Annotated in this window: 59 protein-coding genes (2 of these 59 running past the window's edge); 50 read left to right on the top strand and 9 right to left on the bottom strand. The window is 60.0% G+C overall.

Annotated elements, in window-relative coordinates; all coding sequences use genetic code 11:
* The 12 genes from ACYZTM_RS06985 to ACYZTM_RS06930 all read left to right on the top strand — a co-directional run.
* Positions 1-580: the final stretch of a DNA internalization-related competence protein ComEC/Rec2 gene (locus tag ACYZTM_RS06985; RefSeq protein WP_461987826.1), read on the top strand. Its footprint begins 1,655 nt before the window's first position; the window shows 580 of its 2,235 coding nt (coding positions 1,656-2,235); its start codon lies beyond the left edge, outside the window; the stop codon is at positions 578-580.
* A gap of 98 nt (positions 581-678) precedes the next feature.
* The gene (locus ACYZTM_RS06980) at positions 679-1,314 is read left to right on the top strand and encodes a MotA/TolQ/ExbB proton channel family protein (protein WP_162556235.1); all 636 of its coding nucleotides are present in this window, start codon (positions 679-681) and stop codon (positions 1,312-1,314) included.
* The gene (locus ACYZTM_RS06975) at positions 1,311-1,742 is read left to right on the top strand and encodes an ExbD/TolR family protein (protein WP_461987824.1); all 432 of its coding nucleotides are present in this window, start codon (positions 1,311-1,313) and stop codon (positions 1,740-1,742) included. The genes ACYZTM_RS06980 and ACYZTM_RS06975 overlap by 4 nt, the downstream gene beginning before the upstream one ends.
* Positions 1,742-2,752: a tetraacyldisaccharide 4'-kinase gene (gene lpxK / locus ACYZTM_RS06970; RefSeq protein ID WP_461987822.1), complete on the top strand. Its 1,011-nt coding sequence runs from the start codon at positions 1,742-1,744 to the stop codon at positions 2,750-2,752. Before ACYZTM_RS06975 ends, lpxK begins: the two co-directional genes overlap by 1 nt.
* Positions 2,753-2,777: 25 nt before the next feature.
* Positions 2,778-2,963: a Trm112 family protein gene (locus ACYZTM_RS06965; protein ID WP_010461887.1), complete on the top strand. Its 186-nt coding sequence runs from the start codon at positions 2,778-2,780 to the stop codon at positions 2,961-2,963.
* Positions 2,960-3,724 carry a 3-deoxy-manno-octulosonate cytidylyltransferase gene (gene kdsB, locus ACYZTM_RS06960; RefSeq protein ID WP_131062740.1) on the top strand — a complete coding sequence of 255 codons (765 nt, stop codon included), beginning with the start codon at positions 2,960-2,962 and terminating at the stop codon, positions 3,722-3,724. Before ACYZTM_RS06965 ends, kdsB begins: the two co-directional genes overlap by 4 nt.
* Positions 3,724-4,188: a low molecular weight protein-tyrosine-phosphatase gene (locus ACYZTM_RS06955; protein WP_131062739.1), complete on the top strand. Its 465-nt coding sequence runs from the start codon at positions 3,724-3,726 to the stop codon at positions 4,186-4,188. The genes kdsB and ACYZTM_RS06955 overlap by 1 nt, the downstream gene beginning before the upstream one ends.
* Positions 4,185-5,204, top strand: coding sequence for a UDP-N-acetylmuramate dehydrogenase (gene murB / locus ACYZTM_RS06950; protein ID WP_461987819.1), 1,020 nt, complete (start codon positions 4,185-4,187; stop codon positions 5,202-5,204). The genes ACYZTM_RS06955 and murB overlap by 4 nt, the downstream gene beginning before the upstream one ends.
* A gap of 258 nt (positions 5,205-5,462) precedes the next feature.
* Positions 5,463-5,933, top strand: coding sequence for a (2Fe-2S)-binding protein (locus tag ACYZTM_RS06945; protein ID WP_131062737.1), 471 nt, complete (start codon positions 5,463-5,465; stop codon positions 5,931-5,933).
* Positions 5,930-8,251 (top strand): xanthine dehydrogenase family protein molybdopterin-binding subunit, encoded by a 2,322-nt coding sequence (locus ACYZTM_RS06940; protein WP_461987816.1) that lies wholly within the window; start codon positions 5,930-5,932, stop codon positions 8,249-8,251. The genes ACYZTM_RS06945 and ACYZTM_RS06940 overlap by 4 nt, the downstream gene beginning before the upstream one ends.
* Positions 8,251-9,234, top strand: coding sequence for an XdhC family protein (locus ACYZTM_RS06935; protein ID WP_131062735.1), 984 nt, complete (start codon positions 8,251-8,253; stop codon positions 9,232-9,234). The genes ACYZTM_RS06940 and ACYZTM_RS06935 overlap by 1 nt, the downstream gene beginning before the upstream one ends.
* Positions 9,231-9,821 carry a nucleotidyltransferase family protein gene (locus ACYZTM_RS06930; protein ID WP_461987814.1) on the top strand — a complete coding sequence of 197 codons (591 nt, stop codon included), beginning with the start codon at positions 9,231-9,233 and terminating at the stop codon, positions 9,819-9,821. Before ACYZTM_RS06935 ends, ACYZTM_RS06930 begins: the two co-directional genes overlap by 4 nt.
* Before the next feature lie 201 nt (positions 9,822-10,022).
* On the opposite strand, the gene rne is transcribed toward ACYZTM_RS06930, so the two are convergent.
* Positions 10,023-13,247 carry a ribonuclease E gene (rne, locus tag ACYZTM_RS06925; RefSeq protein ID WP_461987812.1) on the bottom strand — a complete coding sequence of 1,075 codons (3,225 nt, stop codon included), beginning with the start codon at positions 13,245-13,247 and terminating at the stop codon, positions 10,023-10,025.
* Between the two features lie 700 nt (positions 13,248-13,947).
* On the opposite strand from rne, the gene rluC reads away from it, so the two are divergent.
* Genes rluC through ACYZTM_RS06910 form a run of 3 tightly spaced genes read left to right on the top strand, consistent with a single transcriptional unit; the run spans position 13,948 to position 16,573 of the window.
* The gene (rluC, locus tag ACYZTM_RS06920; RefSeq protein ID WP_131062732.1) at positions 13,948-14,910 is read left to right on the top strand and encodes a 23S rRNA pseudouridine(955/2504/2580) synthase RluC; all 963 of its coding nucleotides are present in this window, start codon (positions 13,948-13,950) and stop codon (positions 14,908-14,910) included.
* The gene (locus ACYZTM_RS06915; protein WP_461987810.1) at positions 14,897-15,559 is read left to right on the top strand and encodes an HAD-IA family hydrolase; all 663 of its coding nucleotides are present in this window, start codon (positions 14,897-14,899) and stop codon (positions 15,557-15,559) included. The genes rluC and ACYZTM_RS06915 overlap by 14 nt, the downstream gene beginning before the upstream one ends.
* Positions 15,560-15,583: 24 nt before the next feature.
* On the top strand, positions 15,584-16,573 hold the full coding sequence (locus tag ACYZTM_RS06910; RefSeq protein ID WP_461987808.1) for a S49 family peptidase: 990 nt from the start codon (positions 15,584-15,586) through the stop codon (positions 16,571-16,573).
* A 62-nt stretch (positions 16,574-16,635) separates the two neighbouring features.
* Here the strand turns inward: ACYZTM_RS06910 and ACYZTM_RS06905 are convergent, their stop codons facing one another.
* Entirely contained in the window at positions 16,636-17,214 is a 579-nt protein-coding gene (locus ACYZTM_RS06905) for a Maf family protein (protein WP_461987806.1), read from the bottom strand.
* Between the two features lie 105 nt (positions 17,215-17,319).
* Here ACYZTM_RS06905 and ACYZTM_RS06900 point away from each other — a divergent pair, with 105 nt between their 5' ends.
* From ACYZTM_RS06900 to ACYZTM_RS06820, 17 genes are all read left to right on the top strand, one after another.
* Entirely contained in the window at positions 17,320-17,847 is a 528-nt protein-coding gene (locus ACYZTM_RS06900; RefSeq protein WP_004371317.1) for a YceD family protein, read from the top strand.
* 13 nt (positions 17,848-17,860) lie between these two features.
* Positions 17,861-18,043, top strand: a complete 183-nt coding sequence (gene rpmF / locus ACYZTM_RS06895) for a 50S ribosomal protein L32 (protein ID WP_008152339.1) — start codon at positions 17,861-17,863, stop codon at positions 18,041-18,043.
* Between the two features lie 4 nt (positions 18,044-18,047).
* Entirely contained in the window at positions 18,048-19,058 is a 1,011-nt protein-coding gene (gene plsX / locus ACYZTM_RS06890; RefSeq protein ID WP_461987804.1) for a phosphate acyltransferase PlsX, read from the top strand.
* Between the two features lie 126 nt (positions 19,059-19,184).
* Positions 19,185-20,123: an ACP S-malonyltransferase gene (fabD, locus tag ACYZTM_RS06885; RefSeq protein WP_461987802.1), complete on the top strand. Its 939-nt coding sequence runs from the start codon at positions 19,185-19,187 to the stop codon at positions 20,121-20,123.
* Between the two features lie 16 nt (positions 20,124-20,139).
* Positions 20,140-20,883 (top strand): 3-oxoacyl-ACP reductase FabG, encoded by a 744-nt coding sequence (fabG, locus tag ACYZTM_RS06880; RefSeq protein ID WP_282375706.1) that lies wholly within the window; start codon positions 20,140-20,142, stop codon positions 20,881-20,883.
* A 191-nt stretch (positions 20,884-21,074) separates the two neighbouring features.
* Positions 21,075-21,311, top strand: coding sequence for an acyl carrier protein (acpP, locus tag ACYZTM_RS06875; RefSeq protein ID WP_259495633.1), 237 nt, complete (start codon positions 21,075-21,077; stop codon positions 21,309-21,311).
* A gap of 107 nt (positions 21,312-21,418) precedes the next feature.
* The gene (gene fabF / locus ACYZTM_RS06870) at positions 21,419-22,663 is read left to right on the top strand and encodes a beta-ketoacyl-ACP synthase II (protein ID WP_131062725.1); all 1,245 of its coding nucleotides are present in this window, start codon (positions 21,419-21,421) and stop codon (positions 22,661-22,663) included.
* Positions 22,663-23,478, top strand: coding sequence for an aminodeoxychorismate lyase (gene pabC, locus ACYZTM_RS06865; protein WP_461987799.1), 816 nt, complete (start codon positions 22,663-22,665; stop codon positions 23,476-23,478). The genes fabF and pabC overlap by 1 nt, the downstream gene beginning before the upstream one ends.
* 3 nt (positions 23,479-23,481) lie before the next feature.
* A complete protein-coding gene (gene mltG, locus ACYZTM_RS06860; protein ID WP_461987796.1) occupies positions 23,482-24,717 on the top strand; it encodes an endolytic transglycosylase MltG in 1,236 nt (411 codons plus the stop codon).
* A 19-nt stretch (positions 24,718-24,736) separates the two neighbouring features.
* Complete coding sequence (gene tmk / locus ACYZTM_RS06855) at positions 24,737-25,369, top strand: dTMP kinase (RefSeq protein ID WP_461987794.1); 633 nt, start codon at positions 24,737-24,739, stop codon at positions 25,367-25,369.
* Positions 25,362-26,348 carry a DNA polymerase III subunit delta' gene (locus ACYZTM_RS06850; RefSeq protein ID WP_131062721.1) on the top strand — a complete coding sequence of 329 codons (987 nt, stop codon included), beginning with the start codon at positions 25,362-25,364 and terminating at the stop codon, positions 26,346-26,348. Before tmk ends, ACYZTM_RS06850 begins: the two co-directional genes overlap by 8 nt.
* A gap of 42 nt (positions 26,349-26,390) precedes the next feature.
* Positions 26,391-26,747 (top strand): PilZ domain-containing protein, encoded by a 357-nt coding sequence (locus ACYZTM_RS06845; RefSeq protein WP_461987792.1) that lies wholly within the window; start codon positions 26,391-26,393, stop codon positions 26,745-26,747.
* 14 nt (positions 26,748-26,761) lie between these two features.
* Positions 26,762-27,547, top strand: a complete 786-nt coding sequence (locus ACYZTM_RS06840; RefSeq protein ID WP_461987790.1) for a TatD family hydrolase — start codon at positions 26,762-26,764, stop codon at positions 27,545-27,547.
* 343 nt (positions 27,548-27,890) lie between these two features.
* Positions 27,891-28,529 (top strand): TetR/AcrR family transcriptional regulator, encoded by a 639-nt coding sequence (locus tag ACYZTM_RS06835; RefSeq protein ID WP_008152317.1) that lies wholly within the window; start codon positions 27,891-27,893, stop codon positions 28,527-28,529.
* A gap of 138 nt (positions 28,530-28,667) precedes the next feature.
* On the top strand, positions 28,668-29,636 hold the full coding sequence (locus ACYZTM_RS06830; RefSeq protein WP_131062718.1) for a GTP 3',8-cyclase MoaA: 969 nt from the start codon (positions 28,668-28,670) through the stop codon (positions 29,634-29,636).
* A 184-nt stretch (positions 29,637-29,820) separates the two neighbouring features.
* Complete coding sequence (locus ACYZTM_RS06825; protein WP_461987788.1) at positions 29,821-30,426, top strand: DUF4823 domain-containing protein; 606 nt, start codon at positions 29,821-29,823, stop codon at positions 30,424-30,426.
* 15 nt (positions 30,427-30,441) lie between these two features.
* On the top strand, positions 30,442-31,002 hold the full coding sequence (locus ACYZTM_RS06820; protein WP_461987786.1) for a DUF1285 domain-containing protein: 561 nt from the start codon (positions 30,442-30,444) through the stop codon (positions 31,000-31,002).
* A gap of 60 nt (positions 31,003-31,062) precedes the next feature.
* On the opposite strand, the gene ACYZTM_RS06815 is transcribed toward ACYZTM_RS06820, so the two are convergent.
* Positions 31,063-31,935 (bottom strand): esterase/lipase family protein, encoded by an 873-nt coding sequence (locus ACYZTM_RS06815; protein WP_461987784.1) that lies wholly within the window; start codon positions 31,933-31,935, stop codon positions 31,063-31,065.
* 208 nt (positions 31,936-32,143) lie between these two features.
* Between ACYZTM_RS06815 and ACYZTM_RS06810 the strand changes: the two genes are divergently transcribed.
* The 10 genes from ACYZTM_RS06810 to ACYZTM_RS06765 all read left to right on the top strand — a co-directional run bounded on the left by ACYZTM_RS06810 (position 32,144) and on the right by ACYZTM_RS06765 (position 43,268).
* A complete protein-coding gene (locus ACYZTM_RS06810; protein ID WP_461987782.1) occupies positions 32,144-32,860 on the top strand; it encodes a FadR/GntR family transcriptional regulator in 717 nt (238 codons plus the stop codon).
* A 141-nt stretch (positions 32,861-33,001) separates the two neighbouring features.
* Positions 33,002-33,877, top strand: a complete 876-nt coding sequence (locus ACYZTM_RS06805; RefSeq protein WP_131062714.1) for an SMP-30/gluconolactonase/LRE family protein — start codon at positions 33,002-33,004, stop codon at positions 33,875-33,877.
* A gap of 196 nt (positions 33,878-34,073) precedes the next feature.
* The gene (locus ACYZTM_RS06800; protein WP_131062713.1) at positions 34,074-34,892 is read left to right on the top strand and encodes an SDR family oxidoreductase; all 819 of its coding nucleotides are present in this window, start codon (positions 34,074-34,076) and stop codon (positions 34,890-34,892) included.
* 115 nt (positions 34,893-35,007) lie between these two features.
* Complete coding sequence (locus ACYZTM_RS06795) at positions 35,008-36,012, top strand: substrate-binding domain-containing protein (protein ID WP_461987780.1); 1,005 nt, start codon at positions 35,008-35,010, stop codon at positions 36,010-36,012.
* 65 nt (positions 36,013-36,077) lie between these two features.
* Positions 36,078-37,622 carry an L-arabinose ABC transporter ATP-binding protein AraG gene (araG, locus tag ACYZTM_RS06790; protein WP_131062711.1) on the top strand — a complete coding sequence of 515 codons (1,545 nt, stop codon included), beginning with the start codon at positions 36,078-36,080 and terminating at the stop codon, positions 37,620-37,622.
* Between the two features lie 9 nt (positions 37,623-37,631).
* On the top strand, positions 37,632-38,600 hold the full coding sequence (gene araH / locus ACYZTM_RS06785; RefSeq protein ID WP_033056977.1) for an L-arabinose ABC transporter permease AraH: 969 nt from the start codon (positions 37,632-37,634) through the stop codon (positions 38,598-38,600).
* A gap of 187 nt (positions 38,601-38,787) precedes the next feature.
* The gene (locus tag ACYZTM_RS06780; protein ID WP_461987778.1) at positions 38,788-39,501 is read left to right on the top strand and encodes a GntR family transcriptional regulator; all 714 of its coding nucleotides are present in this window, start codon (positions 38,788-38,790) and stop codon (positions 39,499-39,501) included.
* Positions 39,498-40,496: an ADP-ribosylglycohydrolase family protein gene (locus ACYZTM_RS06775; protein WP_131062708.1), complete on the top strand. Its 999-nt coding sequence runs from the start codon at positions 39,498-39,500 to the stop codon at positions 40,494-40,496. The genes ACYZTM_RS06780 and ACYZTM_RS06775 overlap by 4 nt, the downstream gene beginning before the upstream one ends.
* A gap of 222 nt (positions 40,497-40,718) precedes the next feature.
* Complete coding sequence (locus tag ACYZTM_RS06770; protein WP_131061320.1) at positions 40,719-42,185, top strand: purine-cytosine permease family protein; 1,467 nt, start codon at positions 40,719-40,721, stop codon at positions 42,183-42,185.
* Positions 42,186-42,329: 144 nt separating this feature from the next.
* A complete protein-coding gene (locus ACYZTM_RS06765) occupies positions 42,330-43,268 on the top strand; it encodes a PfkB family carbohydrate kinase (protein ID WP_461987776.1) in 939 nt (312 codons plus the stop codon).
* Positions 43,269-43,456: 188 nt separating this feature from the next.
* On the opposite strand, the gene ACYZTM_RS06760 is transcribed toward ACYZTM_RS06765, so the two are convergent.
* The 4 genes from ACYZTM_RS06760 to ACYZTM_RS06745 all read right to left on the bottom strand — a co-directional run bounded on the left by ACYZTM_RS06760 (position 43,457) and on the right by ACYZTM_RS06745 (position 46,152).
* Positions 43,457-43,711, bottom strand: coding sequence for a hypothetical protein (locus ACYZTM_RS06760; RefSeq protein WP_461987774.1), 255 nt, complete (start codon positions 43,709-43,711; stop codon positions 43,457-43,459).
* A 46-nt stretch (positions 43,712-43,757) separates the two neighbouring features.
* Entirely contained in the window at positions 43,758-44,096 is a 339-nt protein-coding gene (locus tag ACYZTM_RS06755; RefSeq protein WP_461987772.1) for a hypothetical protein, read from the bottom strand.
* A gap of 84 nt (positions 44,097-44,180) precedes the next feature.
* Positions 44,181-45,386, bottom strand: a complete 1,206-nt coding sequence (locus ACYZTM_RS06750; protein ID WP_131061323.1) for an MFS transporter — start codon at positions 45,384-45,386, stop codon at positions 44,181-44,183.
* Between the two features lie 112 nt (positions 45,387-45,498).
* Positions 45,499-46,152 (bottom strand): HD domain-containing protein, encoded by a 654-nt coding sequence (locus ACYZTM_RS06745; RefSeq protein WP_131061324.1) that lies wholly within the window; start codon positions 46,150-46,152, stop codon positions 45,499-45,501.
* A 321-nt stretch (positions 46,153-46,473) separates the two neighbouring features.
* Here ACYZTM_RS06745 and ACYZTM_RS06740 point away from each other — a divergent pair, with 321 nt between their 5' ends.
* The 7 genes from ACYZTM_RS06740 to ACYZTM_RS06710 all read left to right on the top strand — a co-directional run bounded on the left by ACYZTM_RS06740 (position 46,474) and on the right by ACYZTM_RS06710 (position 53,294).
* Complete coding sequence (locus ACYZTM_RS06740) at positions 46,474-46,956, top strand: GNAT family N-acetyltransferase (protein WP_461987769.1); 483 nt, start codon at positions 46,474-46,476, stop codon at positions 46,954-46,956.
* 93 nt (positions 46,957-47,049) lie between these two features.
* Complete coding sequence (locus ACYZTM_RS06735) at positions 47,050-48,012, top strand: hypothetical protein (RefSeq protein ID WP_461987767.1); 963 nt, start codon at positions 47,050-47,052, stop codon at positions 48,010-48,012.
* Positions 48,013-48,077: 65 nt separating this feature from the next.
* On the top strand, positions 48,078-49,070 hold the full coding sequence (locus ACYZTM_RS06730; protein ID WP_461987765.1) for a 2-dehydro-3-deoxygalactonokinase: 993 nt from the start codon (positions 48,078-48,080) through the stop codon (positions 49,068-49,070).
* Positions 49,071-49,089: 19 nt separating this feature from the next.
* Complete coding sequence (locus tag ACYZTM_RS06725) at positions 49,090-49,710, top strand: 2-dehydro-3-deoxy-6-phosphogalactonate aldolase (RefSeq protein ID WP_461987763.1); 621 nt, start codon at positions 49,090-49,092, stop codon at positions 49,708-49,710.
* Between the two features lie 63 nt (positions 49,711-49,773).
* Positions 49,774-50,922 carry a galactonate dehydratase gene (dgoD, locus tag ACYZTM_RS06720; RefSeq protein WP_461987761.1) on the top strand — a complete coding sequence of 383 codons (1,149 nt, stop codon included), beginning with the start codon at positions 49,774-49,776 and terminating at the stop codon, positions 50,920-50,922.
* A 197-nt stretch (positions 50,923-51,119) separates the two neighbouring features.
* Positions 51,120-52,430 carry an MFS transporter gene (locus ACYZTM_RS06715; RefSeq protein ID WP_131061328.1) on the top strand — a complete coding sequence of 437 codons (1,311 nt, stop codon included), beginning with the start codon at positions 51,120-51,122 and terminating at the stop codon, positions 52,428-52,430.
* Positions 52,431-52,490: 60 nt separating this feature from the next.
* Entirely contained in the window at positions 52,491-53,294 is an 804-nt protein-coding gene (locus ACYZTM_RS06710; RefSeq protein ID WP_131061329.1) for an IclR family transcriptional regulator, read from the top strand.
* On the opposite strand, the gene ACYZTM_RS06705 is transcribed toward ACYZTM_RS06710, so the two are convergent.
* Entirely contained in the window at positions 53,291-54,343 is a 1,053-nt protein-coding gene (locus ACYZTM_RS06705) for an NAD(P)-dependent alcohol dehydrogenase (RefSeq protein WP_131061330.1), read from the bottom strand. The two genes, ACYZTM_RS06710 and ACYZTM_RS06705, sit on opposite strands and share 4 nt — an antisense overlap.
* A 190-nt stretch (positions 54,344-54,533) precedes the next feature.
* Here ACYZTM_RS06705 and ACYZTM_RS06700 point away from each other — a divergent pair, with 190 nt between their 5' ends.
* A complete protein-coding gene (locus ACYZTM_RS06700) occupies positions 54,534-55,424 on the top strand; it encodes an AraC family transcriptional regulator (RefSeq protein ID WP_131061331.1) in 891 nt (296 codons plus the stop codon).
* Between the two features lie 185 nt (positions 55,425-55,609).
* Here the strand turns inward: ACYZTM_RS06700 and ACYZTM_RS06695 are convergent, their stop codons facing one another.
* A protein-coding gene (locus ACYZTM_RS06695) for an electron transfer flavoprotein-ubiquinone oxidoreductase (RefSeq protein ID WP_131061332.1) crosses the window boundary here: on the bottom strand, positions 55,610-55,895 show its 3' end. Its footprint extends 1,379 nt past the window's final position; the window shows 286 of its 1,665 coding nt (coding positions 1,380-1,665); its start codon lies off the right edge, out of view; the stop codon is at positions 55,610-55,612.

Genomic DNA, 55,895 nt, shown 5'->3' with positions numbered 1-55,895 from the left:
CGATGCCGATCACGCCGGCGGTGCACGAGCGGTTGCCAACGGATTGCCGGTGACGCGGGTCCTGAGCGGCGATCCCGAGGCGCTGCCCGCCGAATTGCGAGCGGGGGGCTGTGAAAGCGGCCAGCAATGGACCTGGGACGGTGTGAACTTCCAGCTCTGGCAATGGACATCCGGCCACGACAGCAATCAAAAATCCTGTGTCTTGCAGATCGAAGCCAATGGCGAGCGATTGTTGTTGACCGGTGACATTGATGCCGCTGCCGAACGGGCGCTGCTCGACAGTCCGCTCGCCGTGTCGACCGACTGGCTGCAATCGCCGCACCACGGCAGCCGCAGTTCTTCTTCGATGGCACTGCTCGCCACGTTACAACCCAAGGCTGTACTGATTTCCCGTGGCCAGGGCAATTCCTTTGGTCACCCGCATCCCACGGTCATGGCGCGCTATCAAAAGCGCGGCATGGCGATCTACGACAGCGCCGCGCACGGCGCCATTCGTCTGCAACTGGGACGCTTCAAGCCGCCGTGGACGATGCGTCTGGAACGGCGCTTCTGGCGCGATCCGCCATCGCCCGACCCATAACCGCGAGTTATGAAACCCCGACCGGATGCGACATCACGGTCTTCGGTGCATCCAGCCCCTATGTTAGAGTGGCGCACTTTTTCGAGGGGACTGTCACTGTGTGGGAATTGGTCAAATCCGGCGGCTGGATGATGCTGCCGATCATTTTGAGTTCCATCGCGGCCATGGCGATCGTCGCCGAGCGTCTCTGGACCCTGCGAGCCAGCCGTGTGACCCCGGAGCATCTGCTCGGGCAGGTCTGGGTGTGGATCAAGGACAAACAGCTCAATAAAGAAAAACTCAAGGAACTGCGCGCCAACTCACCGTTGGGCGAAATCCTTGCGGCGGGCCTGGCCAACTCCAAGCATGGTCGCGAGATCATGAAAGAGTGCATTGAAGAAGCCGCCGCGCGGGTGATTCACGAGCTCGAACGCTACATCAATGCGCTGGGCACCATCGCCGCCATGGCCCCATTGCTGGGCTTGCTGGGGACGGTGTTGGGCATGATCGATATTTTCAGCGCGTTCATGGGCACGGGCATGGGCACCAATGCCGCCGTGCTGGCAGGCGGTATCTCCAAGGCGCTGATCACCACGGCCGCCGGCCTGATGGTCGGTATCCCGGCAGTGTTCTTTCACCGATTCCTGCAACGCCGGATCGATGAGCTGGTGGTAGGCATGGAGCAGGAAGCGATCAAACTGGTCGAAGTGGTGCAGGGCGACCGTGATGTGGACCTGGCCGAGGGCAAAGCGTGAAATTCCGCCGCAAACCGCGGGAAACGGTAGACATCAACCTCGCGTCGCTGATCGACGTGGTGTTTATCCTGCTGCTGTTTTTCGTGGTCACCACTACATTTACCCGTGAAACCCAGTTGCGCGTCGATCTGCCGGAAGCGGTCAGCGGTTCGCCTGCCGAAGACCAGCAAGTCAAACACCTGGACGTGGCCATCAGTGCCGAAGGCGCGTTTTCGGTGAACAATCAATTGTTGCCGAAGAACGACCTGACCAGCCTGATGGAGGCGTTGCAGAAAGAATCCAACGGCGACACCAGCCTGCCGCTGTCGATCAGCGCGGACGGCAAGACCCAGCATCAATCCGTCGTCATCGCCATGGACGCCGCCGGCAAACTGGGTTTCAGCCACTTGCGCATGACCACGGTCGAAGCGGCGCCGACCGCGCCCTGATGCCCATGTCCGATCGGTTACTCGCCGCGTGGTACCAGGGGCATCCGGCCCTGAAACTGTTGCAGCCACTGGAGTGGCTGTATCGGCGCGTGGTCATGAACAAGCGCAAGCGCTTTCTGGCGGGTGAGGGCGAAATCTATCAGCCGCCCGTGCCGCTGATCGTGGTCGGCAACATCACCGTCGGCGGCACCGGCAAGACACCGCTGATTCTGTGGATGATCCAGCATTGCCAGCGTAGCGGCTTGCGGGTCGGCGTGGTCAGCCGGGGCTACGGCGCCAAACCGCCGCAATTGCCGTGGCGCGTCGTGGCCGATCAGAGCGCCGAGATTGCAGGCGACGAACCACTGTTGATCGTTCAGCGCACCGGCGTGCCGTTGATGATCGACCCGGATCGCAGCAGCGCCGTTAAAGCGCTATTGGCGAGTGAGCCGCTGGACCTGATCCTGTCCGATGACGGCATGCAGCATTACCGCTTGGCGCGGGACCTGGAACTGGTGCTGATCGACGCCGCCCGAGGCTTGGGCAACAAACGCTGCCTGCCTGCCGGCCCTTTGCGTGAACCGGTCGAGCGCCTGCAAAGCGTCGACGCCGTGTTGTACAACGGCGCAGCCGATGATCGCGCAGACGGGTTTGCCTTCCAGTTGCAACCCACCGAACTGGTCAACCTGCAAAGCGGTGAGCGTCGTCCCCTCGACCACTTCCCCGCAGGCCAGGCGCTGCACGCCGTGGCCGGGATCGGCAATCCGCAGCGTTTCTTCACGACCCTCGAAACGCTACACTGGCGACCAGTGCCGCATGCATTTGCCGACCACGCCGAGTACAGCGTGCAGGCCTTGAATTTCACACCGTCATTGCCGTTGGTGATGACCGAAAAGGACGCGGTGAAGTGCCGTGCCTTCGCCGCCGCCGATTGGTGGTACCTGGCGGTCGATGCTGCACCATCGCCGGCCTTCGTGGCCTGGTTCGATACGCAGCTGATGCGCCTGTTGCCGGCTCGTCTTTTGCCTTAACTCCGTTCTTATCCAGGGAATGCTCATGGACACCAAATTGCTCGATATCCTCGCTTGCCCGGTCACCAAAGGCCCGCTCAAGCTCAGCGCCGACAAGACCGAGCTGATCAGCAAAGGCGCCGGCCTGGCTTACCCGATTCGTGACGGCATCCCGGTGATGCTTGAAACCGAAGCCCGCACCCTGACCACCGACGAGCGTCTGGATAAATGACCACAGCCTTTACCGTTGTCATTCCATCGCGTTATGCCTCGACCCGTCTGCCGGGCAAACCGCTGCTGCTGATCGCCGGCAAGCCGATGATCCAGCACGTCTGGGAACAGGCGTGCAAAAGCAGCGCCGAACGTGTGGTGGTCGCCACTGACGACCCGCGCATCGTTGAGGCGTGCAAGGCGTTTGGTGCCGAAGTGGTGCTGACCCGCGAAGATCACAATTCCGGTACTGATCGTCTGGCTGAAGTCGCCGAGAAGCTGGGCCTGGCCGCCGACGCCATAGTGGTCAACGTCCAGGGTGACGAACCGCTGATCCCGCCGAGCGTGATCGATCAGGTTGCCGCCAACCTGGCCGCCCACACCGAAGCGCGCATGGCCACCCTGGCCGAGCCGATCGAGGACGTGGAAACCCTGTTCAATCCCAACGTGGTCAAGGTCGTCAGCGACCTCAATGGCCTGGCGCTGACCTTCAGTCGCGCCACATTGCCGTGGGCCCGGGACGCGTTTGCCAAAAGCCGCGAGCAATTGCCGGAAGGCGTGCCGTATCGCCGCCACATCGGCATTTATGCCTACCGCGCCGGTTTCCTGCATGACTTCGTCAGCTGGGGCCCGTGCTGGCTGGAAAACACCGAGTCCCTGGAACAGCTACGTGCCTTGTGGCACGGCGTGCGGATTCACGTCGCCGACGCGCTGATCGCACCGCCCACCGGTGTCGACACCGTCGAAGACCTCGAGCGCGTTCGTCGCCTGCTGGAGGCCTGATGCGCGTTCTGTTCGTATGCCTGGGCAACATCTGCCGTTCTCCGACGGCCGAAGGTGTGCTGCGGCATAAATTGCGCGAAGCGGGCATGGTCGATCAAATCGAAGTCGCCTCCGCCGGCACCGGTGACTGGCATGTCGGCAAGGCACCGGACAAACGCAGCCAGGCCGCCGCCAAACTGCGCGGTTACGACCTCTCCGCCCAACGCGCGCAGCAAGTGACCCGTGCGGATTTCGCCACCTACGACCTGATTCTGGCAATGGACAACAGCAATCTGCGCAACCTCAAGGCCTTGCAACCGGCCAAGGGCAAGGCCGAACTGGACCTGTTCCTGCGTCGCTACGATTCGGAAATCGATGAAGTGCCGGACCCGTATTACGACGGCGACCAGGGCTTCGAGCAAGTGCTGGACCTGATCGAGCGCGCCAGTGATCGGCTGGTAATCGAATTGAAGGGACGGTTATGAGTTTGCAGGTTCAACCCCGGGTTTCGCTCAAGCCGTTCAATACGTTTGGTGTCGACGTCCAGGCCCGGTTGTTCGCCGAAGCGCGCAGCGATGCCGATGTGCGTGAAGCCCTGGCTTACGCGTCGGCCCATGACGTGCCATTGCTGGTGATTGGTGGCGGCAGCAACTTGTTGCTGACCGCCGATATCCAGGCGTTGGTGCTGCGCATGGCCACCCGCGGGATTCGTATCCTCAGCGATGACGGCAGCAAGGTGGTGATCGAAGCCGAGGCCGGCGAGCCTTGGCATCCATTCGTGCAACACACCCTGGCGCAGGGGTTGTCGGGGCTGGAGAACCTCAGCCTGATCCCCGGCACGGTCGGCGCGGCGCCGATGCAGAACATTGGCGCCTATGGCGTCGAGATCAAAGACGTGTTCGCTGGCCTCACCGCGCTGGATCGCCAGACCGGGGAGCTGCGCGACTTCACGTTGGCGCAGTGCAACTTCGCTTATCGCGACAGCCTGTTCAAACAGGAACCGGGGCGCTGGTTGATCCTGCGCGTGCGTTTCAACCTGGATCGCGCCGCGCACCTGCACTTGGAATACGGTCCGGTTCGTCAGCGCCTGACCGAGCAAGGCATCGATCATCCGACCGCCACCGATGTCAGTGAGGCAATCTGCAGCATTCGCAACGAAAAGCTCCCGGACCCGGCCGTGCTCGGCAATGCGGGCAGTTTTTTCAAGAACCCTCTGGTACCGGCGGCGCTGGTCGCGCAGCTGAAAAGCCAATACCCGGACCTGGTGGCCTACGCGCAACCCGATGGGCAGATGAAACTGGCGGCAGGCTGGTTGATCGAGCGTGCCGGCTGGAAAGGCTTTCGAGACGGCGATGCCGGCGTGCATAAGTTGCAGGCGCTGGTGCTGGTCAACTACGGCACCGCCACCGGCCTCCAGTTGCTGAACCTGGCGCAGCACATTCAGAAGGACATTTGCGAACGTTTCAAAGTCGACCTGGAAATGGAGCCGAATCAGTATTGAAGCTACGCTTTAATGACTGATCTCAAAGCCCTGCACACCTTCAACTGTGCAGGGCTTTTTTGTTAATGCTGGGTTAACTTAGCCCCCTAACGATGCATTCATTTGCTCCATCAAAGGCCGAGGCAGACGTTGCCGTTCGCTTTAAGAGAGCCTCATTAGCCTGAGCGGATCTGCGTGATGCCAACCGCCATCCCCTGGCGGCAGATTGCTCGACCCCATAACCCAAATCTATTAATTAGAAAAAATGGCGGCGTGCCTATGATTACCCTGAAGCTCAATGGTCAAGACCATCAACTCGACGTCACCGAGGATATGCCGCTGCTCTGGGCCATCCGCGACGTGGCCGGTTACAACGGCACCAAGTTCGGCTGCGGCATGGGCCTGTGTGGCGCGTGCACCATTCATATCGAGGGCGCTCCGGCGCGCAGTTGCATCACGCCGATTGGCTCGGTGGTCGGCCAGAACGTCACCACCATCGATAACCTGCACGTCGACCCGGTTGGGCAAGTCGTGCAACAAGCCTGGCTCGACACCGCCGTGGCCCAATGCGGTTTCTGCCAGGGTGGGCAGATCATGTCGGCGACGGCGCTGCTCAAGACCAACCCCAACCCCAGCGACGAACAGATCGAAGAGGCGATGGTCGGCAATATTTGCCGTTGCGGCACCTACAACCGCATCAAGACCGCCATCCGCCAGGCATCCACTCACCTTAAGGAGGCCAAGGCATGAGCCAGTTACCGAATGATTTTGCGTTGAGCAACCTCAGCCGCCGCGGCTTCCTGAAAGGGGTCGGCGCCACCAGTGCGCTGGTGCTGGTGGCCAGCTGGGGCTGGCAAGACGCTTTCGCCGAAGAAAAAGAGAAAAAATTCGGCGCCGACGGCATGCCCAATGGCTGGATCGATGATCCCAAGGTTTACATCAGCATTGCAGCTGACGGCATGGTGACGGTGGTCTGCAACCGCTCGGAAATGGGCCAGGGTGTGCGCACCAGCCTGACCATGGTGGTGGCCGATGAGCTGGACGCCGACTGGGCAATGATGAAAGTGCAGCAGGCGCCGGGCGACGAAATTCGTTTCGGTAACCAGGACACCGACGGTTCGCGCAGCATGCGTCACTGGTACGAACCGATGCGTCGTTGCGGTGCTGCCGCGCGGACCATGCTTGAACAAGCGGCTGCCGAGCAGTGGAAAGTGCCGGTCAGCGAGTGCCATGCGCAACTGCATAAAGTGGTGCACCAACCGACCGGTCGTGAACTGGGCTATGGCGCCCTGGCCGCGGCGGCGGGTGCGCTGGTAGTGCCGGCCCGTGACAGCCTGCGGCTTAAGCAGCCGTCGGAATTCCGCTACATCGGCAAGGAAGGCAGCAAGGCGATCGACGGTGCCGACATCGTCAATGGCCGCGCCATCTACGGTGCCGATGTGCATTTCGATGGCATGCTCTACGCCGTGATTGCACGTCCGGCGGTCTATGGCGGTACGGTTAAATCCGTGGACTCCAGCGCCGCAATGAAAGTCCCGGGCGTGATCAAAGTCATTCAGATCGAAGGCCGTCCGCTGCCGTCCGAGTTCCAGCCGTTAGGGGGTGTGGCCGTGGTGGCCAGTAACACCTGGGCTGCGATCAAGGGCCGCGAAGCGCTGATAATCGAGTGGGATGACGGCCCCAATGCCAGTTACGACTCGATCGCCTACCGCAAAGAGCTGGAAGCCTCGTCCCTCAAGCCCGGCAAAGTGGTGCGCAATACCGGCAACATCGACGACGCCATGAAAGGCGCCGACAGCACCCTAGAAGCCTCTTATTACCTGCCGCACCTGACGCAGGCGCCGATGGAACCGATGGTCGCCATCGCCCGGTTCAAGGAGGGTGTGTGTGAAGCCTGGGCGCCGAGCCAGGCGCCACAAGTCACCCGTGAACGGATTGGCGAACGCCTTGGCATTCCGTTCGATAAGGTCACGTTCAATGTCACCTTGCTGGGCGGCGGTTTCGGTCGCAAATCCAAACCGGACTTCATCATCGAAGCGGCGATCCTCGCCAAGGAATTCCCCGGCAAGGCAGTGCGGGTGCAATGGACCCGTGAAGACGACATCCACTGCTCTTACTTCCACACCGTGTCGGCCGAGTACCTGAAGGCCAGCCTGAACAAGGACGGCCTGCCCTCCGGTTGGTTGCACCGCACCGTCGCCCCGAGCATCACCGCACTGTTCGCCCCGGGCATGAACCACGAGGCGGCGTTCGAGTTGGGCATGGGCTTCACCAACATGGCCTACGCGATCCCCAACGTGCGCCTGGAAAACCCGGAAGCGGCGATCCATACCCGGGTCGGCTGGTATCGCTCGGTGTCGAACATTCCCCACGGGTTTGCGATTCAGAGCTTTGTCGATGAGCTGGCGTACAAGGCCAAGCAGGATCCACTCAAGTACCAGATCAAATTGCTTGGCCCGGACCGGCAGATCGATCCGCGCACCTTGAGCGAAGAGTGGAACTACGGCGAATCACCCGAGCGTTATCCGATCGACACCGGGCGGATGCGTACCGTGCTGGAAACTGCCGCCAAAGCTGCCGGTTGGGGGCGTGAGTTGCCCAAGGGCCGAGGCCTGGGCCTGGCGGTGCATTACAGCTTCGTCACCTATGTGGCGACGGTGATCGAGGTCGAAGTCAAAGACGACGGCACGCTGATCGTGCACAAGGCTGACATCGCGGTGGATTGCGGTCCGCAGATCAACCCCGAGCGGATTCGCGCTCAGTTCGAAGGTGCCTGCGTCATGGGCCTGGGCAATGCGGTGGTCGGGGAAATCAGTTTCAAGGACGGCATGGTGCAGCAGGACAACTTCCACATGTACGAAGTGGCGCGCATGTCGCTGGCGCCGAAGGAAGTGGCGGTGCATCTGGTCACGCCACCGGGCGTTGTGCCGTTGGGTGGTGTCGGCGAGCCAGGCGTACCGCCGATTGCGCCTGCGCTGTGTAACGCGATCTTCGCTGCCACCGGCCAGCGAATTCGCAGTTTGCCGGTTCGCTATCAGCTGCAAGGTTGGCAGAAGGCGCAGGCCTGATGGACAGCGCGGATCTGAACGTCCTGCGCAGCGTGCTGGAATGGCGCCGCGCCGGTCAGCGGGTGGTGTTGTACAGCGTGGTCCAGACATGGGGCACCGCGCCCCGGGCTCCGGGCGCGATGCTGGCGTTACGTGAAGATGGCGTGGTGATCGGCTCGGTGTCCGGTGGGTGTGTCGAGGATGATTTGATTGCCCGGTTGCACGATGGCCGGATCCCGTCTGACGGGCCGCCGGTGCAGTTGATCACCTACGGCGTCACCCGTGAGGAGGCCGCACGGTTTGGTTTGCCGTGCGGCGGCACGTTGCGCCTGACCGAGGAGCGGGTCGGCGATCCAGAGTGGGTCGCCGAGTTGCTGGCGCGCTGCGAGGACCATGAAATCGTCGCTCGCTCGCTGGATATTGCGACCGGTGAAGTGGTTTTGCAGGCGGCGAACAAAAGCGACGTACTGAGTTTTGACGGCAACACACTGCGCGCCATCTACGGTCCGCGTTGGCGGCTGTTGCTGATCGGTGCGGGGCAACTGTCCCGGTATGTCGCCGAGATGGCGCGGCTGCTGGATTTCGAAGTGCTGATCTGCGACCCGCGCAGCGAGTTTGTCTACGGTTGGGAAGAGCAGCACGGCCGTTTCGTCTCGGGGATGCCGGATGAGGCGGTGCTGAACATCCAGACTGACGAACGCACGGCCATTGTTGCCCTGACCCATGATCCGCGTCTGGATGACATGGCCTTGCTGACGGCGCTGGATTCCAGGGCTTTTTATGTCGGTGCCCTGGGCTCGCGGGTCAATAGCCTGAAGCGTCGTGAAAACCTGGCTCAGCTAGGCTTGTCACAACAGGCCATCGAGCGGCTGCACGGCCCGATTGGTTTGCACATCGGCAGCCACAGTCCCGCGGAAATCGCCTTGTCGCTGCTGGCCGAGATTGTGGCGATCAAGAACGGCGTCGAACTGAAGCAGAAGAAGCCGTTGCAGGAGGTTGTATGAGCGAATCCATCGGCGTCATCGTGCTGGCGGCGGGGCAGGGCAGTCGTTTCAGGCAGGTGGCGGGAGAGGACAAGGACAAGCTTCTGGCGGACTGCGCCGGTCGCGATGGCGCTGTTCGTTCGATGATCGAACAGGTGCTGGTGAATTTGCCGGCCAGCCTTGAGAAGCGCGTGCTGGTGACCACCGAAGATCGCCCGCAAGTGATGCGCATGGCTCAGGCGTATGGCTTCGAGATTGTGGTGATCGAGTCGACCGGGATGGGCGACAGCATTGCGGCCGGCGTGTCGGAGTGTCCAGCGCTCAGTGGCTGGTTGATTGTGCTGGGGGATATGCCGTTTATCTTACCGTCGAGTATTGAGCGGGTGGTGGCGGGGATTGCTGATGATTGCGTCAGTGTGCCCGTGCATGCGGGTGAGTACGGGCATCCGGTCGGTTTCGGTCGCAGTTTTGGGCCGGGGCTGATGGGGTTATCGGGTGATCATGGGGCCAAGCCATTGTTTGCCCAAGGCCGGGTGGTTGAAGTGGCGGTGGAGGATGCCGGGGTGTTGTGGGATGTGGATGTGCCTGCTGCATTAGTATTTTCCTGACACACCGTCTTCGCGGGCAAGCCTCGCTCCTACAGGTAGAGGTGTGCCGATGTTTTGTAATCGACGACAATCCTGTAGGAGCGAGGCTTGGTCCGGGCGGTGATCCGACGAAGAACGATAACGCGGTCTATCTGCTGCACCGCCCACATAAAAAAAGCCCCGCCTGGATCACCAGGCGGGGCTTTTTAGTGGCCGATGGAATCAGACGAGCGGTTTAGGCTCGTGTTCTTTTTCCAGGGCTTGCTCGTGTTGCTCTACCGCTTCCTGTACGGAGCGCGGCGCTTCTTCAATGACCGACTCGGCAGCAGGTGCCGCTTCGACCACTTCAGCAACAACCGGTGCAGGCTCGGCAGCGACAACCGCTTCAACCGGAGCAGCAGTGGCAGCCAGCTCGGCTTCCTTCTGCAGACGCTCGGCTTCACGCTTGCGACGACGCACTTCACGCGGGTCGTTCGGCGCACGGCCATTCTCGGTCAAGGCGCTGACCGGAGCTGCTTCAACGACCGGTGCAGCCACTTCGGCAACAACCGGCGCTTCAACCACCGGAGCAGGCTCGGCAGCAGCAACTACTGGCTCGGAGTACACAGCTTCAGCCACTGGGGCTTCAGCAACCGGTGCAGGTACTTCAACAGCCACCGGCTCGGCAACCCAGTTGAACGCGGTTTGTTCTTCACGAACTTCGCGCACAGCTTCGGTCACGGTTTCGCTGGAGGTTTCGACCGCTGGCTCGGCAGCAACCACTGGCTCGAAAACTGGAGCCGGCTCAACAACCGGCTCAGCTTCACGAACCGGCGCCACTTCGATTTCCGGAGCAGCAGTGGCTTCGACCGCTGTCGTCGCTTCTACCACTGGCGCTTCAACTGGAGCCGTTTCCAGGGTGGCGGCAGTCGCGCGTTCGGCTTGCTCGTTGGCTTGTGCTTCAGCCGGCGCGCTGATCACGGTGCTGGCAACGGCTGCGGTAACAGCCAGGCCGGCGGCCAGATCAGAAGTGCTTGGCGCTTCGTTGCTGTCATCAGCTTCGCTGCCTTCGGCGGACTCGGATTCTTCCGAACCTTCGATCACGTTGCCGTTGGCATCGCGTTGACGCTCGCGACGGTTGCTGCGACGACGCTGGCCACGGGAGCGGCGGCGTGGACGATCGCCTTCGGCGCCTTCCTGACCGTCTTCCTGCAGTTGCTCTTCGTTGGTCACCAGCTCTTCTTCGGCAACGGCGGCAGTTTGCTCGACACGTGGCTGACGTTCTTCACGCGGTGGGCGCGGAGCACGTTCTTCACGTGGCTGGCGAGCCGGACGCTCTTCAGCGGTCGCAGCAGCGGTAGCCGCAGCAGCTGGAGCCGTGGCATCCAGAGGTTCGCGCAGTTCACGCACTCGTTCTTCACGCTCGCCACGTGGCTTACGGTCTTCACGAGGCGCACGCGGTGCACGTTCTTCACGAGGAGCGCGTGGTGCGCGCTCTTCACGTGGAGCGCGTTCTTCGCGGGCTACTGCTGGGGCTTCTTCGCGGGCTTCGCGTGGTTGACGCTCTTCGCGTGGCTCACGTGGTGCGCGTTCTTCACGCGGTGCACGTTCCTCACGAGGCTTGCGCTCTTCATCGCGGCGACCGTTACGGTTGCGGCTCTGCTGACGACCATTGCGACGCTCTTCATTGCGGGCAGGGCGCTCGGTGGTCGCCGGTTTTTCAACAGCGGCCGGAGCAACAGGCTCTTCCTTGGTCGCAAACAGGCCGACCAGCGACTTCACCAGGCCTTTGAACAGGCTTGGCTCTGGCACAACGGCCGGAGCAGCAACCGGTGCGGCAACGACTTCGGTCGGAACCGGAGCGTTGGCGCGAGCCGGTGCTGTCTTGACCGCAGCTTCCTGGCGAACCAGGGTGCGGGTCGCAGCGGCTGGCTGGACTTCTTCGACTTCGGCAGCGGCAGCAGCGATTTCGTAGCTGGACTGGCCGACCGCGGCTTCCGGGCTGTCATCGCGCAGACGCTGAACTTCGAAGTGCGGCGTTTCGAGGTGATCGTTCGGCAGGATGACGATGCGGGCACGGGTGCGCAGTTCGATCTTGGTGATCGAGTTGCGTTTTTCGTTGAGCAGGAAGGCTGCGACCGGAATTGGCACTTGGGCGCGAACTTCGGCGGTACGGTCTTTCAGGGCTTCTTCTTCGATCAGGCGCAGAATCGCCAGGGACAGCGATTCAACGTCACGGATGATGCCGGTGCCGTTGCAACGCGGGCAAACGATGCCGCTGCTTTCGCCAAGCGATGGACGCAGGCGTTGACGGGACATTTCCAGCAGGCCGAAGCGCGAGATGCGACCGACTTGCACGCGAGCGCGGTCGGCTTCCAGGCATTCGCGGACTTTTTCTTCCACGGCGCGCTGGTTCTTGGCAGGGGTCATGTCGATGAAATCGATGACGATCAGGCCGCCGATGTCGCGCAAGCGCAACTGACGGGCGATTTCTTCGGCGGCTTCAAGGTTGGTCTGCAGCGCGGTTTCTTCGATGTCGCTGCCTTTGGTGGCGCGCGCCGAGTTGATGTCGATGGACACCAGGGCTTCGGTCGGATCGATGACGATGGAACCGCCGGAAGGCAGTTCGACGACGCGCTGGAAGGCGGTCTCGATCTGGCTTTCGATCTGGAAACGGTTGAACAGCGGAACGCTGTCTTCGTACAGCTTGATCTTGCTGGCGTACTGCGGCATCACCTGGCGGATGAAGGTCAGGGCTTCGTCCTGGGCTTCAACGCTGTCGATCAGCACTTCGCCGATGTCCTGGCGCAGGTAATCGCGGATGGCGCGGATGATCACGTTGCTTTCCTGGTAGATCAGGAATGGCGCGGAGCGATCCAGCGAGGCTTCTTTGATGGCGGTCCAGAGTTGCAGCAGGTAGTCGAGATCCCACTGCATTTCTTCGCTGCTGCGGCCCAGGCCGGCAGTGCGAACGATCAGACCCATGTCGGCCGGGGCAACCAGGCCGTTCAGGGCTTCACGCAGTTCGTTGCGCTCTTCACCTTCAATGCGACGGGAGATACCGCCGGCACGCGGGTTGTTCGGCATCAGCACCAGGTAACGACCGGCCAGGCTGATGAACGTGGTCAGGGCCGCGCCCTTGTTGCCACGTTCTTCTTTTTCTACCTGAACGATGACTTCCTGGCCTTCGCTCAGGACGTCCTTGATGTTGACGCGGCCTTCGGGGGCTTTCTTGAAGTATTCGCGGGAGATTTCTTTGAGGGGCAGGAAGCCGTGGCGCTCGGAGCCGAAATCGACAAAGGCAGCCTCAAGGCTTGGTTCGATGCGAGTAATCCGGCCTTTATAGATGTTGGCCTTCTTCTGCTCGCGTGCACCGGATTCGATGTCCAGGTCGTAGAGGCGTTGGCCATCTACCAGTGCAACACGCAACTCTTCGGGTTGAGTTGCGTTAATCAGCATTCTTTTCATGTAGTACCGTCGGTTTCCGGGCTGCCGGAAACGGCGTTCGGCACACACGACTTCTCACGGTCGGTGTCAGGTGCGTCGGGAGTGGTTGGCCATTCCCGTGTCCAGCGATGTCCGGCCAATTGGGCCGTTATCGCGACGTACGCGTCCTGCTTGCTGTGGCTACTTAAGCACTCAGTCAGGAGGAGGAATCAACCAGCGGCTGTGGACGAGATGAAGCGTCTTGATAAAGCCTATTGCTACACAGTCCAGCGGTTGTGCATCTCCACCCTACACGTATCCCTGATAATTCGGGTGCTGCCGCGCGCAGAATCCGCAGCGGGTTGGCATTTACCGTGAGCTCCGAAGGGGGAGGTCACGCATCATGGCTAATTTAGGCGTTGTTTCCGAAGCGTTCGCTCGGGGTCGTCCGTAGCCGACTGCACTTTGTGAACTGGCCGTGAATATTGGCTCGAAAGGCGAGTGAAAACTCTGCTTTGCGGCTTGATTCAGGCCTCATGTCACCTGCGCTCGTTACAGCTGCAAACTCCACCGTTACGTAGCGAAAGCCCCGTAGGACGGCCTCGCGCCCTGGTGAATTGCGTTGGTCAGGGCCGGTTTTTGACCGTTAGTCCGCTGTCCAGGCCGCTTTTGGCGGCGTTCGCGACTATAGCAGCAATGATTAAGTGCTTCAATTCCATAAAAAATTGTTATCATCCGCGGCATGACGACTACTGCCCCTTCGACCCCAGCCGTACAACTGCTGGAGGTCTCGCCGGAATATGCCGGCCAACGTATTGATAACTTCCTTCTCGCTCGGCTCAAAGGCGTGCCCAAGACTTTGATTTACCGCATTTTGCGCAAGGGCGAAGTGCGAGTGAACAAAGGTCGGATCAAGCCCGAATACAAGCTGCAGGCGGGCGATATCGTGCGCGTGCCGCCGGTTCGCGTGCCTGAGCGTGACGAGCCGGTGCCGTTGGCCCAGGGCCTGCTGCAACGCCTCGAGGCCTCGATTGTGTTCGAGGACAAGGCGTTGATCGTGATCAACAAGCCTTGCGGCATCGCGGTTCATGGCGGCAGCGGACTGACTTATGGGGTGATCGAAGCCTTTCGTCAGTTGCGTCCCGACTGCAAGGAGCTCGAACTGGTTCACCGTCTCGACCGTGACACCTCCGGCCTGCTGATGATCGCCAAGAAGCGCAGCATGCTGCGTCACTTGCACACGGCATTGCGCGGTGATGGCGTCGACAAGCGCTATATGGCGCTGGTCCGCGGTAACTGGGCGGCCTCGATCAAGCAGGTTCGTGCGTCGCTCGGCAAGAGCAATCTGCGTTCCGGCGAGCGTATGGTCGAGGTCGACGAGGAGGAGGGCAAGGAGTCTGTGACCGTGTTCAAGGTCCTGCGTCGTTTCGGCGACTTTGCCACCCTGATCGAAGCCAAGCCGATCACCGGCCGGACTCACCAGATCCGCGTTCATACCCTGCACGCCGGGCATTGCATCGCTGGCGATACCAAGTATGGCGATGAAGGTTTCAGTAAGGAAATCCGCGATCTGGGCGGCAAACGCTTGTTCCTGCACGCCTACCTGCTGACCGTGCCGCTGCCGGATGGCGGTGAGTTGAAGTTGCAGGCGCCAGTGGACGAAATGTGGGCCAAGACCGTGGAGCGCCTGAGTGCACCCCTCTGATTACAAGCTGCTGATTTTCGATTGGGACGGCACGCTGGCTGACTCCATTGGTCGGATTGTCGAGGCAATGCATGTCGCGTCCGAGCGGTCGGGGTTTCAGTTGCGTGATGATTTTGCAGTCAAGGGCATTATCGGTCTGGGCCTGCCTGAGGCTATTCGCACGTTGTACCCCGAAATTGGCGATGACGAGCTGGTAGCGTTCCGGCAGCACTATGCGGATCACTACATCGCCGCCGAAGCCGTGCCCTCGCCGCTGTTCGAAGGTGTGGTCGAGTCGATGGAGGCGTTTCGTGCCGAGGGTTATCATCTGGCTGTGGCGACGGGCAAGGCCCGTCGCGGGCTGGATCGGGTGCTGAAAGCTCACGGCTGGGAAGATTATTTCGATATCACCCGCGCCGCCGATGAAACCGCCAGCAAGCCTCATCCGCTGATGCTTGAGCAGATTCTCGCCCATTGCGAAGTTCAGCCGGGGCAGGCGCTGATGGTCGGTGATTCGTCCTTCGATTTGCAGATGGCGCGTAACGCCGGCATGCATTCGGTGGCGGTCAGTTATGGCGCTCAATCGATCGAGGCGCTGAGGCTGTTCGAGCCGCGACTGGCCATTGATCGTTTTTCAGAATTGCATGCCTGGCTGAGTCAGCGGGCTTAATAGGTTTTTGCTGGGGTAGATGTCATGACCGACGAATGGAAAGCGCCCGCCAAGGCGAGTGCAGAGAGCGGTGACGAAAAAAGCTGGAAGCTGCTGGAAAAGACCTTGCTGGCCAGTGTCCAGGAGCAGCGCCGGTCTCGTCGCTGGGGGATTTTCTTCAAGCTGCTGACCTTTGTGTATCTGATTGGCGCGTTGATTCTGTTCACGCCGCTGATGGACATGGAAAAAGGCGCGGCCCGTGGTTCCCACTACACGGCGTTGATCGACGTGACCGGCGTGATTGCTGATAAGGAGCCGGCCAGCGCTGACAACATCGTCGGCAGTCTGCGTGCAGCCTTCGAGGATGATAAGGTCAAGGGTGTGATCCTGCGCATCAACAGCCCGGGCGGCAGTCCGGTGCAGTCGGGTTACGTGTATGACGAGATCGTGCGTTTGCGCGGCTTGCACCCGGACACCAAGGTGTACGCAGTGATCTCCGATCTGGGGGCATCCGGTGCTTACTACATCGCCAGCGCGGCTGATCAGATTTACGCCGACAAGGCGAGCCTGGTCGGTTCCATTGGTGTGACGGCGGCCGGTTACGGCTTTGTCGGCACCATGGAGAAGCTTGGTGTCGAGCGTCGGACCTACACGTCGGGCGAGCACAAGTCATTCCTCGACCCGTTCCAGCCGCAAAAGCCTGAGGAAACTCGGTTCTGGCAGGGCGTGCTGGATACCACGCACCAGCAGTTCATCAACAGCGTGAAGAAGGGCCGTGGCGACCGTCTCAAGGACAAAGAGCATCCGGAGCTGTTCTCCGGGCTGGTCTGGAACGGGGAGCAGGCATTGCCGCTGGGTTTGATCGATGGTCTGGGGAATGCCAGCTCGGTGGCACGTGATGTGATTGGCGAGAAAGAGTTGGTGGATTTCACCGTTCAGGAATCGCCGTTCGATCGCTTCTCGAAGAGGCTCGGTGCCAGCGTGGCTGAGCAACTGGCGATGTGGATGGGCTTTAACGGTCCGTCGTTGCGCTGATCTCTGGCAGCACAAAAAACCGGCCCAAGTGGCCGGTTTTTACATTTGCACGGTTGTGGTGTTCAGGGGATTTGCACGCCTTCGGCCAGCAGCATGTCGATCAGGCGAATCAGCGGCAGGCCGATCAGGCTGGTGGCGTCAGGGCCTTCGGTGCTTTGAAACAGGCTGACCCCTAAACCTTCAGCCTTGAAGCTGCCAGCGCAGTCGTAGGGTTGTTCAGCGCGCAGGTAGCGCTCGATGCGTGCCGGGTCCAGCGTGCGCATGTGCACGGTGAAGGGCACGCAGTCGACCTGGCAGTCGCCGGTCTCGCTGTTGAGCAGTGCCAGGCCCGTCAGGAAGGTCACGCTGGCACCGCTCGAAGCCAGCAGTTGTTCACGGGCCTTCTCGAAGGTGTGGGGTTTGCCGATAATCCGTTCGCCGAGGACTGCGACCTGATCGGAGCCGATGATCAGATGTGTGGGATGGCTGCGGGCAAGTGCCCGGGCTTTTTCTGTGGCGAGGCGTTTTACCAGCTCAATGGCAGACTCGCCCGGGCGATGGCTTTCATCGATATCCGGTGAGCTGCAGGTGAACGGCAGCTGCAAGCGGGCCAGCAATTCCCGGCGATAAACCGAGCTTGAAGCGAGTAATAAAGGCAGCATGCGCATCTCCTGAAGACAGGCGCGAATTCTACCGAGGCTTCCAAGTGACGGACAGGGCTGAATTTCCTTTGACATGGCTGGGTGCATCCCTATAATGCTGCGCCTATGTTGAATGACCCGATTCCACCTCACGTTGACCCGCGCAAATTGGCTGACCGTGGCACCACCCTTCAAGGTGAACTGCTGCTGGCCGATTTGGAGAGACTCTGCGACCCGCTTTCCGACACTGTCGGTACGGTGCAGGCTAAATTCGTTTTTGAACGAGATGAACGTAAGTCTGTGGTAATCCACAGCTTTATCGACACCGAAGTCAAAATGGTTTGCCAGCGTTGTCTTGAGCTGGTCACCCTGCCGATCCATAGCGAATGCAGTTATGCTGTGGTGAAGGAGGGTGCGAATACCCAGTCGTTGCCGAAAGGTTATGACGTGCTGGAACTGGGCGAAGATCCTTTGGATCTGCAGTCACTGATCGAGGAGGAGCTTCTGCTCGCCTTGCCCATTGTGCCTGCTCATCATCCGGAAGAATGCCAGCAGCCGGCGGGTCTCGATGAGCCCGAACCGAGCGAGGACGAGGTAACGCGGTCCAACCCGTTCAGTGTATTGGCGCAGTTAAAGCGTGACCCAAACGTTTAGGAGTTAATCAATTATGGCTGTTCAGCAGAACAAAAAATCCCGCTCTGCCCGTGACATGCGTCGTTCGCACGACGCCCTGACGGCAAGCACTCTGTCTGTAGAAAAAACCACCGGTGAAATTCACCTGCGTCACCATGTATCGCCAGAAGGCGTATACCGTGGCCGTAAAGTGATCGACAAGGGCGCTGACGAGTAATCACTTGTCTGCTCAAGTCATCGCGATTGACGCAATGGGCGGGGACTTCGGTCCCCGCAGCATTGTTCAGGCCAGCCTTGCTTGCCTGTCTGCTACACCCTCGTTGCACCTGACCCTCGTCGGTCAACCCTCCCTACTTGAAGAATTGCTCTCTGGCCAATCGGCTGTGGATCGCTCGCGTCTGTCGATTGCTCCGGCATCCGAAGTCATCACCATGGACGAAAAGCCTGCCCAGGCGTTGCGCGGCAAGCCTGATTCGTCGATGCGTGTGGCGCTGGAGTTGCTGCGCGATGGCAAGGTGCAGGCCTGTGTCAGTGCCGGCAATACCGGTGCGCTGATGGCGTTGTCGCGGTTTGTGCTCAAGACGTTGCCGGGCATCGATCGACCGGCGATGGTTGCGGCGATTCCAACGCAGAAGGGTTATTGCCAGTTACTCGATCTGGGCGCCAATGTCGATTGCAGCGCCGAACACCTGTTGCAGTTCGCAATCATGGGGTCGGTGGCGGCGGAAGCCTTGGGTATCGTTCGCCCGCGTGTGGCCTTGCTGAACATCGGCACCGAAGACATCAAGGGCAATCAGCAGGTCAAGCTCGCTGCAACCTTGTTGCAAAGTGCCCGTGGTATCAATTACATCGGCTTCGTCGAAGGTGACGGTTTGTACCGTGGCGAGGCGGACGTGGTGGTGTGTGACGGCTTTGTCGGCAATATCCTGCTCAAGTCCAGCGAAGGCCTGGCGACCATGATTGCCGGGCGAATCGAAGCCTTGTTCAAGAAAAACCTTGCCTCGAAAATGGTCGGCGCGTTGGCGCTGCCGCTGATGAGGCGCTTGCAAGCCGATCTGGCACCTGCGCGGCATAACGGCGCAAGTTTCCTGGGTTTGCAGGGGATTGTGGTGAAAAGCCACGGTTCGGCCGGGGTCCAGGGTTTCCAGAGTGCGATTTCCCGGGCGCTGATCGAGATCCAGGAAAACCTGCCGGAACGCATTCACGGTCGTCTGGAGGAATTGTTGCTTTAGGCGTTTTCGTCGGACAATGCTTAAATGTGACCGCTCAGTTCAATTGGCCATCCAACTGTCAGTTTCTTGCGTCCCCCAAGCGGGACGTCAAATTCTCCGACGACAAGATCATTAGGGGCTTGTTACATGTCTGCTTCCCTCGCATTCGTCTTTCCAGGACAGGGTTCGCAGTCCCTCGGCATGCTGGCCGAGTTGGGCGCGCAACATCCGGTTGTCCTCGAAACATTCAAAGAAGCTTCCTTTGCTCTGGGTTACGACCTGTGGGCACTGACCCAGCAAGGGCCGGAAGAGCAACTCAATCAAACCGATAAAACCCAGCCGGCCATTCTGACCGCCTCGATCGCCTTGTGGCGTCTGTGGCTGGCTGAAGGCGGCGCGCGTCCGGCTTATGTTGCCGGTCACAGCCTGGGCGAGTACAGCGCGCTGGTCGCGGCTGGCAGCATCAGCCTGGGCGACGCGGTCAAGCTGGTTGAGCGCCGTGGTCAGTTGATGCAAGAGGCCGTTCCGGCCGGGCAGGGCGGCATGGCCGCGATCCTCGGTCTGGACGACGCTGACGTGTTGGCAGCCTGTGCCGAAGCGGCGCAAGGCGAAGTGGTCAGTGCGGTCAACTTCAACTCCCCGGGCCAGGTGGTTATCGCCGGTGCCAAGGCTGCGGTCGAACGCGCCATCGAAGGCTGCAAGGCGCGGGGTGCCAAGCGCGCCATGCCACTGCCGGTCAGTGTGCCTTCTCACTGCGAATTGATGCGTCCGGCAGCCGAGCGTTTCGCCGAGTCGATCGCTGCGATCAACTGGCAAGCGCCGCAGATCCCGGTTGTACAGAACGTCAGCGCTACCGTGCCGGCCGATCTGGAAACCCTCAAGCGCGATCTGCTTGAGCAGCTCTACAAGCCTGTGCGCTGGGTCGAATCGGTCCAGGCGCTGGCCGCCAAGGGCGCGACCCAGTTGGTCGAATGCGGTCCTGGCAAAGTGCTGGCCGGCCTGAACAAGCGCTGCGCCGAAGGCGTGTCGACATCCAACCTCAATACCCCAGACGCCTTTGCTGCCGCCCGCGCAGCCTTGGCCTGAATCAGGAGAAGCTTGCATGAGTCTGCAAGGTAAAGTTGCACTGGTCACCGGTGCGAGCCGCGGTATCGGCCAGGCTATCGCCCTGGAATTGGGTCGTCAGGGCGCCATCGTTATCGGCACCGCGACGTCTGCCTCGGGTGCCGAGCGCATTGCCGCTACCCTGAAAGAAAACGGTATTCAAGGCACTGGCCTGGAACTCAACGTCACCAGCGACGAGTCCGTTGCTGCAGTACTGGCGAGCATCACTTCGCAGTTCGGGGCGCCGGCGATCCTGGTCAATAATGCCGGTATCACCCGCGATAATCTGATGATGCGCATGAAAGATGACGAATGGCATGACGTCGTCGATACCAATTTGAACAGTCTGTTCCGCCTGTCCAAGGGCGTTTTGCGCGGCATGACCAAAGCCCGTTGGGGACGAATTATCAGTATTGGCTCGGTTGTGGGTGCCATGGGCAACGCAGGCCAAGTAAACTACGCAGCCGCCAAGGCCGGTCTGGAAGGTTTCAGCCGTGCACTGGCGCGTGAAGTCGGATCGCGTTCGATTACGGTAAACTCGGTGGCTCCTGGGTTCATCGACACCGATATGACCCGCGAACTGCCCGAGGCACAGCGTGAAGCCTTGCAGACGCAGATTCCGCTGGGCCGTCTGGGGCAAGCACAAGAGATCGCGTCTGTGGTCGCTTTTCTTGCATCCGACGGTGCGGCTTACGTTACTGGGGCTACAATCCCGGTGAATGGCGGGATGTACATGAGTTAAATGTGACGGGTTGCTTCAAAAAAATGTCATACGAGCTGTCTAAAATCCGTTATAAAGCTGCAATCTATTTATAGGCAGAGGGCCACCGGGTTTGAGGAGTGAAGCTTTCAGTTGAAAAACTGAAAAGTCTTTCTATACACTTACCCACTGGCCAGCTGCCTGAATTTGTCCATTAGGAGTGAAAACAAGGTATGAGCACCATCGAAGAGCGCGTCAAGAAAATCGTTGCTGAGCAACTGGGCGTTAAAGAAGAAGAAGTGGTCAACTCTGCTTCCTTCGTTGAAGACCTGGGTGCCGACTCCCTTGACACCGTTGAGCTGGTGATGGCTCTGGAAGAGGAATTCGAGACCGAAATCCCTGACGAAGAAGCTGAGAAGATCACTACTGTACAAGCTGCAATCGATTACGTTACAAACCACCAGGCTTAATAGCTTGTAATCGTTGCTTGCTGTCATGGAAAAACCGCACTGCCTCATGGCGTGCGGTTTTTTCTTTAGGCCTGATGCAAAGTCGTCATTTGAAAAAGGAGAGTGCTGTGTCGCGTAGACGCGTCGTAGTCACCGGTATGGGTATGTTGTCGCCACTGGGCACGGATGTGCCGAGCAGTTGGCAGGGCATTCTGGCTGGCCGCAGTGGCATTGGTCTGATCGAACACACCGACCTTTCTGCCTATTCCACCCGTTTTGGCGGCTCGGTAAAGGGCTTCAATGTCGAGGAATACCTGTCGGTCAAGGAAGCTCGCAAGCTCGACCTGTTCATTCAATACGGTCTGGCCGCAGGTTTTCAGGCAGTTCGTAACGCCGGTCTGGAAGTCACCGACGCCAACCGTGAGCGCATCGGCGTGGCCATGGGTTCGGGTATTGGCGGTCTGACCAATATCGAAGAAACCAGCCGCACCCTGCATGATTCCGGCCCACGACGGATTTCTCCGTTTTTCGTGCCTGGCTCGATCATCAATATGATTTCCGGTTTTCTGTCCATCCACTTGGGTGCACAGGGACCTAACTACGCCATCGCCACCGCGTGTACCACCGGTACGCACTGCATCGGCATGGCAGCCCGAAACATCATGTACGACGAAGCCGACGTGATGATTGCCGGCGGCGCCGAGATGGCGGCGTGCGGTCTGGGCATGGGCGGCTTCGGTGCCTCCCGTGCACTGTCGACCCGCAACGACGAGCCGACCCGCGCCAGCCGTCCATGGGACAAGGGTCGTGATGGCTTCGTGTTGTCCGATGGTGCCGGCGCGCTGGTTCTCGAAGAACTGGAACACGCCAAGGCGCGCGGCGCGACCATCTACGCCGAGCTGATCGGTTTCGGCACCAGTGGCGATGCGTTCCACATGACGTCGCCTCCGGCAGACGGTGCAGGTGCTGCGCGTTGCATCACCAACGCCCTGCGTGATGCGAAGATCAATAGCGATCAGGTTCAGTACATCAACGCCCACGGCACCTCGACGTCGGCCGGCGACCTCGCCGAAGCCTGTGCGATCAAGTCGGTGTTCGGCGATCACGCCTACAAACTGGCCGTCAGTTCGACCAAGTCCATGACCGGTCACCTGTTGGGTGCAGCAGGTGCGGTCGAGGCGATCTTCAGTGTGCTGGCAATCAACAGCCAGGTGGCTCCACCGACCATCAACCTCGATGAGCCGGATGAAGGCTGCGATCTTGATTTCGTTCCGCACACCGCGCGCAATATGGATATCGATGTGGTGCTGTCCAACTCCTTCGGATTTGGTGGTACCAACGGCTCGCTGGTGTTCCGCCGGTTCGCTGACTGATGGACAGTTGGGTCGACGGTCAGCCGGCTGACACTTTGTCGCTGAAAGATCGCGGCCTGGCTTACGGTGATGGTCTGTTCGAGACCATTGCCGTGCGAGGCGGGCAACCGTTGCTGCTGGACCGACATCTGGCGCGTCTGGTCGATGGCTGTTTGCGCCTGGCGATTGCTGCCGATCATGAGTTGATCCGCAGTGAGCTGCTGGCCTATGCCAGCACACTGAAGGAGGGTGTGCTCAAACTCATCATCACCCGCGGCGACAGTCTGCGTGGTTACGCCCCCGATCCCTCGGCTCAGGCCCGACGTATTCTGCAAGGCAATCCTCCCGCGGCTTATCCTGCCGTTCATGGCGAGCAGGGCGTTCGCCTGTTCCCTTGTGCGACACGCCTGTCCAGGCAACCACTGCTTGCCGGCCTCAAACACCTTAACCGTCTGGAGCAAGTGATTGCTCGCGCTGAATGGCAAGATACGGAGCATGCCGAAGGCTTGATGCTTGATCTGGCGGGGCGCGTGATCGAAGGTGTGTTCAGCAACCTGTTCCTGATCCGCGATGGCGTGTTGATCACGGCTGATTTGAAGCGCTGTGGCGTGGCCGGCGTAATGCGTGCCGAGTTATTGTTTCAAGCCGAGTCATCGGGGATCCCCACACAAATCACCGACATCAGCCTGGATCAGCTGCAATGGGCCGATGAAGTCTTTGTCTGCAACAGCGTGTATGGCGTTTGGCCGGTGCGCGCCTATGCTGCGCTGAGCTGGTCGGTTGGGCCGCTCACCCGTAAACTCCAAACCATTGCCCGCGCGCTACTGGATGCTTGATACGTGAGACGTAAATTCTTGCTGCTGCTGGAAACCGGATTGGTTCTTGCAGGGCTGTGTCTGGGCGCCTCCGCCTGGAAAATTCATTCGGCGCTGGAACAGCCGCTCAACATCACCCAGGAAGAACTGCTGGAAGTGCCCAAAGGCACGACGCCTACCCGCACTTTCTATCGACTCGAAGCCGATGGCGTCATCAAGGACGCTTTCTGGTTGCGCGTCTATTGGCGTTTCAATCTGGCCGGACAGCCCTTGCACAAGGGCGAATACCGCATGCAACCCGGCATGACCGTCGAGGGGCTGATCGACCTGTGGAAGCGTGGCGATATTGTTCAGTACAGCCTGACCCTGGTCGAAGGCTGGAATTTCCATCAGGTCCGTGCGGCGCTGGCCAAGGATGAAAAACTCGAGCAGACCCTGAACGGTTTGAGCGATAGCGAGGTGATGGACAAACTCGGACACACCGGGATCTTTCCCGAAGGACGATTCTTCCCCGACACCTACCGCTTCGTGCGTGGCATGACTGACGTCGAGCTGCTGAAGAAAGCCTACGACCGCCTCGACGAAGTCCTCGCCAAGGAGTGGGGCCAGCGCTCGGCTGACGTGCCGTACACCGAGCCCTATCAGGCGCTGATCATGGCCTCGCTGGTGGAAAAGGAAACCGGTGTGCCACAAGAGCGCGGGCAGATCGCTGGCGTGTTTGTGCGGCGCATGGCGATTGGCATGCTGTTGCAGACCGATCCGACAGTGATCTATGGCCTGGGTGATCGCTACAGCGGCAAATTGACCCGTGCCCATCTAAAGGAAGCCACGCCGTACAACACCTACATGATTTCGGGCCTGCCGCCGACACCGATTGCCATGGTCGGCCGTGAAGCGATCCATGCCGCGTTGAACCCGGTGGCGGGCAACAGCCTCTACTTCGTCGCTCGCGGTGATGGTAGCCACGTGTTCTCCGATGATCTGGATGCCCACAATAATGCGGTGCGTGAGTTCCAGCTCAAGCGTCGTGCCGACTACCGTTCCAGCCCGGCACCGGCCTCGTCGCCGGAAATCCAGAATGGCGAAACGCCGGAGGCCGAAGCGCCGATTCCGGCCGCTTCGCCCAACTCCGATCCCGAGACTGTGCCACCCGTAGCGCCCCAAGAGCCCGTTGCTGCACCCGCTCCGGAGCCTGAGCCTGAGCCTGAGCCCGAACCTGTGCCCGAGCCGGACGCAACCGCGCCGCAAAACCCGCAATGACCCTGATTAAGGACTGCCTGTGACTGGCTTGTTTATTACCCTGGAAGGCCCGGAAGGCGCCGGCAAAAGCACCAACCGCGAATACTTGGCCGAGCGCCTGCGTGCCGCCGGTATCGAGGTTGTGCTGACCCGCGAGCCGGGTGGTACGCCGTTGGCCGAGCGGATTCGCGAAGTGTTGTTGGCGCCGGTTGATGAAGTCATGAACCCCGACACCGAGTTGTTGCTGGTGTTTGCCGCGCGTGCCCAGCATCTGGCCGAGGTGATTCGCCCGGCGCTGGCCCGCGGTGCGGTGGTCTTGTGTGATCGTTTTACCGATTCGACCTACGCCTATCAGGGCGGCGGTCGCGGTTTGTCGCTGGAGCGCATCGCGGCCATTGAAGCGTTTGTCCAGGGTGATTTGCGCCCGGACCTGACGCTGATCTTTGATCTGCCGGTGGAAGTGGGTCTGGCTCGCGCCAGTGCTCGCGGTCGCCTGGACCGGTTCGAACTCGAAGGCCGGACCTTTTTCGATGCCGTGCGCAGTGCTTTCCTCAAGCGTGCTGAAGCGGATCCTGCGCGTTATGTCCTGGTCGACGCCGCCCAGCCGCTGGCGCAGGTTCAGCAGTCACTGGATGCGTTGCTGCCGCGTTTGCTGGAGTTGACTCGTGGCTGAAGCCTACCCGTGGCAGGACAGCCTCTGGCAGCAGTTGGCCGGTCGCAAGCAACATGCTCACGCCTATCTGCTGCATGGCCCGGCCGGGATCGGCAAGCGCGCGCTGGCCGAGCGCTTGATGGCCAGTTTACTGTGCCAGCGTCCCTCCGCCCAGGATGCCTGCGGCGAATGCAAATCCTGCCTGCTGCTCAAGGCCGGCAGCCACCCCGACAATTACATCCTGGAACCGGAAGAAGCCGACAAGGCGATCAAGGTCGATCAGGTGCGTGATCTGGTCAGCTTCGTGGTCCAGACCGCGCAGATGGGCGGCCGCAAAGTGGTGCTGATCGAGCCGGCCGAGGCGATGAACATCAACGCCGCCAACGCCTTGCTCAAAAGCCTTGAAGAACCTTCCGGCGATACTGTTTTGCTGTTGGTCAGCCACCAGACCAGCCGTCTGCTGCCGACCATCAAGAGCCGCTGCGTGCAGCAGGCCTGTCCGCTGCCGAGCAAAGCGATGAGTCTTGCCTGGCTGGCCAAGGCCCTGCCGGACAGCTCGGAAGAAGAGCGTATCGAACTGCTGACCCTGGCCGCCGGCTCCCCGCTGGCCGCGGTCAAGTTGCAGACACAGGGCGTGCGTGAGCAACGGGCACTGGTGGTCGAAGGCGTGAAGAAGTTGCTCAAACAGCAACAATCGCCGACGCAGTTGGCCGAAGAATGGAAAACCGTCCCGCAGTTGCTGTTGTTCGACTGGTTCTGTGACTGGTCGAGTCTGATCCTGCGCTATCAGTTGACCCAGGATGAAGCAGGACTGGGATTGACGGACATGCGCAAGGTCATTCAATACCTGGCGCAGAAAACCGCTCAGGATAAAGTCTTGAGTATTCAGGACTGGATTCTCGCCCAGCGCCAGAAGGTCATGAGCAAAGCCAACCTCAATCCGGCATTGTTGCTCGAGGCGCTGCTGGTGCAATGGGCATCCTTGCCTACCCAGAAGTGATCGTCTGTGCCTAGACTCTGATCATCAGCAATGGAGGTCAGCATGAATGAAGCCGTTAATCCGGGGCCGCGCAACGGCATTTTGTCCCTGACCATCAAGGACAAGTCCGTGCTTTATGCGGCCTACATGCCATTCATCAAGAACGGTGGCCTGTTTATCCCGACCGACAAGAGCTACAAGTTGGGCGATGAGGTATTCATGCTGTTGAACCTGATGGATGAGGCCGAGAAGATTCCAGTCGCCGGCAAAGTTGCCTGGATTACTCCTAAAGGCGCGCAGGGCAACCGTGCAGCCGGGGTCGGCGTACAATTCAACGACGGCGATAACACCGCGCGCAGTCGAATCGAAACCCATCTGGCCGGAGCCATGAAGTCCGACCGTCCCACTCATACGATGTAAGTTGCAGCCTTTTTATGCTCGTAGATTCCCATTGCCACCTCGATCGTCTTGACCTCGCCGCCCACGACGGCTCCCTGGATGCCGCGCTCGATGCGGCCCGCCAGCGCGGGGTAGGGCACTTTCTGTGTATCGGCGTCAGCGTCGAAAATACCGCGGACGTCAAAGCCCTGGCCGAACGTTATGACGACGTCGACTGTTCGGTGGGTGTGCATCCACTGGATGTACAGCCGGGTGCCGCGCCGGCGCTGGATTGGCTGTTGCGTGAGCTCAATCATCCGCGAGTGGTGGCGATTGGTGAAACCGGTCTGGACTATCACTACGAGCCAGAAGCCGCGGAGTTGCAGCAGGAATCGTTTCGCTTGCACCTGCAGGCCGCGCAGCAAACCGGTAAACCGGTGATCATCCATACCCGTGGTGCCCGGGAGGATACGTTGAGTTTGCTGCGCGAGGCCGCGTTGCCTCAGGCGGGTGTGTTGCATTGCTTCACTGAAGACTGGGACATGGCCAAGGCCGCGCTGGACATGGGTTATTACATTTCCCTGTCCGGTATTGTCACTTTTCGCAATGCTGATGCGCTGCGTGACGTCGCCAGTAAAGTGCCGGCTGATCGATTGTTGGTGGAAACCGACTCGCCGTACCTGGCGCCGATCCCTTTTCGCGGCAAACCGAACCTGCCGCAGTACGTACGCGAGGTTGCGGAATTTTTGGCAATGTTGCGTGGTGAGTCCTACGAGCGATTTGCCGAGCAGACCACTGAAAACTTCAAGCGGCTGTTTCCGCTGGCGCATGTGAAAGGCTAAATCGCAGGCAAAAAAAACCCGGGTTCTGGGGGGTGAATCCGGGTTAAGACCATTAGGAGTAAAACAAAGGCACGCGGTCCGTTGGTACCTATATCGACGCGACACTTGGGGGAGATGCCCCGCCGACAGTTCAAGTATTGATCAGTATTGCGCCGAGTCCAGTTTGCCGACCCAGGTTTTTTAAACAATTTTGGAATACAGCCGCTTCGGAAGTGTTCTCATCAGCTGGCGAACCTGTGTGAAATGATCAAGAAACACAGATATGGTCGGATGATCCGTGCATTTTGGCGCAAGTTAGGCATAATACGCGGCTTCGAATTTTGACCCCAACAGACCTTTTCTTATGCATAAAGAACCTCGTAAGGTCCGTGAGTTTCGTCGCCGCGAGCAAGAAATTCTCGATACCGCGCTCAAGCTGTTCCTCGACCAAGGTGAAGACAGTGTCACCGTCGAGATGATTGCTGATGCCGTCGGTATCGGCAAAGGCACGATCTATAAGCATTTCAAATCCAAGGCGGAGATCTATCTGCGTCTGATGCTCGACTACGAGCGTGATCTGAACGAGCTGTTGCATTCGGCTGATGTCGACAAGGACAAGGAAGCCCTGTCCCGGGCCTACTTCGAATTCCGCATGCGCGACCCGCAACGCTATCGCTTGTTCGATCGCCTGGAAGAGAAGGTGGTCAAGGGCAACCAGGTGCCGGAGATGGTCGAGGAGCTGCACAAGATCCGCGCCTCGAACTTCGAACGCCTGACCTTGCTGATCAAGGGCCGGATCAGCGAAGGCAAGCTCGAAGACGTGCCGCCTTACTTCCATTACTGCGCGTCCTGGGCGCTGGTGCACGGTGCTGTGGCGCTGTATCACTCGCCGTTCTGGAGCAATGTGCTGGAAGATCAGGAAGGTTTCTTCCAGTTCCTGATGGATATCGGCGTGCGCATGGGCAACAAGCGCAAACGCGATACCGACACCCCGAGCAGCTGAACCATTCAGTTGCCTTATCGCGCCATGATTTCGCTATATGGCGCAGTACCTCAGGAATATACTCAGGCATAGGACTTGCTAAAACTTGATTTGTGAGTCAAGTTTTGCGCGTTCGAATTCCTTTTGCCGGAGTGATCCATGATCGTTGACCGTCAAGGCAGGCGTTTCCGCAATTTGCGGATCAGCCTCACCTCAGCCTGCAATTACGCGTGTACTTACTGCGTGCCTAACGGCAAGCGGCTGGTGGCTGCGCAGGATGAATTGTCGGCCGAGGCCATGGCACGCGGCGTGGCGTATCTGATCGAAGCGGCGGGCATTGAGCGGTTGCGCATCACCGGTGGCGAGCCGCTGGTCAGCCCCAAGCTCGAAGCCTTCATGACCGCCGTCGGCAAGATGGGCCTGGAAGACATCAGCCTGACCACCAATGGTCAGTTGCTGGCGAAAAAGCTGCCATTGCTGGTGGACGCCGGCATCCGTCGCATCAACGTTTCCCTCGATACCCTGGACGCCCGCGCGTTCCGCAGCATTGCCCGTGGCGGAGATCTCGCGACCGTGCTCGACGGGATGGATCAGGCCAAGGCCGCCGGCTTGAAAATCAAGGTCAACATGGTGCCATTGCGCGGGCAAAACCTCGATCAGGTGATGCCGCTGCTCGATTACTGCCTGGAGCGTGGCTATGAGTTGCGCTTCATCGAGTTGATGCGCATGGGCCACTTGGCCAGCGACAACAACGCCTTCCTGCAACAGTTCGTCAGCCTTCAGCAGTTGTTGAGCCTGATCGGCGAGCGCTACGAATACCTGCAAGCCGATGCGCCTGTAGACGCGACTGCCGTGCGCTATGAAATACCGGGGTTAGGCCACTTTGGCGTGATTGCCAACGAAAGCGTTCCCTTCTGCCGGACCTGCTCGCGCCTGCGCCTGTCATCCACCGGATGGCTGCATGGTTGTTTGTCGTCGAGCAATCGCCACTATGTCGGCGATCTGTTGGACAAGCCACGCCATCAGGCATTGCCGGCGTTGCAGCGGCTTCTGGTGAAAGCCTTGGGGGACAAGCAGGAGGTGGCGTTTTCGGGTGGTGCGACCGTCATGAAGATTATTGGCGGCTGATCGGGCCTCTTCGCGGGCAAGTCGGATCGCCGCACCGCTCGCTCCTACGGGAATGATGCGAAGCCTGTAGGAGCGAGGCTTGCCCGCGAAGCGATCTATCAGGCGACGATGTTCTAGAGCTGGCGCGGAAGCTGCATCCCATGGCCATTCGCCGGTTTTCCGTCACCGGCCTCTGGAGGGTAGGATGCGTAGCCTTGTTTTGCTGCTGGCCGTTTTGGCGCTTGGTGGCTGCATGAATGTCAGCGATATGGCTGAAGGAACTCGCTACCACATGAGCGATGCTGGGCTGCTGGATCACAGCGACAGTCGTCGGGTGAATAACCTGCGCATCCAGCCGGACTCGTTCATCTACATCGCCCAAGGTGCTTTCGCGCCGCCGGGCAGTGCCTATCCGCGACCGAACGTGGTCGCTGAAGAAGCCTTCAATGGCTTTATCGAATATTTTCCGATGGTCCGCCGCGCGCGCGCCCCCGAAGGCCTCGACCAAGCCATGGGTGAAGCCCGTGCCGCCGGTGCCCATTACTTGCTTTACACTCGATTCGCCAAGGCTGATGACCGTATCGGCAACTCGGACGAATGGCTCGATCAGGAATACGTGGATCGCCTCGGCATCGACAGCGGCGTGATTCAGATCATGTTGATCGAGACCAGCACCCAGTATTTGATTGATACTGCACGTATCAAGAGTCGTGGCGGTTTACTGACGTTCCACGATAACAAGCCACAAGACCTGATTGGCCCGCCGCTAAAGCAATACGCGCGCAGCCTGATCGGGCTCAGCGACCAGTAATTCAAGGAGAACGCCATGAGTGGCCCGCAAAAAGCCAACGATTTGTTGGGGCAAATCCCCAAAACCAAAGGCTTGCCGCCGGTCCACCTGTGGAACCCCGACTTCTGTGGCGACATCGACATGCGCATCGCCCGTGACGGCACCTGGTTCTACCTGGGGACGCCGATCGGACGCAAGCCGATGGTCAAGCTGTTCTCCACCATCATTCGTCGCGATGGCGATGATTACTTCCTGATCACCCCGGTCGAGAAGGTTGGCATCAAGGTCGACGACGCGCCGTTTGTGGCGATTGCCGTGGACGTGGAGGGCGAGGGTGAAGCTCAGCTCCTGCGCTTCACCACCAACGTCGACGAGACCACGGAAGCCGGCACTGAACACCCGATCCGCGTGGTGATCGATCCGGTCACGCAAGAACCTGCGCCGTACGTGCATGTGCGCACCAACCTCGAAGCTCTGATCCATCGCAACGTGTTCTACCAACTGGTGGAGCTGGCCGTGACCCGCGAAATCGACGGGCAACGCTGGCTTGGCGTGTGGAGCGGCGGCGAGTTCTTCCCCATCGGGCTTGAGCCGTGAGACCGCTGAGTTGCTCTGTTCCGGAAAGCGGCCCGCTATAAGCGGGCCGTTTTATTGAGGTTACAAACCTTTGCTCTTGAGCAGAGCAGCATGGTCAAGGTAGAGCTTGACCGGGTTCACATTCAAGCTGTCGACCCCTGCAATCTGATTGACTGCGTCAAAGTGGTCCATCGGGTAATCCGAACGAATCACTTTCCCCAGGTGAGAACTGTATTGACCGACCAACCCGTCGTTAGCGTTCTTCTCTTTATAAAATAACTTCGATAGCGCAATACAGTTCAGGTGGGACGGATCGAGAGGTTGCAGGCTTTGAAAGTTTTGGACGATGCCGCTCCAGGAGTAGTAATACACTCCGTTTTCAATTTCTTTGCCTTCCCCGCCCCAATGTTCCGGTACCCCTTGCGGGTACTTACGATTGAAAGCGGCCAATCCCGCACTGGTCAGGGATTCGAAAGCTGCTTGAGCGTCCTGAGGGTTTTCCGGATGGCCGCTGATCAACGAAATGAAGGTGCCGACTGCTTTGAACAGGGCAAGTACGAGCGCTTCGGGCAACTCTCCAGGCGTCAGCGCCTTATGCAATTGGTCGGCAATCTCGGAGCCATGATTGGGGCAGCTGACAGAAGTGACTGAAGCGACCTTTTCCGGATGTCGCGCCGCTACGTAGCGTGCGGCCAGTGGGCCTTGGCTGTGGCCGATCAGATTGACTTTGGCGGCTCCCGTTTTCTGCAAAATGCGGTTGACGTGTTCAAGCAGTTTTTCACCGCGCTCCTCGTTACCGTTGACGGCTGGAATGTTAACGGCAAACACCTTGGCACCCGCGCGTTCCAGCGCTTCCTTGATCCCGAAGAAGTAGGGGTAACCGGCGATTTTGTCGAAGCCGAAAAGACCGTGAACCAAAACAATCGGGTACTTCGTAGACGCATCCATGTTCATGCTTATACCTATCGATAGCGGACTCAAGTGGAACAGATGCTATTGACTGCTCGATCTGTCGCGGCTAACCGTAGGTCACAAAGTGAGATCCTTCAAATCGCTTGCCTGGATGCGGTCAGGCACAAAATCAAATTGACACCCAATCGTATGATGATTAGCTTGAACGCCCTTGCGAACGTCGCTGTGCCGTTCCTGCATCGAGGTGCCCATGTCCAGCAGTTTTCATGCGTCGACCGTCGATTGGCTGGGTTGCTGGATAGCCGCAGGCCAGGTCAAGCCCGGTGAAACCATCAAGGTTGAAGCCGACTTGGGTGAGCAGCTCGGCGTCAGTCGCACGGTCATCCGCGAAGCCATCAAAACCCTGGTCGCCAAAGGCATGCTCGAAGTCGGGCCGAAGGTCGGCACGCGGGTATTGCCGGTGCGACGCTGGAACCTTTTCGATCCGCAAGTCGTGGGCTGGCTGTCGCGCAGTGGCTTGCCGGAAAACTTCGTCGACGACTTGCTCGATCTGCGCCGCACCATCGAACCGATGGCGGTGCGCTGGGCGTGCGAGCGCGCTACGACCGAACAGGTTCAAGCGATCTTGCAGGCCTACAACGCATTGGAACGGGCGGTGGACAGCGGCATCGATTACAACCACGCCGACCAGATCTTCCACGAGTGCATTCTCGCCGCCAGCCACAACCAGTTCATCGAACAAATGGTCCCGGCCCTCGGCGCGCTGTTGGCGGTGTCTTTCGAAGTGTCCGCTGCCGACCCGGACGAACTGCGCCGCACGCTGCCGATCCACAAAGACATGGCCGACGCCATCGCCGCCCGTGATGCCGCGCGGGGTGTCTGGGCCTGCATGACCCTGATCGATAACGCTGACCTGGCGATCAAACGGTTTTACCCGAACGTCATGGCCGACAAAAAAGCCAGCTGACAATAAACAACCCTGTAGGAGCGAGCCTGTTCCGGGCGGCGTTCCGACGAAAGCGGTTTAGCATTCAGCGACTAAGTTGCCTGACACACCGCCATCGCGAGCAGGCTCACTCCCACAAAAAAAACAACAGCAGGAGGTTTCATGACGTGGAATGCGGTTACCGGACACCGTGCACAACTCGGTGAAGGCCCGTTCTGGGATGTGCCGACCCAGGCGCTGTACTGGGTGGACATCGCCGGCAAGCAAGCCCTGCGGCTGATCGGCGCCAACGTGCAGATCTGGGAAATGCCGGAACACGTGTCCGCGTTCATCCCCTGCGAAAGCGGCGATGCGCTGGTGACGTTAAGCAGCGGCGTGTACCGGCTGGACCTGGATTCACCAGGGCTTGAACCTAAATTGACCTTGCTCTGCGTCGCCGACCCGCAACCCGGTAATCGCGCCAATGAAGCCCGCTGCGATGCTCAGGGCCGGCTCTGGCTCGGCACCATGCAAAACAACATCGGCGAAAACGGCGAAGACCTGCCCATCGTGCGTCGTTCCGGTGGCCTGTTTCGCATCGATCGCGATGCCCGGGTCACGCCGCTGCTCCGTGGGTTGGGCATTCCGAACACGTTGTTGTGGAGCGAGGACGAGACCACGCTGTTTTTCGCCGACAGCATGGACAAAACGTTGTACCGCTGTTTCGTCCACACCGACGGCAACCTGGACACGGCTTACGTCTGGTTCGGTCCCCATGAGCGAGGCGGGCCGGATGGCTCGGCGATGGATGCCGAGGGTTTCATCTGGAACGCGCGCTGGGACGGCAGCTGTCTGATCAGGCTGACGCCGGACGGCCATGTCGACCGCGTGATCGAACTGCCGGTCAGTCGCCCCACCAGTTGCGTGTTCGGTGGCGAAGATTTGAAAACCCTGTACATCACCAGCGCCGCGAGCCCGCTCAACCATCCGCTGGACGGTGCACTGCTGTCGATTCGAGTCGATGTGCCGGGCAAACCCTGCACTCGCTTCGCTGGATAGATCCCAAAATATGGGATGTAAAATTATATATTGAGATTAGTTGCGGGTCGGGTTTATAGTCGGCCATCAGTTACACGCACTCACACTTAAAAAAACAAAACAGGTGAAGTGATGCAGCGATTTTCCAAACAGTTTTTTGACCGGACATCGACAGATGCCCGGTTTTTGTCTTGCCTGCAAAAGGGAGTCCTGATTCATGACTGAACGTCTCTCCCTGCCGCCAATGATCGAACCGCCGAAGGGCAAGCGCCTGAAAGACAAGGTCGTGCTGGTCACCGGCGCCGCTCAGGGCATCGGCGAGGCGATCGTCGCGGCCTTCGTCAATCAACAGGCCAAAATAATCATCAGCGACATCCAGGGCGACAAAGTTGAAAAAGTCGCGGCTCGGTGGCGTGATCAAGGCTTCAACGTTCATGCGATCACGGCTGACGTGTCTCGCCAGCAGGATCTGCACGCGATGGCTGAACTGGCCATCGAGCGACATGGCCGGATCGACGTGCTGGTCAACTGCGCCGGGGTCAACGTGTTCCGTGACCCACTGGAAATGACCGAAGAAGACTGGCATCGCTGCTTCGCCATCGACCTCGACGGCGCCTGGTATGGCTGCAAAGCCGTGCTGCCGCAAATGATCGAGCAGGGCATCGGCAGCATCATCAACATCGCCTCGACCCATTCCACGCACATCATTCCGGGTTGCTTCCCGTACCCGGTGGCCAAGCACGGCTTGCTCGGGCTGACCCGCGCGCTGGGCATCGAATACGCGCCAAAGGGCATTCGCGTGAATGCGATCGCGCCGGGCTACATCGAAACCCAATTGAACGTCGATTACTGGAACGGTTTTGCCGACCCCCACGCCGAACGTCAGCGGGCCTTCGACATGCATCCGCCGCGCCGAATCGGGCAGCCGATGGAAGTGGCAATGACCGCCGTATTCCTGGCCAGCGATGAAGCGCCGTTTATCAATGCCTCGTGCATCACCATCGATGGTGGTCGCTCGGTCATGTATCACGACTGAATAAAACGGGATTCAGACGCGGAATTCCGTCTGAAATCCAATCATCATACGATATGACTATTTTCGGTACCGGCTTTCAAAATAACGCTCAAAAAAAATAACAAGGAGTCAGCTTATGAATCGTCGTCGTGGGATCCGTTCCCTGTGCTGTGCCGCTTTGGCGGTTACTGCGGTCAGCCTGAGCAGCACGCTGCTGGCGGCCGAGGAAGTGAAAATCGGCTTCCTGGTCAAGCAGGCGGAAGAGCCCTGGTTCCAGACTGAATGGGCATTCGCCGAAAAGGCCGGAAAAGAGAAGGGCTTCACCGTCATCAAGATCGCCGTGTCGGACGGTGAGAAAACCCTCTCGGCCATCGACAGCCTCGCCGCCAACGGCGCCAAGGGCTTTGTGATCTGCCCGCCGGACGTCTCCCTCGGCCCGGCCATCATGGCCAAAGCCAAGCTCAACGGGTTGAAAGTCATCGCCGTCGATGACCGTTTCGTCGATGCCAATGGCAAGTTCATGGAAGACGTTCCGTACCTGGGCATGGCCGCGTTCGAAGTCGGCCAGAAACAAGGCAGCGCCATGGCCGCCGAAGCGAAAAAACGCGGCTGGGACTGGAAAGACACTTACGCGGTGATTAACACCTTCAATGAACTCGACACCGGCAAGAAGCGCACCGACGGTTCGGTCAAAGCCCTGGAAGACGCCGGGATGCCGAAAGACCACATCCTGTTCTCGGCCCTGAAAACCCTCGACGTGCCGGGTAGCATGGACGCCACCAACTCGGCCCTGGTGAAGCTGCCGGGCGCAGCGAAAAACCTGATCATCGGCGGCATGAACGACAACACCGTGCTGGGCGGCGTGCGCGCCACCGAAAGCGCCGGTTTTGTCGCGGCCAACGTGATCGGCATCGGCATCAATGGCACTGACGCCATCGGTGAACTGAAGAAAGCCAACAGCGGTTTCTTCGGTTCGATGCTGCCAAGCCCGCACATCGAGGGCTACAACACCGCCAGCATGATGTTCGAGTGGGTCACCACCGGCAAAGAACCACCGAAGTACACCGCGATGGACGACGTGACACTGATCACCCGCGAGAACTTCAAGCAGGAACTGGAAAAGATCGGCCTGTGGAACTGAGGGCTGGTTGATTTCATCGGCGGCCCTGGCGACGGGCTGCCTGATCTGTGTGATGAGGTGGTTTTATGCACGCGCAATTACAGACACATGAGCACAGCGTCGGCGGCAGCCTGCGTTTCAACGGGATCGGCAAAACCTTTCCCGGGGTGAAGGCGCTGGACAACATCAGCTTCGTCGCGCATCCGGGGCAGGTTCATGCCTTGATGGGCGAGAACGGCGCCGGTAAATCGACCCTGCTGAAAATCCTCGGCGGTGCCTACACGCCGAGCAGCGGCGACTTGCAAATCGGCGAGCAGACGATGGTCTTCAAGTCCACCGCTGACAGCATCGCCAGCCGGGTGGCGGTGATCCATCAAGAGCTGCACCTGGTCCCGGAAATGACCGTGGCGGAGAACCTGTTCCTCGGTCATCTGCCGGCCAGTTTCGGCCTGATCAATCGTGGTGCGTTGCGACAACAAGCGCTGGCCTGCCTCAAAGGCCTGGCCGATGAAATCGATCCGCAAGAGAAAGTAGGGCGCCTGTCCCTCGGTCAGCGACAACTTGTGGAGATTGCGAAGGCATTGTCCCGTGGCGCACATGTGATTGCGTTCGATGAGCCGACGAGCAGCCTGTCGGCTCGGGAGATCGATCGCTTGATGGCGATCATCGGGCGCCTGCGCGACGAAGGCAAAGTGGTGCTTTACGTGTCCCATCGCATGGAAGAAGTGTTCCGCATCTGCAATGCGGTGACGGTGTTCAAGGATGGCCGCTACGTGCGCACCTTCGAGGACATGAGCGAACTGACCCACGATCAATTGGTTACGTGCATGGTCGGTCGCGACATTCAGGACATCTACGATTACCGCAATCGCCAACGTGGCGCGGTGGCGCTCAAGGTTGACGGTTTGCTGGGGCCGGGGTTGCGTGAGCCGGTGAGTTTCGAGGTACACAAGGGCGAGATTCTCGGGCTGTTCGGTCTGGTCGGTGCGGGTCGTACCGAGTTGTTTCGGATGCTCAGCGGGCTGACGCGCAATACCGCCGGACGCCTGGAGCTACGTGGTCATGAGGTGAAGCTGCGTTCCCCCCGCGACGCCATCGCTGCCGGCATTCTGCTGTGCCCCGAAGACCGTAAGAAGGAGGGCATCATTCCGCTCGCCAGTGTCGCCGAGAACATCAACATCAGTGCGCGCGGCGCCCATTCCACTTTTGGTTGCCTGTTGCGCGGCCTGTGGGAGAAGGGCAACGCCGACAAGCAGATCAAGGCGCTGAAAGTGAAGACGCCCAACGCGGCGCAGAAAATCATGTACCTGTCCGGTGGCAATCAGCAGAAGGCCATTCTCGGCCGTTGGCTGTCGATGCCGATGAAAGTCCTGCTGCTGGACGAGCCCACTCGCGGCATCGATATCGGCGCCAAAGCCGAGATTTACCAGATCATCCACAACCTGGCCGCCAGCGGCATCGCGGTGATCGTGGTGTCCAGCGACCTGATGGAAGTGATGGGTATTTCCGACCGCATCCTGGTGCTCTGCGAAGGCGCGATGCGCGGCGAGTTGTCTCGCGCAGAGGCCAATGAATCCAACCTGCTGCAACTGGCTTTGCCGCGCCAACGCGCTGACGGCGTGGCGAACTGAGAGGTGACTATGACAATCCAAAACAACGCTTTGCCGACCCAGCGCAAACCTCTGGACCTGCGGCGCTTTCTCGATGACTGGGTGATGTTGCTGGCGGCCGTCGGGATCTTCGTACTCTGCACGCTGCTGATCGACAACTTCCTGTCGCCGCTGAACATGCGCGGACTGGGCCTGGCGATCTCGACGACCGGGATCGCGGCCTGCACCATGCTGTATTGCCTGGCGTCCGGGCATTTCGACTTGTCGGTGGGTTCGGTGATTGCCTGTGCCGGCGTGGTCGCGGCGGTGGTGATGCGCGACACCGACAGCGTGTTTCTCGGTGTGGTGGCGGCGCTGTTCATGGGACTGATCGTCGGCTTGATCAACGGCATCGTGATCGCCAAGCTGCGGGTCAATGCGTTGATTACCACGCTGGCGACCATGCAGATCGTTCGTGGTCTGGCTTACATCTTCGCCAACGGCAAAGCGGTAGGTGTGTCGCAAGAGCAGTTCTTCGTCTTCGGCAATGGCCAGTTGTTGGGTGTGCCGGTGCCGATTCTGATCACCATCGTCTGCTTCCTGTTTTTCGGTTGGCTGCTGAATTACACCACCTACGGGCGCAACACCATGGCCATCGGCGGTAACCAGGAAGCGGCGCTGCTGGCCGGGGTGAACGTTGACCGGACCAAGATCATCATCTTTGCCGTGCACGGGTTGATTGGGGCGTTGGCCGGGGTGATTCTGGCGTCGCGCATGACGTCCGGTCAGCCGATGATTGGCCAGGGTTTTGAGCTGACGGTGATTTCTGCCTGCGTGTTGGGCGGGGTGTCGCTGAGTGGCGGGATCGGCATGATCCGGCATGTGATTGCCGGGGTGCTGATTCTGGCCATTATCGAGAATGCGATGAACCTGAAGAACATCGATACGTTTTATCAGTATGTGATTCGCGGTTCGATCTTGTTGCTGGCGGTAGTGATTGACCGACTGAAACAGCGCTAACACATCGTAAATGTGGGAGCGGGCTTGCTCGCGAAAGCGGAGTGTCTGGTACGTAGATGCTGCATGTGCCGACGCCTTCGCGAGCAAGCCCGCTCCCACATTTGATCTGTGTTGTTTGCTCCTCCTCCCGTCACCTCCCTGAAATATTCCTTGCTCGAAATACCCCGTTTCGGTTATCACGTTGTACATGATTAGACAGGTACGATTTGACAAGAAACAACGGGTGGTCGACGAACTCATCCGGCGCATTGAAAGCGGCCTCATGGAGGACGGCTTTCTGTTGCCGGGCGAGCATCAGTTGGCTCAAGAATTCAAAGTCAGCCGCGGCACGCTGCGTGAGGCCTTGGCCGAGTTGAAACGACGCAACTACATCGCGACCCAAAGCGGCGTGGGCTCCATCGTTACCTTCGACGGTGTGGTGCTCGATCAACGCAGCGGCTGGGCGCAGGCGCTGGCCGACAGCGGGGCGCTGATCAATACCGAAGTGCTGCGACTCGAAGCGGTGACGCGTCCTGACCTGCTGCCGCGCTTCGGCACCGACCAGTTCATCACCCTCGACCGGCGCCGCCGTTCCACCGACGGCAAGCTGGTTTCCCTCGAACGCTCATTGATGCCCGCCACCGGGGGCCTGGAAAGCCTGCCGCGCGTCGGTCTGATCGACAACTCCCTGACCATCACCCTGGCCGCCTACGGCTACATCGGCGAACGCGGCGATCAATGGATCGGCGCAGAACCCTTGAGCGCCGAAGACGCCGAGTTACTCGGGCGCTCGGTCGGCACGGTGTTCCTCAAAGCCTTGCGCACCACGTACGACCGCCAGAACCGCTTCATGGAGCAGGTCGAAAGCTTGCTCGACCCGGTGCATTTTCGCCTGCACCTGCAATTTGGAGAATCAAAATGACCGCGCTCGACCGTGCGCTCGGCGCGTTCTACGGACTGGCCCTGGGCGATGCGCTGGGCATGCCGACTCAATCCCTGAGCCGCGCCGACATCAAGACGCGCTTCGGGGCGATCACCGATCTGCAGGACGCCGGCCCCGATCAACCGATTGCCGCCAACATGCCCAAGGGCTCGATCACCGACGACACCGAACAGGCAATTCTGGTCGGTCAGTTGTTGGTGGACGGTGAGGGCCGGATCGAACCGGCCGTGCTCGCTCAACGGCTGATCGAATGGGAAGCCGAAATGCAGGCCAAGGGCTCGCAAGACTTGCTCGGGCCTTCGACCAAACGCGCGATCGAGATGATCCTCGCCGGCCATTCGCCGGAAGAAGCGGGGCGCTACGGCTCCACCAATGGCGCGGCGATGCGCATCACGCCGGTGGGGATCGCGGCGGATGTCGCCAACCCTGAACGGTTCATCAGCGCCGTGGTGCAAGCCTGCCAGGTTACCCACAACACCACGCTGGGGATTTCCAGCGCGGCGGCGGTGGCGGCGGTGGTCTCGGCCGGCATCAACGGCATGGACATGGGCGAGGCGTTGAACCTCGGCCAGCAAATCGCCCAGCGAGCTGAAAGCCATGGCCACTGGGTGGCGGGCGGACGGATTGCCTCGCGCATCAGCTGGGCGCGGACCATCAGCGTCGACAGTGACAAGGCGTTGCTGGCGGATTTGCTGTACGACGTGATCGGCACGTCAGTGGCATCACAGGAATCGGTAGTGGTGTCGTTTGCCCTGGCGCAACAAGTCGCCGTCGGTGAAATGAATGCCTTCGAAGCGGTGTGCATGGCCGCGAGCCTGGGCGGTGACACCGACACCATCGCGGCGATACTCGGCGCGATGCTGGGGGCCTGTCTGGGGCTTGGGAGTTGGCCGGTGGCGATGATCGACCGGATTAAAGCGGTTAACTCGTTGGAGTTGGAACCGTTAGTAAAAGGACTGTTAGCTTTGCGCTGACTGGGCCGACGCCATCGCGAGCAGGCTCGCTCCCACAGGGATAGTGCAAGCCTCAGGTTCCACGTCGTACCTATGGGAGTGAGCCTGCTCGCGATGGCCGCGCCACAAATTTAACTTTTTCACCCGCAATGGATCGCACGGATTTGGCCAGGACAGCCGGGCTGTTGTTTTCGTCTTCCGTCATTGCCCACAACCACAACAAAGGCAACAGGAGCATTTTTCATGAGTTCATCGAACGCCGGGCAAAACGCCGGGCAACTGGAAACCCGCGGCATCGAACCGGTGCCGGAAGCGGAGTGCAACGGTCATCCGCTGCAACTGTTCTGGGTCTGGTTCGCGGCCAACATTTCCATCCTCGGCCTGCCGCTGGGTGCCACGCTGGTGGCGTTTCGCGGGTTGGCGATCTGGCAGGCAATCATCGTCGCGATCCTCGGCGCCGCGGGTTCCTTCGCGGTGGTCGGGATCATCTCCATCGCCGGTCGCCGTGGTCGGGCGCCAAGCCTGACACTGTCGCGAGCGATCTTCGGTGTGCGCGGCAACATCGGCCCGACCCTGGTCTCGCTGATGTCGCGGCTGGGCTGGGAAACCGTCAACACCACCACCGCCGCCTTCGTGCTGCTGTCGCTGTGCTCAATCCTGTTCGGTTCGCCGGTGGAAGCGAAAAGCGCGCCGGTGTTGACCCTGATCTTCATCGCGATTTTCGTGCTGCTGACCTTGTCGGTGTCCGGCCTCGGTCACGCCACATTGCTGGTGATCCAGAAGTGGGCGACTTACGTGTTCGGTGCGCTGAACATTCTGGTCGGCGGCTTCCTCTGCGCCACCATCGACTGGAACGCGGTGTTCAACGCCACGCCCGCGCCGCTGAGCGCGATGATTATCGGCGTCGGCACCATGGCCGCCGGCACCGGGATCGGCTGGGCCAACGCGGGTGCCGACATGTCGCGCTATCAGCACCGCAGCGTCAAAGCCGTGCGTCTGGTGGCATCGGCGGCATTCGGTGCGGGGATTCCGCTGGTGCTGCTGATCACCCTCGGCGGCTTGTTGTCGGTGGGCAACAACGAACTGGCGTCGGCCACTGACCCGATCATCGCGATCCGCGACATGCTGCCGACCTGGATGGCCGTGCCGTACCTGATCACCGCGTTCGGCGGGTTGCTGCTGTCGAACAACCTGTCGGTGTATTCCGCCGGTTTGACCACGCTGACCCTCGGCCTCAAGGTCAAGCGCGTCTATGCCGTGGTGGTCGACATCGTCGCGATCTTCGCCGGTTCGATTTATTTCATGCTGATCGCCGACAGTTTCTACGGCCCGTTCATTACCTTCATTTCGCTGCTGGCGGTGCCGATCACGGCGTGGGTCGGGATCTTCGTCGTTGACCTGATTCATCGTCATTACTACAGCCCCAAAGACTTGCTGGATGTCAGTCCGAGCAGCGCCTACTGGTACAACGGCGGTATCGAGTGGCGTGCGTTTGGTGCGTGGGCGCTGGCGATCGTGCTGGGCTTCAGCTTCACCACCATTGGCACCACCGAACAAAACGTCTGGTTCCGCGGTTTCCTGTCTGATTCTTGGCTGGGTCACAACGGCCTCGGCTGGATCGTGACGTTCCTGGTGGCCGGCGGGATCTATTGGGTACTCGGTGGGGCCAAGGATCGTCGCGCCGCAATCACCGAGAACGCTCATGCTTAGGTGCCCAGTCTCACAAGTACTGTTCCTTTTTGACGGTGTTTGTTGTCGCCATGCTGCGTTGCCGCTCCTCGCCATAGCGAGCTATGACTCGTCGCGGCGCCTTGCCTGACGGCAACAACCACTCGCCAAAAGAGGAACGTATTTGTGAGACAGGGCACCAGGTTGCTGCACACCGGCCAGGTCATTATCGACCTGGTCATGGCCGTGGATAAATTGCCTCAACCGGGCGGCGACGTGCTGGCGCAGTCCGCCCGTTTCGAAGCCGGCGGCGGTTTTAACGTGATGGCCGCCGCTGCGCGTAACGGGCTGCCGGTAGTCTATCTCGGCCGTCACGGCACCGGTCGTTTCGGCGACCTGGCCCGTGAGGCGATGAAGGCTGAAGGCATTCGGATCGGCATCGCACACAAGGCCGAACGGGATACCGGGTTGTGCGTTGCGGTAACCGATGCGTCGGCCGAGCGCAGTTTCATTTCCTACATCGGCGCCGAGGGCGAATTGACGGCCGAGGACCTGGCGAGCGTGCCAGCCGAGGCGGGCGACTACGTTTACGTCAGCGGCTACAGCCTGCTGCACGCCGGCAAGGCCCAGGCGCTGGTGGAGTGGGTGCTGGGTTTGCCGAAAGCGGTCAACGTGGTGTTCGATCCGGGACCGTTGGTGGATTCGCCGGATCAGCCACTGATGCAGGCGTTGCTGCCGCGCATTCATCTGTGGACCAGCAACAGCGTTGAGGCGCTACGATTTACCGGGGCGTCGGACATTGCCGAGGCGCTGGACCGGCTGACCGATCATCTGCCGACCGAAGTGTTGATGGTGGTGCGCGATGGCCCGCAAGGGTGCTGGATCAGCCAGCGCGGCGACCGACAGCATGTGCCCGGTTTCAAGGTTGAAGCGGTGGATAGCAATGGTGCCGGCGATGCGCATGCCGGAGTGTTTCTGGCCGGGTTGGCGCAGGGGTTGTCGGCGGGTGAGGCGGCGCGGCGGGCGAATGCGGCTGCGGCGCTGGCGGTCACTCGGTGGGGGCCGGCGACTTCGCCTGGGACTGTTGAGGTGGATGAGTTGATCCGCAAAAACTTTGGCGGCTGACCTGACGTCTTCGCGGGCAAGCCTCGCTCCTACAGGGGTTTGCGAACGACACAAATCCCCTGTAGGAGCGAGGCTTGCCCGCGAAGGGGCCAGAAAATTCACTGAAGAACCTGAAGGGATTTCTCCTGCTGTTTGTAGAAACGGTCAATCGGTCGCAGCCGCGCACGACTGCGACCTGATTCATTTTGTCAAACGTCCAGCTTGCGCGCCGCCTCGACCCCAGCCGCACTGAGTTTGATCGGCAGTTGCAGCGAGTGTTCGCCGGCCTCGTTACAGGTCACATGCTCGTGCTGAATCAGCCCGCGATCCTGCAGCGTGGCGAGGGTGCTGGCCACGACTTTCTCCCCCCGGTAATTGTCCAGGACCTCTTTGCCCAAGCCATTTGGATGAGCGTGGAGCAGACGGGTCAGGACTTCTTTCTCAAGGTTTTTATCGACGTTCATGGTTACCTCTTCATGGATGTGGATAGGTGCAACTCGCGTGGGCGAACTATTGGCTGGCACCGCCTTCGGAACCCGAGCCACCGGTGGTGGTTTTCGAGCCCATGCCGGCGCCGGCGTTATCGGGTGTCTGGGTGTCCGGCAGGTTCATTCCACCTTGACGGCCCGCGTCGTTGCCCTGAGTCCGTGGGTCGGTGCCCGTGGACGCAGGCACGCTGCTGTCAACGCCCGTACCAATGGTGTTCATGCCGGGCGAGCCTTGGGTGGTCGGGGATTTTGGACCTTCGACCGGGTTGGTCGGGCCGGTACCGGTGGTGGAGGTCGCCGCGAAAGCGGCAGAGGACAGCAGCGTGGCGAGAGCGAGGGCAGTCAAGCGGGACGTGATCATGGTGTCGTCTCCATTCAATTAGAGTCCTTACCTGATGTTGGTCCGCCCCCGATTTGGATTGGTGCCTGATGAACGACGAACGGTCTAGGCCTGTTGCAACGATCTGGCGTCGACGACCCGACGCCAGATCAAGCGGCCCACGGTAATCAGCCAGTTCAACAGCGCTACGGCGAGAACGGTGAGCAGAAGTGTCGTCATCCCGTGTTCGACGATGATCTTCCCGGCCAACAACGGAAAACCGAACACGCCGATGAAGTACGACAAGCTGAACAGCAACAACGATTGCGAGGTAGTGCCGTGCGGCGCTTCGTTCGCCGCCAGTCCATTGATCACCGAATACGTCAGCCCGTAACCGACCCCGAGCATCATCGCCGCCAGCACGTAGCTGAACCCGTTGTCGACCACGAAACCGAACAGCACAATCGAGCCCATCATCAGCGCCGACAGCAGGCAGGATGCGCGGAACGGATCGCGCTTGACCACGAAGCCGGCAATCAACATTCGGCTGCTGATCGCCGCGCCCATGAAGCCGAAAAAGAACAGTGAGTAGTCCAGTGAGCGAGACGCCGCGTAACTGGTTTGAAAGCTCGACAGGCCGCCGAATACGCACCCGCCGAGGCCGACCATGACGATCGGGAACAGCGCTTTGGACGACAGCACCTGAGCGGTGGCGCGCCAGGAAATGCGCGCGACTGTGGTGGTGGGCGAGGGCGCTTTTTTCAGCTGCGAATCCAGCCGCCAAAACAGCAACACGCCGATCAGACTGGCCAGCGCCGCGAGGTAAAACGCGGTGGTCACCGGATAGCCCAGCGCACTGGCCGCGCGGCCCAACAATGGCCCGGTGCCGATCCCGGTCATCATGCTGCCGGACAGCAGCGCGAAGTACTTGGCGCGTTGCGCGGGCGTTACCAGACTCGCGACGATAATCGGCCCCAAGGTGTAAAACACCCCCCAACCCAGGCCCAGCAGCAGTCCGAAAAACAGCAACAGATTGCCGAATCCCGGCGTCAGTGCGAAGCCCAGGCTGGCCGCCACCAACAGTAGACCAAACAGTGCAATCGAACGCGCCGCGCCGAGCAGATCGGACAGGTGTCCGGAGACAATCACCGCCGCAAACGTACTGAGCATCGCCGCTGAAATCACGCTGCCGGCATCGTGTTCGTTGCCGCCCCGTGAACCGATCAGCAGCGACAACAAAAACGTTGAGCCGTAGGACAGCGACAGCAAATAACTGGCGAGGCAAAACAGGCCGAACAACCTGCTTGAGACGTGGGGCGTTGCGGTAGACATGACGCGGTTCCTTGACCCGAAAAAGTCGCTATCCGTCTATCTACCATGCGAGTCGTCAACGTTAGGTCCGAGGTTATCGATGCCAGGGTTACCGCCGGCCGGAGTAATGGGGTCAGCTGATGCCGATTTCTTCCTTGAACAGCTCCATGAAACCCTTCAAACGCTCATGCCTGATCCGCGCCAGTCGTTGGCCGGTTGGCGTCTGGAAACCGTCCGCCAGGTGCAGCAGCTTGGTCTGAAAGTGATCAAGGCAAAAGCGCTTGTCATCATAGTCCCGCGCTTTCGCTTCCGGGTCTTGCGGGTCGTACAGCGCGCTGCCCATGCGTCCTGCGATGTAGAAAGTCCGCGCTACGCCGAGCATGCCGAGAGAGTCGAGACGGTCGGCGTCCTGCATGATCTTAGCTTCGAGCGAGGTCGGGGTGATGTTGGCGGAAAAACTGTGGGCTTCAGTGGCGTGGGCGACCGCACTGATTTTTGCGCTTGGCCAATCCAAGTCAGCCAACACGGCAGACGCCTTCTCGGCGGCCAGTCTTGACGCTTGCGAGCGCAACGGCGAATTCTTCTCCACCGCCACGCAATCATGCAAAAGCACCGCCGCCAGCAACACTTCAAGATCGCCGCCTTCTACAGCATGAAGTGTGCGCACGTTGTGCCAGACGCGCTGCAAATGCGACAGATCGTGGGCGCCATCTTCCGAGGGTTCCAGTGCGTGGGGCAGCAGCTCCGCAGCGAGAGTTTGCAGCGGCGCAAAAGCATCAGTAGGCATAAACTTCCTGTTAAGTGAAAAACGTACTTGTCAGCGACACAACCCTGTAGCAGCTGGCGAACTGTGGTGAGGGGATTTAGCGAAACGTCGCACCGCCCCGTTCGGCTGCGCAGCAGTCGTCAATCCTGTACACGCGTGTTGCAAACAAACTGCTGGGGCCGCTTCGCAGCCCAACGGGGCGGTGCGACGTTTCGCTAAATCCCCTCACCACAGTTCGCCCGCTGCTACACATGCTCCATGGATCAGCTTTGAATTTCCAGTGTGACGAGCGCCACGCGCCGACTTAGTATGGCGTTTTCAACTTTCGACAAAGGCCCGTCCATGACGATCGACATCCGCCCGGCGACCCCCAGCGATGCGCCGCAAATCCTCGGGTTCATCACCGAACTGGCCGACTACGAACGTGCCCGTCACGAAGTCATCGCTAGCGTCGCCGACATCGAACGCAGCCTGTTCAGCGAAGGCGCCACCGCCCACGGCCTGATCTGCCTGCGCGACGGCTTGCCGATCGGCTTCGCGGTGTTCTTCTTCAGCTATTCCACCTGGCTCGGCAGCAACTGCCTTTACCTCGAAGACCTCTACATCACCCCCGAACAGCGCGGCGGCGGCGCAGGTAAAACGTTGCTGCGCCACCTGGCGAAAATCGCCTGCGCCAATGACTGCGGACGCTTCGAGTGGAGCGTGCTGGACTGGAACAAACCGGCGATCGAGTTTTATAAATCCTTGGGTGCGCAGCCCCAGGAAGAGTGGGTTCGCTATCGGATGGATGGGGCGGTGTTGCGGGAGTTTGCTGAGGGACGGTGATCACTGATGGCTATGGGCTGCTGAATCAGTTGTCGCCACCGCTCTAGTCCGGCACCCTGTGCGCCCTTTGCGCGCTCACGGACGAGATTTGCAATGCTGCCTGGCTTCTGCTTTTTCCTGCGATTTTTTGCCTTGATGATGTTATGTGCAATGTGTTCATCGTGCCTGCATCTCGATGTGCCGCCGGCACGAATCGAATTTGTATCGATCAACCACGATGGCCATTTGTTCTATGACCTGCGGTTCACCTCAGACAGGGACCTGATTCATTTATATGAAGTACACGGTCGGAGCGGACAAATAGGCACCAGTCTGCATTGTTCGCTCAACGGTGATCTCGACTTCTCCGTGGAGCACCACATTGCGCTGGAGGGTTATGGCCGCATAGTCGGTATGCGGTTAATCGAGGGTGATCGCCGTTATGAAATATTGGCCAGCATGCGATTTGAGGACAATGAGGACCGCACCGGTTTAGGGGATATTGTTCCTGCACAGTTGGTCCGGCTCCTGGAACCGCAAGAGTACATGCCCTGCAAAGTCGTCATTACTGCGTTTCCATTCACGGCTTACTATTCGAAAGTGATGTATATCCCGACGTCCAGGATTATTGCGCAAGTGCACAATCCTCGGATTGCGCCTCGACGCGTCTCACTGAAATCCGCCTATCGTCCATTAGCGTGGCTGCAATTCGAGCCGGTTTGCATAGTTCGATGGCGTCAGGAATTGTCACCAGGCTACGACCAGATCGACGACGTCGGTTTATGTCGTGATTTGCCCTACGCTGGCCTGTTGGCTTCATTCGCCCCCTACAACATGAAACTCGGTCTTGTGACACGGTCGGACCAAACACCCCTGCCGTTGACGGAGTACACCCTTATACGAGGCGATGGTCGTCGCGAACCCGGTATCTCTGCCAAAAATGGTGATACCCACCGCGCGGGCTCACTGGAGTGCGAGACGCTGGGGATTGAAGTCGGGGAGGGGGGCGGTGCCAGAGAGCGGTGGACGCCGCAAGTTGATACGTCCCAATATGTGGGAGATCAAATTACATATTGAGATACTTCCTGTAAAAGGTCTATAGTCCAGCTCACTCACTGCCAATAAACAGAACAGGTGAAGCGATGCTGGCGCAATTGATCGCGCTCGATTGGGGGACGACCTCATTACGTGCTTACAAACTCGCCGCGGGTGGCCAGGTGCTGGAACAGCGTTCACTGTCGTCCGGGATCATGCAGTTGCCCCGGACGCCGCGAATCATCAACGGTCAGGAATGCGCAGACGGTTTTGAACTGGCGTTCGATGAGGCGTGCGGTGACTGGCTCGACGCGCAGCCGGATTTGCCGGTGATTGCCTGTGGCATGGTCGGCAGCGCCCAGGGCTGGCGCGAAGCGGCTTACTGCGACACGCCGGCCAACGTCGCCAATCTCGGAACTTCCCTACAAACCATTCGCAGTCTTCGCGGTGTCGATGTGCACATTGTGCCGGGCGTGATTCAGCGTTCGCGCTTACCGAACGTAATGCGCGGCGAAGAAACCCAAGTGCTGGGAGTCTTGCAATGTCTACCGATCGAGCAGGGCCGTGATCTGTTGATCGGCCTGCCGGGCAGCCATTCGAAATGGGTGGAAGTGGCCGGCGGTTGCATCGTGCATTTCGATACTTTCATGACCGGCGAGATCTTCGCCGTGCTCAGAGAACACAGCATTTTGGGGCGCACCCAGCAAAAGGGCGCGTCCTTCGATGGCCAGGCGTTTGATCGGGGTGTGCAAGTGGCGCTGTCGACGGAGGGCGAGATCGGGCCGCTGTCGACGTTGTTCAGCGCCCGCAGCCTCGGGTTGACCGGCGAACTCAGTGCGACCGCACAACCGGATTATTTATCCGGCCTGCTGATCGGCCATGAGCTGTCAGCGCTGGCGAATGTTCAGCGACGCCGACGCAACAGCGTTCACCTGCCGTCGATCATCCTCATAGGCAATTCCCAACTCTGTACCCGTTACAGCCGGGCCCTCGACGCCTGCGGTTTTGCCCGCGTGACCCTGGCCGAACAAGCCACCGAACGCGGGTTGTGGCAGTTGGCGGTTGCGGCCGGACTGATCGCCGCACACCCACCCCGTTAAACCTGACTGGAGGTCTGACATGCTCAAGCAAGCACTGACGCAAAACGGTCTGATCGCGATCCTGCGTGGCCTGCGCCCGCAGGAAGCGGCCGCCATCGGTGAAGTCCTTTACGCCGCCGGATTTCGCGTCATCGAAGTGCCGCTCAATTCCCCTGAACCGTACGAAAGTATCCGCATCCTGCGCAGTACCTTGCCCGCCGATTGCCTGATCGGCGCCGGCACGGTGCTGACGCCGGAACAGGTCGAGCAAGTGAAAGCGGCGGGCGGCCAGGTGATCGTCATGCCCCACAGCGATGCCAAGGTGTTGCGTGCAGCGAAGGCGGCGGGGTTGTTCCTGTCACCGGGTGTGGCGACGCCGACTGAGGCCTTCGCCGCATTGGCCGAAGGCGCGGATGTGCTGAAGATGTTCCCGGCCGAGCAGATGGGCCCGGCAGTCGTCAAAGCCTGGCTCGCGGTGCTGCCGGCCGGAACCATTCTGGCGCCGGTCGGCGGGATCACACCGGACAACATGCAGGTGTTTATTGACGCTGGCGTCAAAGGGTTCGGACTGGGTTCCGGGTTGTTCAAACCAGGCATGACGCCTGAGGAAGTGGTCGTAAACGCCAAGGCCTACGTGACTGCCTGGAAAGCCCTTCGCTAAGACTTTTTTGGCGCTACGAGCGCTGCATCTATAAGAGCTGCACTTATAAAAAGAGAGCAAAAGATGAAAATCACCAAACTGACCACCTTCATCGTTCCGCCGCGCTGGTGCTTCCTCAAGGTCGAAACCGACGAGGGCGTGACCGGTTGGGGCGAGCCCGTGGTCGAAGGCCGCGCGCACACGGTTGCCGCCGCCGTTGAAGAATTGTCCGACTACCTGATCGGCAAAGACCCACGCAACATCGAAGACATCTGGACCGTGCTCTACCGCGGCGGCTTCTACCGGGGTGGCGCGATCCACATGAGCGCGTTGGCCGGTATCGATCAGGCGCTGTGGGACATCAAGGGCAAGGCCTTGGGTGTATCGGTCAGCGACTTGCTGGGTGGTCAGGTGCGGGACAAGATTCGCGTGTATTCGTGGATCGGTGGCGACCGCCCGGCGGACACCGCTCGCGCTGCGAAAGAGGCGGTCGGACGTGGTTTCACTGCGGTGAAAATGAACGGCACCGAAGAACTGCAATTCCTCGATTCCTTCGAGAAAGTCGACCTGGCCCTGGCCAACGTCGCCGCCGTGCGTGACGCGGTGGGCCCGAACGTCGGCATTGGCGTGGATTTCCATGGCCGGGTGCACAAGCCCATGGCCAAGGTGCTGATGAAAGAACTCGATCCGTACAAACTGATGTTCATCGAAGAGCCGGTGCTCAGCGAAAACTACGAAGCGCTGAAGGAACTCGCGCCGCTGACCAGCACCCCGATTGCCTTGGGTGAGCGGTTGTTCTCGCGTTGGGATTTCAAGCGCGTGCTCAGCGAAGGTTACGTCGACATCATTCAGCCGGATGCTTCCCACGCTGGCGGTATCACCGAAACCCGCAAGATCGCCAACATGGCCGAAGCCTATGACGTGGCGCTGGCGCTGCATTGCCCGTTGGGCCCGATTGCGTTGGCGGCGTGCCTGCAACTGGACGCGGTTTGCTACAACGCATTCATCCAGGAGCAGAGCCTGGGCATCCACTACAACGAGAGCAACGACCTGCTGGATTACATCAAGGATCCACGGGTGTTCGACTACGACAAAGGCTTCGTGAAAATCCCGAACGGCCCGGGCCTGGGCATCGAGATCAACGAGGAATACGTGATCGAACGCGCCGCTGTCGGTCACCGCTGGCGCAACCCGATCTGGCGCCATGCCGATGGCAGTTTTGCCGAGTGGTGAGTTCTCACTGACTCAACACAATCCCCTTGTGGGAGCGGGCTTGCTCGCGAAAGCGGGGTGTCAGCCGACATCAATGTTGAATGAACCACCGCTTTCGCGAGCAAGCCCGCTCCCACATTTGATCTCCATTGACCAGAAGATCTGCGTCAATCCAAGCTTTTCATCGACCTCAATAAACATAAGAAGAGGCATTCCCCATGCAACCGCAAACCCTCACCGGGCAGGCGTCGTTGGTGGCGCCCAGTCGCAAGCGTTTTTTCATCATGGTGCTGCTGTTTATCACCGTGGTGATCAACTACCTGGACCGCAGCAACCTGTCTATCGCCGCCCCGGCGCTGACCAGCGAACTGGGCATCGATCCAATCCACGTCGGGCTGATCTTCTCGGCATTCGGCTGGACCTACGCCGCGATGCAAATCCCCGGCGGCTGGCTGGTGGATCGCGTCCCGCCGCGCATCCTTTACAGCGTCGCGCTGCTGTTATGGTCGATCGCCACCGTCATGCTTGGCTTCGCCGCCAGCTTCATCGCACTGTTCGTATTGCGCATGGCAGTCGGTGCACTGGAAGCCCCGGCGTATCCGATCAACAGCCGTGTGGTCACGACCTGGTTTCCTGAGCGCGAACGCGCTACTGCCATCGGTTTCTACACGTCCGGGCAATTCGTCGGTCTTGCGTTTCTGACACCGGTATTGGCCTGGCTGCAGCATCAATACGGCTGGCACATGGTGTTTGTCAGTACCGGTGCGGTGGGCATTCTCTGGGCGGTGATCTGGTACGCGGTTTACCGCGAGCCACGGGATTTCAAAGGTGCCAATGATGCCGAAATCGAACTGATCCGCGAAGGTGGCGGGCTGGTGGATATCCAGGCTGAACAAGCCAAAGTCAAAGCCAAATTCAGCTGGACCGACCTCGGCATCGTTCTGACCAAACGCAAGTTGTGGGGCATCTACCTCGGTCAGTTCTGCCTCAACTCGACGCTGTGGTTTTTCCTGACGTGGTTCCCCACCTACTTGGTGAAATACCGCGGCATGGACTTCATCAAGTCCGGCCTGTTGGCGTCGCTGCCGTTTCTCGCCGCCTTCATCGGCGTGCTGTGTTCTGGCTTCTTCTCCGATTTCCTGATCCGTCGCGGCTACACGGTGGGCTTCGCGCGCAAATTGCCGATCATTGGCGGCTTGCTGATTTCCACGTCGATCATCGGCGCCAATTTCGTTGAATCGACGCCGCTGGTGATTGCCTTCCTTGCATTGGCGTTCTTCGGTAACGGACTGGCTTCGATCACCTGGTCGCTGGTATCAACCCTGGCCCCGGCGCGGTTGTTGGGATTGACCGGTGGGGTGTTCAACTTCATTGGCAACCTGTCGGCGATTACCACACCGATTGTCATCGGTTTCCTGGCGACCGGTGATTCGTTTGCCCCGGCGATCACCTACATCTCGGTTCTGGCGTTGATCGGTGCGCTTTCCTACATCTTGCTGGTCGGCAAGGTCGAGCGTATCAAGTTGTAGTAGCAGCCGTCGGGCGACCATAATGCCGCCCGTTCACTCGCTCAACGGTAAAGGCTGGATATGCAGGAAGACGCCCCAAAAATCGCCAAGGACGCCGCACCGACCGGCACCCAGACACTGCTTCGTGGCCTGGGTGTGGTTCAGGCCGTGGCCAGTGGCGCCCGCGATCTCAAGGAAATCGCCCGGCTGATCGGCACCACACGCAGCACCACCCATCGTCTGGCCAGTTGCCTGGTGGACGAGCGCTATCTGCGCGTGGTGCCGCAAGTCGGGTATCTGTTGGGGCCGAAGCTGATCGAGCTGGGCTTCCAGGCGCGTGAAGAATTGCCGCTGGTCACATTGGCCGGGCCGTATCTGGATGAGTTGTCGGCGTTGACCGGCGACACGATTCACCTGGCGATTCGTGAAGGCGACGAAGTGCTGTACCTGCACAAGAATCCGGGGCGCAATGGCCCGGAAATGCGCTCGCGGGTCGGCCATCGCATGCCGTTGGCGCGCACCGGGATCGGCAAGGCGCTGATGCTCGATGACACACAGGAAGAATGGCAGAGGCTGTACGAAGTCAGCCTGCCGGCGGGAGGGAAAAATCAGTTTTGGCCGCTGCACCCGGAGCAGTCCTGGGAGCAGTTCCAGCAGCGCATGATCGAGTACGTGGCCGGCGGTTACGCCTTCGACCTGGAAGACAATGAACCGTCGATCCGCTGCGTGGCGGCGCCGATCCGTGATGCCAGCAAGCGCATCGTTGCCGGCATCAGCATCGCCAGCACTGTGCCATACATGCCGCTGGAGAAAATGGCCGAGCTGATTCCCCTGATCAAAGGGGTCACAGCCCGGCTATCGGCGGAACTGGGACTTAAGGTTTAAACCTTCAAAGTCGCCATGTCGATCACGAAGCGGTACTTCACGTCCCCGGCGATCATGCGGGTGTAAGCCTCGTTGATCTGGCGGATGTCGAGCATTTCGATGTCGCAGGTGATGTTGTGCTCGGCGCAGAAATCCAGCACTTCCTGGGTTTCGGCGATGCCACCGATCAGCGAGCCGGCCAATACGCGACGGCTCATCACCAGTTTGCCAGCGTGGACCGGTGGATCTACCGGCTCGATCAGCCCGACCAGAATGTGCACGCCGTCGAAACGCAGCGTATCAAGGTAGGGATTGAGATCGTGCTGCACCGGAATGGTGTCCAGCAGGAAGTCGAAATAGCCCGCCGCAGCTTTCATCTGCTCGGCGTCGGTGGACACGATCACGTGGTCCGCGCCCTGACGACGACCTTCTTCAGCCTTGCTCGCCGAACGGGTGAACAGCGTGACTTCGGCGCCCATCGCCTTGGCGAACTTGATGCCCATGTGGCCGAGGCCGCCCATGCCGAGAATCCCGACCTTATCGCCCGCCTTCACGCCGTAGTGCTTGAGCGGCGAGTAGGTGGTGATGCCGGCGCAGAGGATCGGCGCGGCGCTGGCCAGGTCGAGTTTTTCCGGAATGCGCACCACGAAGTGCTCGCTGACCACGATGCTGTCGGAATAGCCGCCCATGGTGTTGCTGCCATCGACCCGGTCCGGGGTGGCGTAAGTCATGGTCGGACCTTCGAGGCAGTATTGCTCGAGGTTGGACTGGCAGGCTTCGCAGCTGCGGCAGGAATCGACCATGCAGCCGACACCGACCAGATCGCCGACCTTGTGCTGGGTGACGTTCGCACCGATGGCGGTCACTTTACCTACGATCTCATGGCCCGGCATCAGCGGATAAACGGCAATGCCCCATTCGTTACGGGCCTGGTGGATGTCGGAATGGCAAACGCCGCAGTAGAGAATATCGATCGCAACGTCGTCGGCACGAGGGCTGCGGCGTTCGAATTTCACGGGGGCGAGGGGAGTGGTGGCCGACTGGGCGGCGTATCCGATGGCGGTGTACATGATGAACCTCGCAGAAGCAGTGACAAGTGAGGCTGCGCATTTTGGGCGCCGTATCCGCCACCGGCCATGGCGATTCCTCCGGGTGTCATGCCTAATCCTCCGGCAACAGCGTTCGATTGATCAAATGGGCGATCAGACCTGCGATGATGCTTTCATCCCATTTTCCGCGACTTTTTTGTGAAGAACTCTCATGTTGTTGACCCGACATCTCGATGCCAATGCCACGCTGGTTTCGCTGATTGAGCCTCTGACCACTCGCGATGGTTTCGCCCCTACGGCGTTGCCGGGCGTGCAGGTTTTACGGGCCAGTTGCGATGTGGCCCGTGGTCCGCAGATTTACGAACCGAGCCTGGTCATCATCGCCCAAGGTAGCAAACTGGCGTATCTGGGGCCGCGAACGCTGGAGTACGGCGCCGGCCACTACCTGATTCAAGCATTGCCGGTGCCGTTTGAGTGCGAAACGTTTTCGGCGCCGGGTGGGCCAATGCTTGGAGTGTCCATCGCCATCGACCGAGTGCTGCTCGGGGAGCTGGTGTTGGCCATGGGGCTGGTGCCGGGGCGCACGATTCCTGCGCAAACGCCGGAATCCATGACGTCAGCGGTGCTCGACGATGCGATGCGCGGTTGCGTGGAGAGGCTGTTGCGTTGCCTGCGCGATCCGATGGAGTGCCAGATCATGGGGCCGGCACGGCTTCGGGAATTGTTGTTCGTTGCGTTGCGCGGTCCGCAAGCTGATGTGTTGCGTGCGCTGGTGGAACAGCAGGGGCAGTTCGCCCGGATTGCCGCTTCGCTCAACCATTTGCACGGGCATTTCACTGAGCCGTTGAATGTGGAAATCCTGGCCAGTTGCGCAAACATGAGCGCGTCGACGTTCCATGAGCATTTCAAGCGCAGCACGTTGTTGTCGCCAGTGCAGTATTTGAAGCGTTTACGCTTGCTCAAGGCGCAGCAGTTGTTGCTAGCCGAGGGCTTGGGCGTGGCGCAGGTGGCGCATCGGGTCGGGTATCAGAGCACGTCGCAGTTCAGTCGCGAGTACAAGCGCTACTTCGAACGTAGTCCCGGTGATGAGCGCGCGGCCTGAGTTGGCAATGGGCCCCCTGTAGGAGTGAGCCTGCTCGCGATTGCGGTGGGTCAGTCGACATCTAATCTGGATGATCCACCGCAATCGCGAGCAGGCTCACTCCTACAGGGGGATTGTGGTGTGGGTCAAATTGCGGGCAACAAAAAGGCCCCCATTTCGGGAGCCTCAATGTTCAAGCGTTCGGCTTACATGTTCGGGTAAGTCGGGCCGCCAGCACCTTCCGGCGCCACCCAGGTGATGTTCTGTGCTGGGTCCTTGATGTCGCAGGTCTTGCAGTGAACACAGTTCTGGGCGTTGATCTGGAAGCGCTTCTCGCCGTCTTCCTTGGTCACCACTTCGTACACGCCAGCCGGGCAGTAACGCTGGGCAGGCTCATCGTACATAGGCAGGTTCTTGGCGATCGGGATGCTCGGATCGGTCAGCTTCAGGTGGCACGGCTGTTCTTCTTCGTGGTTGGTACCGGAGATGAAC

The sequence above is a fragment of the Pseudomonas sp. MDT2-39-1 genome, assembly GCF_054898085.1.
This window is presented reverse-complemented; position numbering and strand designations above follow the sequence as displayed.

Excerpts from the sequence above, each read along its gene's own strand:
- lpxK (WP_461987822.1), top strand. The coding sequence starts at position 1,742 with ATGCCCATGTCCGATCGGTTACTCGCCGCGTGGTACCAGGGGCATCCG.
- ACYZTM_RS06965 (WP_010461887.1), top strand. The coding sequence starts at position 2,778 with ATGGACACCAAATTGCTCGATATCCTCGCTTGCCCGGTCACCAAAGGC.
- kdsB (WP_131062740.1), top strand. The coding sequence starts at position 2,960 with ATGACCACAGCCTTTACCGTTGTCATTCCATCGCGTTATGCCTCGACC.
- ACYZTM_RS06955 (WP_131062739.1), top strand. The coding sequence starts at position 3,724 with ATGCGCGTTCTGTTCGTATGCCTGGGCAACATCTGCCGTTCTCCGACG.
- murB (WP_461987819.1), top strand. The coding sequence starts at position 4,185 with ATGAGTTTGCAGGTTCAACCCCGGGTTTCGCTCAAGCCGTTCAATACG.
- ACYZTM_RS06945 (WP_131062737.1), top strand. The coding sequence starts at position 5,463 with ATGATTACCCTGAAGCTCAATGGTCAAGACCATCAACTCGACGTCACC.
- ACYZTM_RS06940 (WP_461987816.1), top strand. The coding sequence starts at position 5,930 with ATGAGCCAGTTACCGAATGATTTTGCGTTGAGCAACCTCAGCCGCCGC.
- ACYZTM_RS06935 (WP_131062735.1), top strand. The coding sequence starts at position 8,251 with ATGGACAGCGCGGATCTGAACGTCCTGCGCAGCGTGCTGGAATGGCGC.
- ACYZTM_RS06930 (WP_461987814.1), top strand. The coding sequence starts at position 9,231 with ATGAGCGAATCCATCGGCGTCATCGTGCTGGCGGCGGGGCAGGGCAGT.
- rne (WP_461987812.1), bottom strand. The coding sequence starts at position 13,247 with ATGAAAAGAATGCTGATTAACGCAACTCAACCCGAAGAGTTGCGTGTT.
- rluC (WP_131062732.1), top strand. The coding sequence starts at position 13,948 with ATGACGACTACTGCCCCTTCGACCCCAGCCGTACAACTGCTGGAGGTC.
- ACYZTM_RS06910 (WP_461987808.1), top strand. The coding sequence starts at position 15,584 with ATGACCGACGAATGGAAAGCGCCCGCCAAGGCGAGTGCAGAGAGCGGT.
- ACYZTM_RS06905 (WP_461987806.1), bottom strand. The coding sequence starts at position 17,214 with ATGCTGCCTTTATTACTCGCTTCAAGCTCGGTTTATCGCCGGGAATTG.
- ACYZTM_RS06900 (WP_004371317.1), top strand. The coding sequence starts at position 17,320 with ATGTTGAATGACCCGATTCCACCTCACGTTGACCCGCGCAAATTGGCT.
- rpmF (WP_008152339.1), top strand. The coding sequence starts at position 17,861 with ATGGCTGTTCAGCAGAACAAAAAATCCCGCTCTGCCCGTGACATGCGT.
- fabD (WP_461987802.1), top strand. The coding sequence starts at position 19,185 with ATGTCTGCTTCCCTCGCATTCGTCTTTCCAGGACAGGGTTCGCAGTCC.
- fabG (WP_282375706.1), top strand. The coding sequence starts at position 20,140 with ATGAGTCTGCAAGGTAAAGTTGCACTGGTCACCGGTGCGAGCCGCGGT.
- acpP (WP_259495633.1), top strand. The coding sequence starts at position 21,075 with ATGAGCACCATCGAAGAGCGCGTCAAGAAAATCGTTGCTGAGCAACTG.
- pabC (WP_461987799.1), top strand. The coding sequence starts at position 22,663 with ATGGACAGTTGGGTCGACGGTCAGCCGGCTGACACTTTGTCGCTGAAA.
- ACYZTM_RS06845 (WP_461987792.1), top strand. The coding sequence starts at position 26,391 with ATGAATGAAGCCGTTAATCCGGGGCCGCGCAACGGCATTTTGTCCCTG.
- ACYZTM_RS06840 (WP_461987790.1), top strand. The coding sequence starts at position 26,762 with ATGCTCGTAGATTCCCATTGCCACCTCGATCGTCTTGACCTCGCCGCC.
- ACYZTM_RS06835 (WP_008152317.1), top strand. The coding sequence starts at position 27,891 with ATGCATAAAGAACCTCGTAAGGTCCGTGAGTTTCGTCGCCGCGAGCAA.
- ACYZTM_RS06830 (WP_131062718.1), top strand. The coding sequence starts at position 28,668 with ATGATCGTTGACCGTCAAGGCAGGCGTTTCCGCAATTTGCGGATCAGC.
- ACYZTM_RS06825 (WP_461987788.1), top strand. The coding sequence starts at position 29,821 with ATGCGTAGCCTTGTTTTGCTGCTGGCCGTTTTGGCGCTTGGTGGCTGC.
- ACYZTM_RS06820 (WP_461987786.1), top strand. The coding sequence starts at position 30,442 with ATGAGTGGCCCGCAAAAAGCCAACGATTTGTTGGGGCAAATCCCCAAA.
- ACYZTM_RS06815 (WP_461987784.1), bottom strand. The coding sequence starts at position 31,935 with ATGAACATGGATGCGTCTACGAAGTACCCGATTGTTTTGGTTCACGGT.
- ACYZTM_RS06810 (WP_461987782.1), top strand. The coding sequence starts at position 32,144 with ATGTCCAGCAGTTTTCATGCGTCGACCGTCGATTGGCTGGGTTGCTGG.
- ACYZTM_RS06805 (WP_131062714.1), top strand. The coding sequence starts at position 33,002 with ATGACGTGGAATGCGGTTACCGGACACCGTGCACAACTCGGTGAAGGC.
- ACYZTM_RS06800 (WP_131062713.1), top strand. The coding sequence starts at position 34,074 with ATGACTGAACGTCTCTCCCTGCCGCCAATGATCGAACCGCCGAAGGGC.
- ACYZTM_RS06795 (WP_461987780.1), top strand. The coding sequence starts at position 35,008 with ATGAATCGTCGTCGTGGGATCCGTTCCCTGTGCTGTGCCGCTTTGGCG.
- araG (WP_131062711.1), top strand. The coding sequence starts at position 36,078 with ATGCACGCGCAATTACAGACACATGAGCACAGCGTCGGCGGCAGCCTG.
- araH (WP_033056977.1), top strand. The coding sequence starts at position 37,632 with ATGACAATCCAAAACAACGCTTTGCCGACCCAGCGCAAACCTCTGGAC.
- ACYZTM_RS06780 (WP_461987778.1), top strand. The coding sequence starts at position 38,788 with ATGATTAGACAGGTACGATTTGACAAGAAACAACGGGTGGTCGACGAA.
- ACYZTM_RS06775 (WP_131062708.1), top strand. The coding sequence starts at position 39,498 with ATGACCGCGCTCGACCGTGCGCTCGGCGCGTTCTACGGACTGGCCCTG.
- ACYZTM_RS06770 (WP_131061320.1), top strand. The coding sequence starts at position 40,719 with ATGAGTTCATCGAACGCCGGGCAAAACGCCGGGCAACTGGAAACCCGC.
- ACYZTM_RS06760 (WP_461987774.1), bottom strand. The coding sequence starts at position 43,711 with ATGAACGTCGATAAAAACCTTGAGAAAGAAGTCCTGACCCGTCTGCTC.
- ACYZTM_RS06755 (WP_461987772.1), bottom strand. The coding sequence starts at position 44,096 with ATGATCACGTCCCGCTTGACTGCCCTCGCTCTCGCCACGCTGCTGTCC.
- ACYZTM_RS06750 (WP_131061323.1), bottom strand. The coding sequence starts at position 45,386 with ATGTCTACCGCAACGCCCCACGTCTCAAGCAGGTTGTTCGGCCTGTTT.
- ACYZTM_RS06745 (WP_131061324.1), bottom strand. The coding sequence starts at position 46,152 with ATGCCTACTGATGCTTTTGCGCCGCTGCAAACTCTCGCTGCGGAGCTG.
- ACYZTM_RS06740 (WP_461987769.1), top strand. The coding sequence starts at position 46,474 with ATGACGATCGACATCCGCCCGGCGACCCCCAGCGATGCGCCGCAAATC.
- ACYZTM_RS06735 (WP_461987767.1), top strand. The coding sequence starts at position 47,050 with ATGCTGCCTGGCTTCTGCTTTTTCCTGCGATTTTTTGCCTTGATGATG.
- ACYZTM_RS06730 (WP_461987765.1), top strand. The coding sequence starts at position 48,078 with ATGCTGGCGCAATTGATCGCGCTCGATTGGGGGACGACCTCATTACGT.
- ACYZTM_RS06725 (WP_461987763.1), top strand. The coding sequence starts at position 49,090 with ATGCTCAAGCAAGCACTGACGCAAAACGGTCTGATCGCGATCCTGCGT.
- dgoD (WP_461987761.1), top strand. The coding sequence starts at position 49,774 with ATGAAAATCACCAAACTGACCACCTTCATCGTTCCGCCGCGCTGGTGC.
- ACYZTM_RS06715 (WP_131061328.1), top strand. The coding sequence starts at position 51,120 with ATGCAACCGCAAACCCTCACCGGGCAGGCGTCGTTGGTGGCGCCCAGT.
- ACYZTM_RS06710 (WP_131061329.1), top strand. The coding sequence starts at position 52,491 with ATGCAGGAAGACGCCCCAAAAATCGCCAAGGACGCCGCACCGACCGGC.
- ACYZTM_RS06705 (WP_131061330.1), bottom strand. The coding sequence starts at position 54,343 with ATGTACACCGCCATCGGATACGCCGCCCAGTCGGCCACCACTCCCCTC.
- ACYZTM_RS06700 (WP_131061331.1), top strand. The coding sequence starts at position 54,534 with ATGTTGTTGACCCGACATCTCGATGCCAATGCCACGCTGGTTTCGCTG.